Source organism: Serratia sp. Ser99 (assembly GCF_024519545.1).
Lineage (GTDB): Bacteria > Pseudomonadota > Gammaproteobacteria > Enterobacterales > Enterobacteriaceae > Serratia > Serratia liquefaciens.
This window is the reverse complement of record NZ_JALJRT010000002.1, coordinates 115,343-173,013: the sequence shown is the minus strand read 5'-3', so window position 1 is coordinate 173,013 and position 57,671 is coordinate 115,343. Positions and strand designations below refer to the sequence as shown.

The window sequence follows — 57,671 nt, the reverse complement described above, 5'->3', positions numbered from 1 at the left end:
TGAGCGAAGTCAAAACCGAGAACATCTTCCAGTCCAACCGCGCGGCCATGGTGTATGCCGGCTCGTGGTTAGCGGCCCCGTTCGCCAACAACCCGCTGATTAACGACCATATCGGCGTGGTAATGATGCCGAAAATCGAACGTCAATCCGGCGTGGCGCACAGCCTGGCGTTCGCCATGTCCGCCAACAGCGCCCATAAACAAGAAGCCTGGAAATACATCGAGTTTATGAGCACCGAAGCTTCGCAAACCGAGTTGGCGAAAGTGGTGATCCCGGCCAATAAAGTGGCGGCGAAAGCCTGGGCGGCGGAAATCAAGAAGGTCGATGTGACGCCTTATATTGACACCCTCAACGTGACCGAGGCCTACCCGACCGCCGGGACCAACACGCCAAAATGGCAGAACATGTGGATAGCCAGTCTGAAGAAAATCTTTATGGGCGCGGATGCCAAACCGGAGATGGATAAGTCGGTCAAGAAGATCGAACGCATCATGGAGCAGTAATCGCCCCGTGCCGGCTGCGCCTGCCCGAAGGCGCGGCCGGCAACGGAACACCGCAAAGCCGTTACTGGTGAGGAATGGCAACATGTCGCTGGCAGATACCTACGGTGCCCTAAAACAACAAAAAAGCACCCCACGTCCCGCGCTCAGCCGCCTGGAGCGCGCCGAGCGTTTTTGGGGTTGGGTGATGATTTTACCGCTGTTGATTGGGTTGACGGTGTTTTACTTCATCCCTTTTTTGCAGAACATCTTTTACAGCTTTACCGACCTCAATCAGTTTATGCGCTGGAGCACCCTCAGCGTCGATAACTACGTCAATCTGTTTGAAGACGACGATTTCTACACCGCCGCCGGCAACACCCTGTTCTATGTGGTGGTGTGTGTACCGGTCAGCCTGAGCCTGTCGCTACTGCTGGCCATTGGCCTCAACCAAAATATCCGAGGCAAGGCGCTGTTGCGCACCCTGCTGTTCCTGCCGGCGGTCACCATGCCCGCCGCGGTGGCGATGGTGTGGCAATGGCTGTTCAACAAGGACTTCGGCCTGATTAACCAGGCGATTGGCCAACTGGGTATTTCACCGGTGGCCTGGCTATCCGATCCGGACGTGGTGCGCATCAGCGTTTCCATCATCATTATCTGGTCGTCGCTGGCGCTGAAAATCATCATTTTACTGGCCGGTTTGCAGAGCATCCCACGCCAGCTGTATGAGGCCGCCGACATCGATGGCATCAGCACCCTGCGTCGCTTCTTCTGTATTACCCTGCCGATGATGGTCCCGACGCTGTTCTTCGTTTCGGTAATGAGTTTTATCGAGATCCTGCAAATCTTTGACGTGGTGTTTTTGATGTTTGACCGCGCGCTGGTGGAAAGCGACGTGATGACCGTCACCAACCTGTTCTACAAATACGCCTTTTACCTGCAGGAGAAAGGTTACGCCTCCGCCATCACCGTGGTGCTATTCGCCGTCACCCTGCTGATCACCCTGATTCAAATGATGATTGGCAAACGCCTGAAAGTGAGCTGAGGAGCCGCGACGATGAGCATAAGTAAAAGAACGCTGGTGTATCTGTTTATGGTGTTGGCGGCGTTGGCTTCGGTCGTGCCGTTTATCTGGATGCTGGTCACCTCGCTGAAAACTCAGGCCGAGAGTATCCAGATCCCGCTGACGCTGCTGCCGGCCCACCCCAGCCTGCAGGCCTACGGTAAGATCATGCGCGAAATCCCCTTCGCCGATTTTTACCTGAACTCGCTGTTGGCCACTTTTTTCACCGTCACCCTGCAAATGGTGATCGCCACCATGGCCGCCTACGGTTTCTCGCGCCTGCATTTTCGCGGCCGTGATGCGGTGTTTCTGGTGTGTATTTCCATCCTGATGGTGCCCGGGCAAGCCTTTTTGATCCCGCAATTTCTGGTGGTGCAAAAGTTGGGGCTGGTGAACAGCATCACCGGGCTGGTGTTGCCGGGCATCTTCAGTATTTATGCCACTTTCCTGCTGCGCCAGTTCTTCCTCGCGGTACCGAAGGAGATGGAGGAAGCCGCACTGATTGACGGTTACAGCTACTTTGCCATCTTCTGGCGCATCATGCTGCCGCTGATCCGGCCTGGCATTATCGCCTGCATCATCATCAACGGCCTGTGGAGCTGGAACAACCTGATGTGGCCGCTGATCGTCAACACCACCACCGAGAAGCTAACGCTGCCGGTCGGGCTGGCGTCGCTGTCGAGCCGCGCCGGGGTGGAGTATCCGCTACTGATGGCCGGGGCGCTGATGGCAGTGATCCCCATGCTGATGCTGTTCATTCTTTTCCAACGTTACTTCATCCAGGGCATCGCCAGCGCTGGGGTAAAAGGCTAACCGCGAACACAAGGTAAATAACATGGCCGGTATTCAGTTAAACAATGTGAAGAAGGTATACCCCAACGGTTTCAATGCGCTGCACGGGGTCGATCTGGACATTAAAGACGGCGAATTTATGGTCTTCGTCGGGCCGTCCGGCTGCGCAAAATCTACCCTGCTGCGCATGATCGCCGGGCTGGAGAGCGTCAGCGAAGGCCAGATCCTGATCCACGATCGCTGCGTCAACGACACCATGCCAAAAGATCGCGGCATCGCCATGGTGTTCCAGAACTATGCGCTTTACCCGCACATGACGGTCTACAAGAACATGGCGTTCGGCCTGATCGGCAAGGAAAGCAAAGCCGAAATTGACCGTCGGGTGCGTGATGCCGCCGAAAAGCTGGAGATCACCAACCTGCTGCAGCGCAAACCGGGTCAGCTGTCCGGCGGACAGTGCCAGCGCGTGGCGGTCGGCCGCGCCATCGTGCGCAAACCCAAGGTGTTTCTGTTCGACGAGCCGCTTTCCAATCTGGACGCCAAGCTGCGCGTCTCAATGCGCGTCCAACTGATCGAACTGCATAACCAACTGAAACAGGAAGGCGCCGCCGCCACCATGGTGTACGTCACCCACGATCAGGTGGAGGCGATGACCATGGGCGACCGCATCTGCGTGATGAACCGTGGCGCCATTATGCAGGTGGATAAACCCATTAACCTCTACCACCAGCCCGCTAACCGCTTCGTCGCCGAGTTTATCGGCAGCCCGTCGATGAACCTGCACGACATGGCGGTGACTCGTAGCGCACAGGGTATTGGGCTGCGCATCGGCAATGAATATCCGCTCGAACTGCCGCTGGCGCTGCAACAACAGCTGGAAAGTTATCCGCACCCGCGTGTGTGCCTGGGCATCCGTCCGGAGTCTCTGCGGCTGTGTGCGCCCGGCAGCAGCAACTGCTTCCCGGCGAAGATTGTCACCATCGAACGCATGGGCAACGAAGAGTTGCTGCACTGTGAACTGGCTGAACTGCGCTTTGTGCTGCGTATGGCGTCGCAACCAGACTGGGAACCACGTCTGGGAGAACAGATCCATCTGGCTTTCGATCTGACCCGTGCGCACCTGTTTGATGAAATCAGCGGCCAAAACCTCAAATAACAAGATCGGAGAACGAGCAATGTCGTCAGCTAAACAAAATGGTTTTGCCGGTCGCCCGGTTCAGGTTCTGGTGATTGGCGCCGGGGCACGCGGTGAAATTTACTCGCGCTACGCGTTGGCGCATCCGGATTTAATGCAGGTCGTCGCGGTAGCCGAACCGCGTGATATTTATCGGCAGCAGTTCGTCGAACAGCACGGTATTTCGGCGGATAAGGTGTTCACCGACTGGCAACAGGCCGCCGACGCCGGAAAACTGGCCGATGCGGTGCTGATCTGCACCCAGGACACCCTGCACCTGGCACCGGCGTTGGCCTTTGCCAAACAGGGTTATGCCATGCTGTTGGAAAAACCGCTTTCGCCGGTAGCCAGCGAGTGTCGTACCATCGTTGAAGAGGTGGTGCGTCAGAAGCTGATTTTCTCGGTCGGCCACGTACTGCGCTACACGCGCTACACCCAAAAACTCAAGCAACTGCTGCGCGATAACGTGATTGGCGACATCGTCAGCCTGCAGCATCTGGAACCGGTAGGCTACTGGCATCAGGCACACTCCTTTGTTCGCGGCAACTGGCGCAACGACAATGAAGCCGCCTTTATGCTGCTGCAGAAGTCCTGTCACGACATTGACTGGATCCGTTACATCATGGAACTGCCCTGCGAACAGATCAGTTCGTTCGGCGGTTTACGCCATTTTCGCCAGGAGAACCAGCCTGCCGGTGCGGCTGACAACTGCCTTGACTGCGCCGTGGAAGCCAGCTGTCCTTACTCCGCCAAGCGTATTTACCTTGGCGACGATCACAAGGCCACGCCGGGCTTCCTGCGCGTATTAACGCCCGAGGTCAGCCAATCACACCTGCAGGCGGCGCTGCGCGACGGTCAGTATGGCCGCTGCGTCTACCGCTGCGACAATAACGTGGTCGATCACCAGGTGGTCAATATGCAGTTTGCCGGTGGCCGCACCGCCTCCTTCACCATGACCGCCTTTACCCGACTGGAAGATCGCAAAACCCGTATTTTCGGCAGCCACGGTTGCCTCGAGGGCGACGGTCGCTATATCCGTATCACTTCGTTCGTTGACGACAGTGAAAAAGTGTACGACGTCGAAGAAGCCGACGACCTGCATGCCATGTCCGGCCACGGCGGCGGCGACTACTACCTGATGCAGCATTTCATTGACGCGATCCGCACTAACGATCCATCGCAGGTGCTGTCCGGACCGGCTGAAACGCTGGAAAGCCATTTGATGGTCTTTGCTGCGGAACGCGCGCGCCGCGAATCTGCGGTAATTACCCTGAGTGGAGCCTGAAACGTGGAAATATCACAGATGCGTTACGGTTTCGATATCGGCGGCACCAAGATTGAAATGGCGGCCTACGATCGCCAATTGCGGCAGGTGCTGTGTCAACGGGTGAGCACGCCTACCGGCGATTACCGCGCATTTTTGTCCTGTATCCAGCAATTGGTCGATCATGCCGATCGCGAACTGCACACCCAGGGCAGCATCGGCATCGGCTTGCCGGGCGTGACCGATCCCCGCAGCCGCAGGCAGTTGGCGGTTAACGTCCCCTGCCTCACCGGGCACTGCCTGGCGGACGATTTGGCCCATGAACTGGCGCGGCCGGTTGAAATTGAAAACGACTGTCGCTGCTTCGCCCTCTCCGAGGCCAGCACGCCGCAAACCGAGCATCTGGCGCTGGTCTTCGGCGCCATTATCGGCACCGGTGCCGGCGGCGGGCTGGTGATGAACAAGCAATTGCACAAGGGCCGTAACGGGCTGGCCGGTGAATGGGGCCATACGCCGATCTCTGCTCAGTTGGCGCAGCGTTACGATTTACCGTTGTTTACCTGCAATTGCGGCCTGACCGGTTGTTTTGAACGCTACGTTTCCGGCAGCGGTCTGCTGGCGCTAAGCCGTCATTTCGGCCATCGCGCCGACAGCGTACCGGCGCTGATCGCCCATTACCGGCACGGAGATCCGCTGGCACAGCGGCTGATAGCGATGTACGTCGATATTCTGGCCAGCGCCCTGGCAGGGCTGCAATTGCTGCTGGACGTTGACGCCTTCGTGCTCGGCGGCGGACTGTCGAACGTCGGGGAGCTGTACGCCCTGCTACCGCCGGCCATGAGCGCCTGGCTGTTGCCGGGTACCGAACCGGCGACAGTCTATCCGCCAGTGCACGGTGACAGCAGCGGCGTACGAGGGGCCGCATTATTACGCCAAAGCTGGCAATAAAAAACAGTGAAACGCCAGACGGGAATAAATGAATGTCGTGGCTTTCATCCTGCTTTCGACAAATTACCTCAGGCGGTGAGTTGCCGCCTGATAAATAACGAATTACCGCTTTTCACTTTATTTTTCGGCCGCTTTCGGTTGATCACCAATCGAAAGCGAAAACAAATATAACCAGTTGATACATATAGATTTTTATAAATTTATCGGTTGCATTTCATTGTTTCGTTTGCTGTAATTTGCCACGAACAACTGAAAGCATTCCTGTCAGATTAGCTGCGACGCATTGCGCCGCGGCGGGGTATGACTACAGCTAAATCGGGAGTCACGCGTTAATGATAAATACCGTAAAACGACGGGAATTAATTATCGACCAGCTTTGTCGCGAAGGCTCGGTGCGCGTCGAGCAACTCAGCGCCCAGTTTTCTGTTTCCAGCGTCACCATCCGCAGCGATTTGCGCCAGCTGGAAAAAAGCGGCTGTGCGGTGCGCGCTTACGGCGGCGCAATGCTCAATAAACAGTTTGCCTTCGACCGCCCGCTGCAAGACAAGGGCCGCATCAATCGCGACGTGAAATACGCCATTGCCTGCGCCGCGGCGGAATTGGTCAACGACGGTGATGCCATCATTCTCGACTCCGGCTCCACCACCAGCCAGATGGCGCAGCAACTGGTCGGCAAGAAAGACCTGGTAGTGATGACCAATGCGCTGAACATCGCGTTCGAACTGGCCAACAACGAACAGGTTGATCTGATGGTGGTGGGCGGCAGCGTACGGCGCAAATCCTGGTCGCTGTATGGCCCGGCGGCGGAGCAGCATATGCGGCAATTTCGTTTCGACAAGCTGTTTCTCGGCGTCGACGGTTTTGACCTGCTCAGCGGCATCACCACGCCAGATCCTGGTGAAGCGCAGCTCAACCGCGCGATGTGCGACGTAGCGCGCGAAGTGATCGCCGTTGCAGACGCCAGCAAATTCGGTCGCACCAGCTTTTGCATGATCCGTGAAATTGGCCAAATCCAGCGTTTGGTCACCGACAGCCGCATCCCGGAAAACTACCTGCATGCGCTGAACCATTTAGGTGTCGACGTGATTATCGCCGACCGTTAACCGAGGCTTTTCAAGGAGTTTTCAACATGAACGGTTATTTTGCTTACGATGCGGGCTGGCTGGAACAACGGCATGCGCTGCATACCGCACGTGAGATCTGGCAACAGCCTGATTTATGGGACGCCCTGCACCGACAGCTGCAGGAGCAACAAGCCTTGTGGCAACCTTTTCTGGCACCGCTGTTGGCCAATCCTCGCCTGCAGATTGTGCTGTGCGGTGCGGGCAGCTCGGCCTTCGCCGGCCGCGCGTTAGCACCCTGGCTGCGTGAAAAAACCAGTCGTGACGTGGTGGCCTATGGCACCACCGATATCGTCGCCAACCCACACCAATATCTGGATCTGACGCGCCCAACCCTGCTGGTTTCTTTTGCCCGTTCCGGCAACAGCCCGGAAAGTGTCGCGACCGTCGAACTGGCCGACCAACTGCTGCCGGAAAGTTATCACCTGATGCTGGTTTGTAACCCGGACAGCCAATTGGCGCACTATGCCCATCAGCGCGAGAACGTCTGTTCGTTAGTGATGCCGCAAGGCTCCAACGATCAAAGCTTCGCCATGACTTCCAGTTTCAGCTGCATGATGCTGTCCGCCGCGCTGTTGCTCGGGCCGCACTCCCTTACCGAGGCCCAACGGCCACTCGAGACCATGGTGGCGCGCTGCCGCGAACTGCGTGAAACGCTGCAACCGCAGGTAAAAGCGCTCGCAGCCAGCGGTTTTCGACGCTACATCACGCTGGGCGGCAGTTGTTTCACCGGGTTGGCGGAAGAGGCTTCGTTGAAGATGCTGGAACTGACCGCCGGGCAGATTGTCACCCGCTACGACTCTCCGCTTGGCCTGCGCCATGGCCCCAAATTTATGGTCGATGACCAAACGCTGGTGCTGCTGATGTTCTCCAGCGGTGACTACGCCCGCCAATACGATCGCGATTTGTGGAACGAACTGCATCGCGATGGTCTGGCGATGCAGATGGTCGGCTTGACCGGCAGTGCGCAGCCGGTATCGGACATGATGCTGAACCTGCACCACGCCGAAGACGACGTCTGGCTGCTGTTCCCTTACCTGTTATTCACCCAAATGCTGGCCTTTGAAAGCTCGCTGGCGCTTGGCATGACGCCGGACAACCCATGCCCGACCGGTGAGGTTAACCGGGTGGTTAAAGGCGTCACCATTTACCGTTATCCGTCTTCTGTGGCGTAAGGAATCTCTATGTACCTGATATCCAACCGGGAAATGCTGCAAAAAGCACAACGCCAGGGTTATGCCGTGCCGGCGTTCAACGTCCATAATCTGGAAACCGTGCAGGTGGTGGCGGAGACCGCCGCCGAATTGCGCTCGCCGGTGATCATGGCCGGCACGCCCGGCACCTTCAGCTATGCCGGCACCGACTATTTGATCGGTATCTGCCAGGCGGCCGCACGCCGTTACGATCTGCCGTTGGCGCTGCATCTGGACCATCACGAAGAGATGGACGATATCGAATACAAGGTCAAAAGCGGCATTCGTTCGGTGATGATCGATGGCTCACATCTGCCGTTCGAACAGAACATCGCCAAAGTGGCTGAGGCCGTCACATTGTGCCACCGCTACGGCGCCAGCGTTGAGGCAGAGTTGGGCCGCCTCGGGGGCCAGGAGGATGACCTGATTGTCGACTCCACCGACAGCTTCTTCACCGATCCGGCCGCCGCGCGCGAGTTTGTCACCGCTACTGGCATCGATTCGCTGGCGGTAGCCATCGGATCGGCTCACGGGCTGTACCACGGCGAACCCAAGCTGGACTTCGACCGCCTGGCGCTAATCCGCGAGCAGGTCGACATTCCTCTGGTACTGCACGGCGCATCCGGTATTCCAGAAGCCATGGTGAAACGCGCCATTTCTCTAGGGGTGTGCAAGGTCAACGTCGCCACTGAGCTAAAAATCGCTTTTGCCGACGCGGTGAAAAGCTATTTTTCACAACATCCCGATGCCAACGATCCGCGTAAATACATCGTGCCCGGCAAGCTGGCGATGAAAGAAGTGGTGGCAGAGAAAATCCGTATCTGCGGCAGCAGCGGCATGCTGTAACTCAGCATAAATCACCACGCTTGGCCGTAGTTTCAGTTTCAACTGCGGCCACTCCCCAGTTTTTAACGTGATGCGCTTCACAGTAAAACCGCCACACTCCCTCGTCATTCATTAAGCCGACTTCACTATGATCTAAATCATGGTTTTGCCAGCCCCCCCTCCCTATTATCAAATTCATCAAGAATAAACATTAAGAATAGTATATAAACCATTCTACAAGGAGGACGCGACTAATTCGATTTTTGGCGATCATCAACTTGCCTGATTGATTTTTGTTTAATTGGACTGTTTTATTTTCCTGTTTCATTTTTAAAAAGGAATTAATAATGAACCATTCACTCATGGCATTGATGCTATTGGCCCTGCTACCCGCAACCCTGCAGGCGGCTCAACGAACCAGTCACCACGTGGCTTCCGGTACTATACGCTTTATCGGCGAGATCACCTCACCGGCCTGTACTATCCAACATAGAAATGAAGAAATCATTTCTCGCTGCTCAGGTTTGGTATCGGCTCAGGGTCAACGCCCTATCACTACCTCATTGAACAATATGCCACCAGAATTAGTTTCCAACGTGACCACCGAGATAATCAATAATAACGACCGGTTGAAAAATATCACCATCAGCTATAAATAATGGAGGCATTTTATTGTTAACCCTGCTTGGGGTGATAAACATTATTGATATATTATAAATTTATTTTATAAATAAGCCTATTTGAACCCCACTCATTTTTCAGTCGTCAGTATGGGCAACCTGAGGTTGCCCATCTTCATGTCCGGAATCCGCCATCGTCCCGCCTGGTTTCGTGCAATAATCTGCCCATCAAACGAGAGGAGTGATCATAATGCAGACTTTTTTTATTGATCGTATGGCGACGCCGGTGGGTGAACTGGTGTTGATTGCCGATGAGCAGGACCGCTTGCGCGCTATCGATTGGACGGAACACGAAACCCGCCTGATGAAGCTGCTGAATACCCATTACCGAGCCGATCGTTTTCAACTGGTGGACAAAGCTAACCCCGGTGGTCTTACCGATGCCATACAGCGCTATTTTTCCGGTGAACTGGATGTGATCAACGATCTGCCGGTCATGACGGCCGGCACTGAGTTCCAGCGCAGTGTCTGGCAGCAACTGCGCCAGATCCCGTGCGGCGAGATCATCACCTACGGTGAACTGGCTAAGCGTATTGGACGCCCAACGGCGTCCCGTGCGGTGGGGATGGCCAACGGCTCCAATCCCATCAGCATCGTAGTGCCCTGCCATCGGGTGATTGGCTCACAGGGCGCATTGACCGGCTATGCCGGTGGCGTTCAGCGTAAACAGTGGCTGTTGAAACACGAAGGCTACCTGCAAAACGATCTGCTTTAATTCAACCCACCGGAATAGCGCAGCTCACTATGGGCTATTCCGGTGGCTTATTAATGAGGAACGTAGTCCGGCGATAAAGTTGATGCAGGCTGTACATCCTCAGAGGTGTAACCGTAACAATGTGTATAAAAATTGATCTCAACTCGCAAAAAGGCGCTCAAAAGGCAGGGTTAAATGCTGCTTACTGAAAAATACGCTGCGCTACCCCTCATTTCTTGCGGATAGGGAGAACCAACCGCGTCGACCGTCCCTTGGCGTAACTAGCAAATAAATCGAAATATTTCAGCCAGCTACAGAACAATCGGCTGCAAGCCTGCTTAATATTCGCACAGAATGCCCCCGTTCTTATTAATGCTACCCTTATCACCTGCCGGAAAAGATGTTAAAATTGACGCATATCAATTATTGAATGAGCGTAATCTATGATCCCGGAAAAACGCGTGATTCGTCGTATCCAGTCTGGTGGTTGTGCGATCCATTGTCAGGATTGCAGTATCAGCCAGCTGTGTATTCCTTTTACTCTTAATGCGCACGAGTTGGACCAGCTCGACAACATTATCGAAAGGAAAAAGCCTATCCAGAAGGGCCAGACCCTGTTCAAGGCCGGCGATGAACTGAAATCGCTGTACGCTATCCGCTCCGGTACCATCAAGAGTTACACCATTACCGAACAGGGTGACGAGCAAATCACCGGCTTCCATCTGGCGGGCGATCTGGTCGGTTTTGATGCTATCGGCGGTCTGAAACACCCAAGCTTCGCTCAGGCGTTGGAAACCTCGATGGTATGCGAAATCCCATTCGAAACGCTGGATGACCTGTCCGGTAAAATGCCTAATCTACGCCAACAGATCATGCGTCTGATGAGCGGCGAGATTAAAGGTGACCAGGACATGATCCTGCTGTTGTCGAAAAAGAATGCCGAAGAGCGTCTGGCTGCATTCGTCTACAACCTGTCGCGCCGCTTTGCGGAGCGGGGTTTCTCACCGCGCGAATTCCGCCTGACCATGACCCGCGGCGATATCGGCAACTACCTCGGCCTGACGGTTGAAACCATCAGTCGCCTGCTGGGCCGCTTCCAGAAAAGCGAAATTCTCAGCGTTAAAGGCAAATACATCACCATCGAAAACGTCGATGCCCTGTCTGTGCTGGCCGGCACGCCACGCATTAACGTCACCGTAAACGCCTGATCCCTATGCTGGGTTAATCATTCGACAGAATTATTGACCCAGCACACCTCTGCCGCTGTTCTGTTTTTCAATGTTGGGTTACTCTGTAAATTGACAGACTGTTGATTTTCAGCTGTAAGGAGGCCCTATGGCGAAGTATCAGAATCTTCTGGTGGCTATTGACCCCAATCAGGACGACCAGCCGGCGCTGCGCCGGGCGGTATACTTGATAAAACGCAATGGCGGGCGCATTAAGGCCTTCCTGCCTATTTATGACTTCTCTTACGAGATGACGACCCTGCTCTCGCCGGACGAAAGAACGGCAATGCGGCAAGGCGTTATCAGTCAACGCGCCGCTTGGATCACCGAGCAATGTCGTTTTTATCTCGACGAAGGCGTGCCCATTGAAATCAAAGTGGTCTGGCATAACCGACCTTATGAGGCGATTATTCAGGAAGTGATCGCCGGTAAGCACGATCTGCTGCTAAAAATGGCGCACCAACACGACCGTCTTGAATCCGTCATTTTCACCCCAACCGATTGGCATCTGTTACGCAAATGCCCGTGCCCGGTGTGGATGGTCAAAGATCAGCCCTGGCCTGAAGGCAGTAAAGCGGTGGTTGCGGTCAACCTGGCCAGTGAAGAACCCTATCACGATCCCTTGAACATCAAACTGGTGCAGGAGACCGTTGAGTTGGCGCATAACGTCAACCAAACGGAAGTGCATCTGGTCGGCGCTTACCCCGTCACCCCCATCAATATCGCCATCGAGCTGCCTGATTTTGACCCCAGCGTATATAACGATGCCATCCGCGGACAGCATCTGATTGCCATGAAGGCGTTAAGACAGAAATTCGGCATTAACGAAGAGTTCACCCACGTCGAAAAAGGCCTGCCGGAAGAGGTAATCCCCGATCTGGCCGAGCACCTGCAGGCAGGCGTCGTGGTATTGGGTACCTTGGGCCGTACCGGCATCTCGGCGGCGTTTATCGGCAATACCGCCGAACATGTGATCGACCATCTGAAATGTGACCTGCTGGTGATTAAGCCAGAAAACTTCAACTGTCCGATCGAAGTTGACGAAGATGATGAGCACGACGACGAAGACTGATGTTTGACGCATAAAAAAACGGGCCCAAGGGCCCGTTTTTATTTGCCTGCACGTTACGCCTGTAGCGCACGCAGAATCGCTTCCACACTCTCTTTGGCATCACCAAACAGCATCTGGGTGTTCTCCTTGAAGAACAGCGGGTTCTGGACGCCGGCGTAACCGGTGTTCATCGAACGCTTGAAGGCGATCACATTCTGCGCCTTCCACACTTCCAGTACCGGCATGCCGGCGATCGGGCTACGCGGATCTTCCAGCGCGGCCGGGTTCACCGTATCGTTAGCGCCAATCACCAGTACGGTATCGGTATCAGGGAAATCTTCGTTGATTTCATCCATTTCCAACACCACGTCGTAAGGCACCTTGGCTTCAGCCAGCAGTACGTTCATGTGGCCAGGCAAACGCCCGGCAACCGGGTGAATACCGAAACGTACTTTAATGCCACGCGCGCGCAGTTTCTCGGTGATTTCCGCCACCGGATACTGCGCCTGAGCGACCGCCATGCCATAGCCTGGGGTGATGATCACCGAAGTTGAGTTTTTCAACTGCTCGGCAACTTCTTCCGCGGTCGTTTCGCGATACTCACCCATTTCTTCCGCATTACCGGTCGAAGAACCGTCGGTACCGAAGCCGCCGGCGATTACGCTGATAAACGACCGGTTCATCGCCTTACACATAATGTAAGACAGGATGGCACCCGAAGAGCCTACCAGTGCCCCGGTCACGATCAGCAGATCGTTGCTCAGCATGAAGCCCGCCGCTGCCGCTGCCCAGCCCGAATAGGAGTTGAGCATCGACACCACCACCGGCATATCTGCCCCGCCGATGGAAGCCACCAGATGCCAGCCAAACGCCAACGCGATAACGGTCATCAGCACCAATGCCACTGCCTGCCAGCCCACGCTGTCGGCACGAACAAACACCACCAGCAGCAGGAAGGAGACGACCAGGGCCGCCAGATTCATTTTGTGGCGATTTGGCAGCGCCAAAGGTTTGGACGAGATGATACCGCGCAGTTTACCAAAGGCGACAATCGAACCTGTGAAGGTCACCGCACCGATAAAGATACCGAGGAACACTTCGGTCAGATGGATGTTTTCCATCACCGGCTCCATCGGCGCACCGTGATCCAGATAGCTGTTTAAGCCCACCAGTACCGCCGCCAGGCCGACAAAGCTGTGCAGTACCGCCACCAGCTCTGGCATTTCGGTCATTTCGACCTTCTTCGCCAGATAGACCCCAATAGAACCGCCGATAATCATCGCGATGATGATCCAGCCCACGTTGCCGGAATCCGGCCCGAGAATGGTGGCGATCAGCGCAATCGCCATCCCTGCGATACCAAACAGATTGCCCCGCTTGGACGTTTCATGGCGCGATAAACCCGCCAGGCTGCAGATAAACAAAATAGCGGCAACAATGTATGCAGCTGTAACTAATCCTCCAGACATGTGCTACCCCTTAGTTCTTGCGGAACATCTTCAGCATGCGCTGAGTGACGGTGAATCCACCAAAAATGTTGATGCTGGCGATCAGCACGGCGATGAAGGAGAGGAAACTCACCCAACCGCCGTGGCCAATCTGCAATAACGCACCGACCACGATAATCCCTGAGATCGCATTGGTGACCGACATCAACGGGGTATGCAATGCATGGCTGACGTTCCACACCACGTAGTAACCCACCACGCAGGCCAGCGCAAACACGGTAAAGTGAGACAGGAACTCTTTCGGCGCGGCGTCGGCCAACCAGCCAAACAGAATAATCGCCAACGCCATCAGGCCATATTTCAGCCAAGGTGATACCGGTTTTGCCTCCGGCTTGGCGACCGGGGCCGCCGCCTGCGCCTGTTTCGGTTGGGCAGAAACCTGGATTGGCGGTGCCGGCCAGGTGACTTCGCCACTGCGCACCACGGTCACGCCGCGGATCACGGTGTCTTCGAAGTCGACGTCAATTTCGCCATTTTTCTCTTTCGACAGCAACTTCAGCAGGTTAACCAGGTTGGTACCGTAAAGCTGCGAGGATTGAGTCGGCAAACGGCTTGGCAGATCGGTATAGCCAATGATTTTCACGCCGTTATCGGTAACGGTCACGCGGTCGGCCATGGTCAGCTCGCAGTTACCCCCGTTTTGTGCGGCCAGATCGACGATCACGCTGCCCGGTTTCATCGAAGCCACCATTTCTTTGGTAATCAGCTTCGGTGCCGGTCTGCCCGGGATCAGCGCCGTGGTGACGATAATGTCAACCTCCGCCGCCTGAGCAGCGAACAGCGCCATCTCTGCTTTGATAAAGGCTTCGGACATCACTTTGGCGTAGCCGTCGCCGCTGCCCGCTTCTTCCTCGAAATCCAACTCGAGGAATTCCGCGCCCATGCTCTGCACCTGCTCTTTGACTTCAGGGCGAGTGTCGAAGGCGCGAACAATGGCTCCCAGGCTGCCGGCAGCACCGATGGCCGCCAACCCGGCGACGCCGGCACCGATGATCATCACCTTGGCCGGTGGAACCTTGCCCGCAGCGGTGATCTGACCGGTAAAGAAGCGGCCAAACTCATGCGCGGCTTCAACAATTGCCCGGTAGCCGGCGATATTCGCCATAGAACTCAGCGCGTCCATAGACTGTGCGCGTGAGATGCGCGGCACCGAGTCCATCGCCATCGCGGTGACGTTGCGTTCGGCCAGCTTCGCAATCAGTTCAGGGTTTTGCGCCGGCCAGATAAAGCTGACCAGGGTGCTGCCCTCACGCATTAACGCGATCTCGTCCTCAAGCGGCGCGTTAACTTTCAAAATCAGATCCGACTGCCAGACATCGGCAGTGTCGGCGATCTCAGCCCCAGCGGCTTGATACGCGCCATCGTCAAAACTTGCCAGTTTACCCGCCCCGCTTTCAATCGCGACGGTAAAGCCCAGCTTCAGCAGTTGTTCCACCGTTTTCGGCGTTGCTGCGACCCGGGCTTCATTGGCCAACCGTTCTCTTGGTACACCAATACGCATAATGTTCCCTTCTCACCTGTCTTTGATGATGTTTATTATCGTCCTGCCCATAGCGATGGCGCCGGCTGACAGGCCTTTGCTTACGCTTGTCGGCATCGAATTAAGGCACCATCAATAACCTACTGAAAATATGATCGATGATCCATAATTGCTTACGCATTCAGGTCTGTTTTTACATAAAAACCCAGCTAACGACATGACAAATCGCAATTTAAAGTTAAAAAGCCCGTTGGAATGGCGCTTTAGCGGCCAGATTGCGATAGCACCCGGTGCGCGGATATCTGGCGCGACGCGGCTGGCACGCATAAAAGTTATAAAATTGTGAATAATTAACACTTATGACATCAAAGGCTTTATTATTGAAACTTATGGTGATGCTGCTCAGAATGACGGACATCATTCTTCCGGGAATTTGTCTCATGAGATGACATAAAATGCTGAGACACTGCTCGAGATTACATGTAATAATCGGCGGCTGAATTACACCTAAACAGTTCAGCACGTTATAAACGTTAATGCGCTAGGCGAAAGGATTTTTTATGAAGCTGAAGAACACGATCATCGCGTCAGCCTTGTTATCACTCACTGCGCTGTCCGCTCATGCGGCGCAAGAGTTAACTCCTGAAAAAGCAGCGGCGCTGAAGCCGTTTGATCGCATCACGATTACCGGCCGCTTTAATGCCATCAATGAAGCTGCTGATGCCATTTCCCGCCGTGCAGACAAGCTGGGTGCAGACGCCTTCTACATCCAGGACAGCAACAACAGCAACAACGGCGGCAACTGGCGCGTCACCGCCGATCTTTACCACAAAGATGCGCCGGAAGTGAGCAAAGAACCGAAATACCGCGTGATTAACGGCGTTACCGAGCTGCCGAAAGAACAAGCCTTCCTGCTGGAGCCTTACGATACCGTAAGCGTCAGCGGTTTCTACCGCAGCCAGCCGGACATCAACGATGCCATCACCAAAGAAGCGAAAAAGAAAGGCGCAGCCTCCTTCTTTATCGTACGTCAGGTTGATGCCAACCAGGGCGGCAATCAGTTCATTACCGCCTACATCTATAAAGCCGATGCACCTAAACGTACCGTTCAGAACCCGGATGCCATCCCGGCCGACTCTGAAGCCGGTAAGGCCGCTCTGGCTGCCGGTGGCGCTGCTGCTGCCAATGTGGAAATCCCTGGCGTAGCCTCTTCAGGCTCACCAAGCCGTGACGTAGGCCGTTTCTTCGAAACCCAGTCTTCAACCGGTAAGCGTTATACTGTCACGTTGCCTAACGGCACCAAGATTCAAGAAGTAAACAACGTGACCGCCGCGCAGATGGTGCCGTTTGACTCAGTGACCTTTACCGGCCACTTCAACAGCATGACCGACGTTTCTACCGAAGTGGCGAAACGCGCGGCTGAGAAAGGCGCCAAGTACTATCATGTAACCCGTCAGTGGCAGAACAAGAGCGGCGGCAACCTGACCGTCAGCGCTGACCTGTTCAAATAAGTTTCACTTTGCGGTTTACCATCGGGCAGCCATTGAGCTGCCCGTTTTTTTTGCCCCGCCTGTCGCCCGCCAGTTGAATAATTTTTTGCAAAAATCGCATATTCAATCATTGCATCCGCAGAGATCCATCCGTAGAATTTGCGCGAATTTTTAGGGCTATTGTCTATTTGTTCAGTAATTACCATTACGTTGTTACTGCCGAGCAGTTCCCTCCCAGTTGTTTATTCTGTGTTCAGGATCCGTCATTGGAAAAGAAACTAGGTCTTACCGCGTTAACCGCATTGGTGCTCAGCTCAATGCTGGGCGCTGGGGTTTTCAGCCTGCCGCAAAACATGGCGCAAGTCGCCAGTCCGGCCGCCCTGCTATTGGGTTGGGCGATTACCGGTGTCGGCATCCTGTTTCTGGCTTTTGCCATGCTGTTGCTCACACGCCTGAGGCCCGATCTGGACGGCGGTATTTTCACCTACGCGAAAGAAGGCTTCGGCGAACTGGTGGGTTTCTGCTCCGCCTGGGGGTATTGGCTGTGCGCCGTTATCGCCAATGTTTCTTACCTGGTGATCGTGTTTGCCGCGCTAAGTTTGTTCACCGATCGCGGTGGCGAGGTCATTTTAGGTGACGGCAATACCTGGCAGGCGCTGCTGGCTGAGTCGCTGCTCCTGTGGATTGTGCATGCGCTGGTACTGCGCGGCGTGCAAACCGCGGCCAGCATTAATTTGGTCGCCACCCTGGCCAAACTGTTGCCGCTAGGGATGTTTGCCGTCTTGGCGGCGGTTGCCTTCAAAATGGACGTATTCACGCTGGATTTCCACGGCGTCGCGCTTGGCAAACCGGTGTGGGAACAGGTTAAAAATACCATGCTGATCACCCTGTGGGTGTTTATCGGTGTGGAAGGCGCAGTGGTGGTTTCGGCCCGTGCACGCCATAAAAAAGATGTGGGCCGCGCCACTATGCTGGCCGTGGTTTCCGCACTGGCGGTTTATCTACTGGTAACGCTGCTCTCATTGGGCGTGGTACCGCGCAGCGAATTGGCGGAGATGCGCAATCCGTCAATGGCAGTGTTGATGGTCGATCTTATTGGGCCATGGGGTGATGTGATTATCGCCGCCGGACTGATCGTCTCGGTCTGCGGCGCTTACCTGAGCTGGACGATCATGGCTGCCGAAGTGCCGCTGCTGGCGGCGCAACACGGCACTTTTCCGAAAATATTCAGCAAGCAGAACAAGAACCACGCGCCTTCGGCTTCGCTGTGGCTGACCAACCTCGCGGTACAGTTCGCTCTGGTGCTGATCTGGCTGACCGGCAGCAACTACAACTCGCTGCTGACTATCGCTTCGGAAATGATCCTGGTGCCCTATTTCCTGGTCGGCGCCTTCCTGTTTAAGGTGGCGATCCGTCGTCAGGACAAGCGGCTGATGTTTGCCGCGACGGGCGCCTGCCTGTATGGCATTTGGCTGCTCTATGCGTCAGGCTTGATGCATCTGCTGATGTCGGTGCTGCTGTATGCGCCTGGGCTGTTGGTGTTTATCTATGCAAGGCGCGGACATCGTGATGTCAAATTGCTGAATCAGCTGGAGAAAGGCAGTATTTTTCTGTTGCTGGTGGCCACGGTACCGGCCGGCTGGTTTATGTTGCAGTAGTGAAAAACGGCCGGGTGGAAACACCCGGTCAGTTAGATTGGGACAGGCCCAGGCTGATGCTCATGCGTTCACCCACCTGAGAGATAATCACTCCCTCAACGCACTCTTGTTGGATGGCTGCCAACTGCTGCTTATCGAGCGCATACGGTAGTTTAATGTCGAACACTGCCAGCCCCTGCTGCTGCGCCAGATCGATCAGACGCACAATGTTGGTTTCGTCGCTGACCTGGGTGGAAACCACCTGCAGCGCCAACGCCTTCAACTGCTCTTTCCGCGTTTGTGATGCGGAAGCCTGCGATTTCAATACCATGCCAAAAAATGGCATCACACCATAGATTGCATCTACAAAGCGCCAGTGCTTCTTGCACGATGCGGACAGAAAATCCATGTAATCAAAACAGATTTTCTCACTGCGGGCGACGGGTGCAAGGTGACTACTGTTCATCCCTTCCTCTCATTGCCAGTGTATTACATCCTGAAATGGATAATCGATGCGAAGCTTTAACGAATTTCCGCCGTATAATGGCATAATTCCCCTATTGTTTGCCAGTCTGTCCAGGAGCTTTAATCAATGGAACTTCACAACTCTGCGCCGGTCCTGATCACCGGCGGCGCACGTCGGATTGGACTGGCCCTGGCCAGGTCATTCTTACAGCGCGATATCCCGGTGATCATTGCCTATCGCAGCACTTATCCGGCGCTGAGCGAGCTGAAAAGACTGGGCGCTACCTGTATTCAAGGGGATTTTTCCACCCATGAGGGCATTTACAGTTTTGCCGAACAGGTGCGCCAAACAGCCCCAAAACTGCGCGCGGTGATCCACAACGCCAGCGCCTGGCAGGCCGAATCCCCAGAGGTGCCACCGGAGCAGGTGATGGCGGCGATGCTGCAAATTCACGTTTATACCCCCTACCTGCTGAATCAGCTGCTTGAGCCCTGCCTGCTGGGTCAGGGTCAAGCCGGGGCTGATATCATTCACCTGACAGATTATGTGGTGGAAAAAGGCAGCGACAAACACATTGCCTATGCCGCCAGTAAAGCCGCCCTGGACAATATGACCCGCTCGTTTGCCCGCAAGCTGGCACCGGAGGTCAAGGTCAACGCCATCGCGCCTGCGCTGATTATCTTTAACCCGGGCGACGACGAGCATTATCGTCAGCAGGCGTTGGCAAAATCGCTGATGAAAATCGCCCCCGGCGAAAGTGAAGTGGTCAACCTGGTGAACTACTTGCTGGACAGTCGTTACGTCACCGGCCGAACCCATGGCGTGGATGGCGGAAGACCCCTGCGTTAGCGCATGATCTGCATGGCTTATCGCGGTGCCCCGCGCTATGCTGAATTTCGTTATTCTGATAAAACCGCTGAATATGCATAAAATTGTTTTTGTTGAAGACGATCCGGAAGTCGGCAAACTGATTGCCGCCTATCTGGGCAAGCACGATATTGAGGTTCTGATCGAGCCGCGTGGCGACAGCGCACAGACTCGCATCGAGCTGGAGCAACCGGATCTGGTGCTGCTCGACATTATGTTGCCCGGTAAGGACGGTATGACTTTATGCCGCGATTTGCGTCCGACCTTCGCAGGCCCGATCGTGCTGCTGACCTCGCTGGACAGCGACATGAACCATATCCTTTCGCTGGAAATGGGTGCCAACGATTACATCCTGAAAACCACGCCCCCGGCGGTGTTGTTGGCGCGGCTACGCCTGCATCTGCGCCAGCATGGCCATCAGCCAAAGGAAGAGTTAACTCAACCAATCACCCAGCACAACGCCTTGCACTTTGGCTTGTTGTGCATCGACCCGGTCAACCGCCAGGTCACGTTGGGGGAAGAGATCATCACCCTTTCCACCTCGGATTTCGATCTGCTGTGGGAACTGGCCACTCATGCCGGTCAAATCATGGATCGCGAAGCCCTGCTGCAAAACCTGCGCGGCGTTAGCTATGACGGCCTGGACCGCAGTATCGACGTCGCGATTTCCCGCCTGCGTCGCAAGTTGTACGACAACGCACTGGAGCCTTTTCGCGTCAAAACCGTGCGCAATAAAGGTTACCTGTTCGCCCCGAACGCCTGGGAGTTCGTGCAGCAATGAGAAAGCTCTTTGTGCAGTTTTTCCTGCTGCTTTTCGTTTGCTTCCTGGTGATGGCGATGCTGGTTGGCCTGGTGTACAAAGTCACCGCTGAACGCGCTGGCCGCCAGTCGATGGACGACCTGATGAAAAGTTCGCTGTACCTGATGCGCAGCGAACTGCGGGAAATCCCGCTGAAAGACTGGAACAAGACCATCGCCACGCTGGATTTGAACCTGTCGTTCAAGCTGCACATTGAACCGCTGGGTAAACAGGATCTGAGTGAAGACCTGAAAAAGCGCCTGCGCCTTGGCGAAATTATCGCGCTCGACGATCAATACACCTTTATGCAGCGCATTCCCCGTAGCCACTATGTGTTGGTGGTGGGTCCGATCCCTTATCTGTTTTATCTGCATCAAATGCGGCTGCTGGATTTGGCGCTGCTGGTGTTTATCGGCATGTCGCTGGCGCTGCCGGTGTTTCTGTGGATGCGCCCGCACTGGCAGGATTTGCTGAAGTTGGAAAATGCGGCCCAGCGCCTGGGGGCTGGGCACCTGGATGAACGTACCCATTTCGATCCTACCTCCAGTCTGAACCGGCTTGGGGTGGCCTTTAACCAGATGGCGGATAACGTCAATACGCTGATCGCCAGCAAGAAGCAGCTCATCGACGGCATCGCCCACGAGCTGCGTACGCCACTGGTACGGCTGCGTTATCGGCTGGCGATGAGCGATAATCTGTCCGATAGCGAGCAACAGGCATTGAATCGCGATATCGGCCAGTTGGAGTCACTTATCGATGAACTGCTTACCTACGCGCGGTTGGATCGTCCCCAGGTGGCGCTCAATATAGAGCCGCTCGACTTGCCTAAATGGTTGGAAGACAAGGCGGATGACCTGCGGCTGATCCATCCGGAACGAGAAATTCAACTGGATATCCCCCACGTCGGCGATTTTGGCGGCGTTGATTTGCGTCTGATGGAGCGGGTGCTGGATAACCTGGTAAACAACGCATTGCGTTACTCCGAACAGCGCCTGCGTATCGGCCTGTGGTTTGACGGCGACAATGCCTGCTTACAGGTAGAAGACGATGGCCCGGGAATTCCGCCGGAAGAGCGTGAACGGGTATTCGAACCCTTTGTCCGCCTTGATCCGAGCCGCGATCGTGCCACCGGCGGTTGCGGCCTGGGCCTGGCCATTGTGCATTCGATTGCCGTGGCCTATCAGGGCCAGGTTTATGTAGACGCCAGTTCGCTCGGCGGTGCCAGCTTCCGTTTCTGTTGGCCAATAAAGCCCACTTTCGATTTAAAAGCAGACCCGGTGTAACCCTGTTCACGCGCAGCATGACTACGCGAAAGAGTGATCCGGATTAAAATAATATGGAGCTAAACGATGACATCTGCACATACCCCATCCTCATACGACGAGCTGCGCGCCCTGTTCACCCGCCTGTCGCGCTTCGGCCACCTTTCCGCTATTGCCGGTTGGGACATGCAAACCATGATGCCACCGGGCGGCAGCAAAGCACGTTCGGAAGCGCTGGCTGAACTGAGCGTACTGCAACACCAAATTTTGACCGCAGAAAAAACCGGCCGCCTGTTTGAACGTGCACAGCAGGAAACCCTGGATGACATTGATCGCGCCAACCTGCTGGAAATGCGTCGCCAATATGACAATGCGGTGCTGGTACCGGAGTCGCTGGTCGAAGCTAAGTCGCTGGCCGGCGCGCGTTGTGAACATGCCTGGCGCGCTCAGCGTCCAGCCAACGACTGGGAAGGTTTCGCGGAGAACCTGCGTGAAGTGGTCAAGCTTAGCCGACAGGAAGCGCAGATCCGTGCCGAAGCAGCAGGCACCAGCCGCTATGATGCGCTGCTGAATCTGTATGAACCGGGCATGCGCAGCAGCGATATCGACCGCATTTTTGGCGATCTGAAAACCTGGTTGCCTGACCTGCTGCAGAAAGTGGTGACCAAACAGGCTCAGGAACCTTGCCTGATCCCACAAGGGCCGTTCAATGTGGAGACCCAGCGTCAACTGAGTTTGAGCGTAATGAAACTGCTCGGTTTTAACTTTGATGGCGGCCGCGTGGACGTCAGTGCACACCCATTCTGCGGTGGCGTACCTGAAGACGTGCGCATCACCACTCGCTATAACGATAAAGAATTCCTGACGGCACTGCTCGGTATCGTGCATGAAACCGGTCATGCCCGCTACGAGCAAAACCTGCCGCGTGACTGGCTGGGCCAACCTGTAGCTCAGGCGCGCTCAACGGCCATCCACGAATCGCAAAGCCTGCTGTTTGAAATGCAGTTGGCGCGCGGCAGCGACTTCCTGAAGATCCTGCGCCCGTTGGTGACCCAGCAATTTGGCGAGCAGCCGGCGCTGGAAGAAGCTAACTTTATCCGTCTGAATCAGCGTGTAAAACCCGGCCTGATCCGCGTAGATGCTGACGAAGTGAGCTACCCGGCGCACGTAATCTTGCGTTATGAGATCGAGAAAGCTCTGGTTGAAGGCGAGATCGAGGTGGAGGACATTCCGGCACTGTGGAATGAGAAAATGAAGGGTTACCTCGGCCTGGATACCGTCGGCAACTACCGTAATGGCTGCATGCAGGACATTCACTGGACTGACGGTGCCTTCGGTTACTTCCCGACTTACACTCTGGGCGCCATGTATGCCGCGCAGCTGTTCCACAGCGCACGTGAAGCAATGCCATCGTTGAGCAGCGACATTGCCGAAGGCAACCTGAATCCGCTGTTCCACTGGCTGAAGCAGAATATCTGGCGCCACGGCAGCCGCTTCCCTACCGATACGCTGATCGCTAACGCGACCGGCGAAGCGCTTAACCCGGCCTATTTCCGCAAGCATTTGGAAAACCGCTACCTGTAATCCTGTCCCCAGGCACAATGTCCCGTGCCTGGGCATTTTCCCCTGCTTTGCCAGCATGATTCCATAGTGCACTTCCCCTTCCTACGACACCTTGGCCGCGGAGAGTGCAGTTGGCAACCCTCCATATGTATGTTGTAACTAAAATGGCAAACTTCAGTGCCTATTGGGCATCCGCTCTAACCACGATTATCGCTCGCCGGCGCTTTCATCTCCCTTTTCTGTGGGTTCGTACATTAGGTTACACGCCGAAACCAATCACTCACGGAAAGCATTCTGGCGTTTGCCTACTATCTTTACACCGGCCCCGCAGTGGGCTCGATACATGATGAGTCATTTGAGGAATCTACAATGAAAAAAGTATTAGCTCTGGTTGTTGCCGCTGCAATGGGTCTGTCTTCTGTTGCCTTCGCTGCTGACGCTGCCACCACCACCGCAACCCCTGCTGCGACAGCGACTACCACCACCGCAGCTCCGGCTAAAACCACTCACGTGAAGAAACATCACGCGAAGAAAGCGCCAGTACAAAAAGCGCAGGCGGCTAAAAAGCACCACAAAGCTACTGCCAAAAAAGCGCCGGCTCAGAAAGCCCAGGCCGCCAAGAAACACCACAAAAAAGCCAGCCACAAAAAAGCCACCAGCACGCCAGCGGCATAATCGCAATCTGAAGTGAGGCTCCCCTCACCAGTCCAGGCTTGAGTTGTCCAACACCCGGTTCGCCGGGTGTTTTTTCATCGGGGGTTCTCATCATGCTGCGTCGCTACCTATTTGAAATCATTTTGGCCAGCCTGATCCTTTGCGGGCTCATTGCCGCCTTTTTTTATCTGTAGCCGCTCAGCCCCTCGGGATAAGAAATTATTGAAAAATCAATCACTGCCCATCCACACTGCGACTAAATCAGTCTATAGTTACCACTCAGTGTGTTTATGGATGACCCGTCATTTCCAGGCAAGAAACCTATGCGCATAACCGTTTTGCTGTTGCTGTGCTCATTCCCGCTCGCACTTTCCCTCTCAGCAAGGGCCGACAGCCCTTCCGATGCATCGATCGCTGAGCAAACACGCCTGTTTTTTGGCAAAGATGAACGCATCAAGGTCACCGAAACCGACGGCTGGCCGTGGCAGGCGATTGGCCAGGTAGAAACCGCCAGCGGTAATTTGTGCACCGCCACGCTGATCTCTCCTCATCTGGCACTCACCGCCGGTCACTGCGTGCTGGCACCGCCGGGCCAATTGGACAAGGCGATCGCACTGCGCTTTGTGGCCGGCAACAAGAGTTGGCAATACCAGACCGACAATATCGAGACGCTGGTTGACCGTAAGCTGGGCAAAAAGCTCAAGGCCGACGGCGACGGCTGGATCGTACCGCCAGCAGCCGCGGCGTATGACTTTGCCCTGATCCGCCTGAAGGATAAAAAGCCGCTGCCGATTAAGCCGTTGCCGCTGTGGCAAGGCGACAGCAAGGCTCTGACTCAGGCGCTGAAACAGGCCAAACGGCTGATTACCCAGGCCGGGTATCCGGGAGATCACCTCGACGATCTCTACAGTCACCAAAACTGTAAAGTGACGGGTTGGGCGCAACAAGGCGTACTGTCGCATCAATGCGATACCCTGCCCGGCGACAGCGGCTCGCCGTTATTGCTGAAAACCGCCGCTGGCTGGAAGCTCATCGCCATTCAAAGCTCCGCACCGGCAGCCAAAGATCGCTACCGTGCCGATAACCGCGCACTGGCGGTGACCGGTATCCGCGATGCGCTGGACGCACTGGCCGCGGGGAAATAAGCGTTATAAGCCGGCGTGGGCTTCTGCGCCGGTTTCCCTTGAGACGTTTCCCGCCATAAAGCCCTTGGGCGTGGTGCCGGTGAACTGCCGGAAGAACGCGATAAAAGCGCTGTCGCTGGAGAAGCCCAAATGCTGTGCCACGGTGCTGACCCTGGGCATTTCCGCCAGCAGTTCAATCGCCCGCATCAACCGCCATTGTTGGCTCCACTGCTGATAGCTCAACCCGCTCTCGCGCTGAAAAATGCGCGTCAGCGTTTTGGCATGCAAATTCAATTCCTGTGCCAGTACGCTCAACCCCGGCAGTTCATCCCGCTTGTCGAGGTTCTCCAGCCAGCGAGCCAAACGAGCATCCCTGGGTAGTATCAGTCCGGTGCTCTCTAGCCGTGCCGCATTCAGTTCGTTGATCAGCACCGGCACCAGATCACGCGCCGCCCGGCATTCGATCGCCTGATTAAACGGCCAATAAGCGATACGTTCAATCACCGCTGCCAGCAAGGGATTGACCGCCGATACCGCGCACTCTTGCAGCCTGGCAGGCGCCAATTCAGGCTCCAGATAGATTGAGCGATAGGCCACCTGGCCGTGCAGCTGTACCCGATGCCGGATCCCACCGGGGATCCACAAACAGCGCGTTGGCGGTAAAATCAGCCAACGATCGCTGAGCGTCACCGTCATGCATCCACGGGACGAATAGAGCAACTGAGCACGCCGATGGCGGTGCTCTTTAGAGTCATGATTGGCTAGCTCGGCGGCAATCCCCAGCACCGGTGCAGGCCAGCTATCCGGTTCGAAGGCATCCCGTTGGGCAATCAAGGCCATGAATTGTCCTTTTCTCGTTATTTTTTGTCCTGATGATTGTAATTGAACATTTTGGCTTTCCCTATACTGGCGCAATTATTCATTGTTAAAGGTTAATTCCCATGTCGCGCCTTCCTCTGCCATTGATGGTCGCCAGCATAATGGCGCCACAGGTGCTCGAAACCCTTTATAGCCCAGCGCTCACCGCGATCCGCGCCGATTTCAACGTCAGTGCCGCCCAGGCCAGCCAGACGCTATCGATCTATTTCTTCGCTTTTGCCTTCGGCGTCGCTTTCTGGGGGGTAATGTGCGATAGGTTTGGCCGCAGAGTGGCCATGTTGGCAGGGCTGACACTGTATCTGGGCGGTGCGGTGGTGGCGTTGCTGAGCTCGCATTTCACGCTGTTGTTGACCGCTCGCGCCACCATCGCCTTCGGTGCTGCGGTCGGCTCTATCGTCACGCAAACCATGCTGCGTGACGTGTATCAGGGGCACGCTCTGGGGAAAGTCTTCGCCACCCTCGGCATTGCCCTGTCGATCAGCCCGGTTCTGGGTATGTTGGCGGGGGGAATTTTGGTCAGTTGGGGCGGCAGTATGGCGATATTCATTGCCCAGGGGATGCTGGCATGGGCCCTGCTGGTTTGGTGCTGGTACGCTCTGCCGGAAACGCAGCCACCGGGCGGCGCATTACAAGCCTCTGCGGCAAGCAGTGGCTGGATTATCCTGCGCGACCGGCATATCTGGTGTAGTGCCTTATTGGTGGCAGGCTTTAATATTATGGTGTTCAGCTACTTCAGCCTGGCACCGTTCATGTTTGAACGACTGGGGCTGAGCAGCCGACAGTTTGGCTACTCTGGCATCGCCCTGGCGCTGGGCAGCCTGCTTGGCGCGTTAGTCAATCGCCATTTGTTGGCCAGGGCTATCAGCGCAGAGCGTCAAATCCTGCTGGGTAGCCTGCTGGCGTGTGGCGCGGCGCTGGCATTAGGTTACTGGCAGCACAGCATAATGATGTTGCTGCCCTGCATGCTGATCAGCCTGGCCTTCGGCCTGGCGATCCCCAATGTATTGAGTCAGGCCCTGAATCGCTACCGGCAGCAACTGGGCACCGCCGGCGCGATTTTTGGCCTGCTTTACTACCTGCTGATTGGCGCCGGGCTGTCCCTGGCCGCCGTTGGGCAAAACCTGCCCGCAACGCTGCTGGTGTGCAGCCTGCTGTGTCTGGTCTGCACAGGCTGCCTGTTCGCGTTGCTTAGCCCGAAAGCTGCTCGATAGTCTGCAAGATACGCTTGTCAGAGATCGGGTAAGGCGTGCCGAGTTGCTGAGCGAACAGACTGACGCGCAGTTCTTCGATCATCCAACGCACCTCTTTCACCTCTTCATCCTGCTGCCGCTTCGGCGGCAGTTTGTTCAGCCACTGTTGCCAGGCCTGTTGCACCTGTTCCACCCGCAGCATCTGCGCACGATCGCGATGCGGATCGGTCGCCAGCTTCTCCAGACGGCGCTCAATTGCCTGCAGATAGCGCAACGTATCCGACAGACGCTTCCAGCCGTTGTTGGTCACAAAACCGCGATAAACCAGGCCGCCGAGCTGGTTTTTGATATCCGACAGCGCCAGCGCCAGGGAGATGTCCACCCGGCCTTTCAGCCGTTTATTGATGTTGAACACCGCCGTCAGGATCTGCTCGACCTGTTTGGCTACCCCTACCACCGTTTCATTCAGCTCGGCGCGCACTTTTTCCTGCAGGCGGGCAAAATCCTCTTCCTGCCAAACCGGCCCGCCGTGCTCGGCAATCAGCTTATCGATGCCGCACGAGATGCAGTCGTCAATCAAATCCAGCACCCTGCCATAAGGGTTAAAGTACAGCCCCAGCTTGGCTTTGTTAGGCAGTTTTTCATGCAGATACTTGATGGGCGATGGAATGTTCAGCAACAGCAGGCGGCGCGTTCCCTGCCACATCGCCTGTTGCTGTTCCTGCTCGCTGTCGAACAAACGGATCGCCACGCTGTCTTTTTCATCCACCAGCGCCGGATAGGCCTTCATCGAATAGCCACCGCGTTTCTGCTCATAAAACTCCGGCAGTTTGCCGAAGCTCCAAATATGCAGATTGCTTTGCTCCAGCCCATCGTCCGCCACCGCAGACAGGGTTTCCTGCACCTTGTCTTTCAGTTGCAGCTTCAGCGCGGTCAGGTTTTTGCCTTCCAGCAGGGTTTTGTGTTTTTCCCCCACCACCCGGAAGGTCATTTTAAGGTGATCGGGCACCTGTTCCCACTGCCAGTCATCTCGTGACACCGTCACACCAGTCATACGACGCAGCTCGCGCTCCAGCGCATCCAACAGCGGCAATTCCAGCGCGGTGACCCGTCCCAGAAAAGCCTCGGCATAGTTCGGTGCCGGTACAAAGTTGCGACGAACCGGCTTGGGCAGCGACTTGATCAGGGCGATCACCAATTCACGGCGAATGCCTGGAATTTGCCACTCAAAACCCTGATCCTCAACCTGATTAAGGATCGGCAGAGGAATATGCACCGTCACGCCGTCGGCGTCGGTACCTGGCTCAAACTGATAGGTCAGGCGCAGCTTAAGGTTGCCCTGATGCCAGGTATTCGGATAGTCCAGCGCACTGACCTTATTGGCACCGTCCTTGATCAGCATCTCTTTTTCAAAGCTGAGCAAATCCGCGTTCTGTTTTGCGGCGTTTTTCCACCAGTTGTCAAAATGACGCCCGGAGATCACCTCGCCAGGGATGCGCTGATCGTAGAAACTGAACAGGGTTTCATCATCAACCAAAATGTCACGACGGCGCGACTTATGCTCCAGTTCCTCCACTTCCGCACGCAGCTTCAGGTTAGCACTGAAGAATGCATGGCGCGTCTGCCAGTCGCCTTCCACCAGCGCATGGCGGATAAACAGTTCCCGGCACAGCAGCGGATCTATGGTGCTGTAATTAACCTGTCTCGCAGCGACGATGGGTAACCCGAACAGCGTCACTTTTTCGGTGGCCATCACCGCACCCTGGGATTTCGACCAATGGGGTTCGCTGTAGCTGTGCTTCACCAGGTGCTGGGCTAACGGCTCAATCCACTCCGGTTCGATACGTGCGGCGATACGCCCCCACAGGCGGCTGGTCTCAACCAGTTCGGCCACCATGGTCCATTTCGGCGGCTTCTTGAACAGACCTGAACCTGGGAAGATAGAAAATCTTGCGTTGCGAGCGCCCGTGTACTCTTGCTTATCAGCATCTTTCTGGCCGATATGCGATAGCAAACCGGTCAATAACGCGGTGTGTACACTGCGGTAATCGGAAGGTTCGCTGTTGACCGGCAGCCCCAGCTCTTTCACCACCTGACGCAGCTGGGTATAAATATCCTGCCATTCACGCACCCGCAAATAGTTAAGGAAATCATTGCGGCACAGCCGACGGAACTGACTGGATGAGTGCTCTTTCTGCTGCTCTTTCAGCCAGTCCCACAGGTTGACGTAAGCCAGGAAATCCGAATCTTTGTCGGCAAAGCGCCGGTGTTTCTCGTCCGAGGCCTGCTGCTTGTCCATTGGCCGTTCGCGCGGATCCTGTATCGACAGCGCAGCGGTGATGATCATCACTTCACGCACGCTGCCGCTTTTCTGCGCCTCCAGTACCATGCGCGCTAAACGCGGGTCGATCGGCAACTGCGCTAATTGACGCCCCTGAGGCGTGAGCTGGTAGTGGCCATTGTCGGCCGTTTTAATTGCGCCCAGCTCTTCGAGCAGGCGTACGCCATCGAGAATATTGCGCTTGTCCGGCGCCTCAACGAACGGGAAAGCGGCGATATCCCCTAACCCAAGCGACGTCATCTGCAAGATAACCGACGCCAGGTTGGTGCGCAGGATCTCCGGATCGGTAAACTCCGGACGCGACAGGAAGTCCTGTTCCGAGTACAGACGAATGCAAATACCGTCGGAGACGCGCCCGCAGCGGCCCTTGCGCTGATTGGCGGAAGCCTGCGAAACCGGTTCGATCGGCAGACGCTGCACCTTGGTGCGGAAACTGTAACGACTGATACGCGCGGTACCGGGATCAATCACGTACTTGATGCCGGGCACGGTCAGTGAGGTTTCCGCCACGTTGGTCGCCAGCACGATGCGCCGTCCGTGATGCGACTGGAATACCCGGTTCTGTTCGCTGTTCGACAGACGGGCATACAGCGGCAGGACCTCGGTATGCGGCAAATTAAGACGGTTCAGGGCGTCGGCGGTGTCGCGAATTTCGCGCTCGCCGCTCATGAAGATCAGGATATCCCCCGGCCCTTCGCGGCCCAGCTCATCTACCGCATCGAAAATCGCCTGCAGTTGATCGCGGTCGGTATCGTCGGCATCGTCCACTACCGGACGATAACGCACTTCGACCGGATAAGTACGACCAGAGACTTCGATAATTGGCGCGTTATTGAAATGGCGCGAAAAACGCTGCGGATCGATAGTCGCCGAAGTGATGATGACTTTGAGATCCGGGCGCTTTGGCAGCAGTTCACGCAGGTAACCCAGGATGAAATCAATGTTCAGGCTGCGTTCGTGCGCTTCATCGATAATCAACGTGTCGTACTGCATCAGCAGCCGGTCCTGCTGGATTTCCGCCAACAGGATCCCGTCGGTCATCAGTTTGACCAAGGTGTTTTCGCCGACCTGATCGTTAAAACGCACCTTATAACCGACGCTGCCGCCCAACGGCGTTTCCAGCTCGTCGGCAATGCGGTTGGCTACGGTACGCGCCGCCAGGCGTCGAGGTTGGGTATGGCCGATCAGCCCTTTTACCCCGCGCCCCAGCTCCAGACAGATCTTCGGCAACTGGGTGGTTTTCCCCGAACCGGTTTCACCGGCAACAATCACCACCTGATGGTCGCGGATGGCCTGCAGAATATCCTGTTTTTTCTGACTGACCGGCAGGTTTTCCGGGTACGTGACTTTCGGACAGGATGCGGCGCGCGACTGCACTTTTTGCAACGCTGCTGTTATGTCACTTTCCAGCTCGGCGGCGACGGCCAGCTGAGCATCGGGATTTTTGATTTTTCGTGCGCCCTGCAGCCGACGTTGCAGACGTTGTTGGTCACGGAGCATCAGCTCGCCCAGTTGGGCAGACAGTGCCGCGAGCGGAGATTTCACGTTCGGTATTCCTTGTTTCATCGCTGCTGTATCAAGCTTTAGCAGCGGTTTGGTAATGGGTTAGCGAGTTTTCAGCTTTAAGTGCGCAGAATAACATAAGCCCCTTTTTCCCCATAATCCCGCCGTTTATGTCCCGGCAGCTTATTCAATAAAATCGAACAAAGGTCTCGAAATATTGCGCTATCACTGCTGAAAAAATGTGAATAGAGTGTACTGCATGCAAAGGACGCGTTGTCCTGATGTCACTGTCATAACGTAAGGAATTACCGATGAGCAAAGTATTGGTTCTTAAATCAAGCATCCTGGCGGGCTACTCGCAGTCTAACCAACTGGCAGATTTCTTCGTTGAGCAGTGGGCAAAGGCTCATGGCAACGACACCATCACCGTGCGTGACCTGGCTGCACAGCCAATCCCGGTACTGGACGGTGAACTGGTTGGCGCCCTGCGTCCTTCCGACACGCCGCTGACCCCGCGTCAAACCGAAGCCCTGGCGTTGTCCGACGAGCTGATCGCCGAACTGCAAGCCAATGACACCATCGTTATGGCGGCCCCGATGTATAACTTCAACATTCCGACCCAGTTGAAGAACTATTTCGACCTGATTGCCCGTGCCGGCGTCACCTTCCGCTACACCGAAAACGGTCCGGAAGGCCTGGTGAAAGGTAAGCGTGCCATCATTCTGACCAGCCGCGGTGGCATTCACAAAGGCACCCCGACTGACCTGGTCGAACCTTACCTGCGTCTGTTCCTGGGCTTTATCGGTATCACCGACGTCGAGTTTGTGTTCGCTGAAGGTATCGCCTACGGGCCGGATGTTGCCACCAAAGCACAGGCCGATGCCAAAGCCACGCTGGCACAGGTTGTTGCCGCCTGATGCCCGTTGCAGGGGTGTGATGCCCCTGCAAAGCTTCAACAGAACAAGCCAAATCCTGTCAACCCCGCTCTACCCTCATAAAAATCCACTGTTATATCGCTATTGCGCGCCTCAGGGCGCGCTTTTTTTTATTTCTTCAACCATTGGCCGTTTATGCCGCGTACGTATTCCCCCGCGGGGGCACGGGCGACCAGTTTTTGCCCGGCCATACGCGCCACATCGTCGATGGCGATATGGTTGCTGTCCGCCACCTGTTGGTATTTCTCGGTGCGTCCGGCATTAATATTTTTCACCAGGGTCAAGGTTTCGGCGTCCTGCTTCACCGGCGCAATATAGCCGTTGAGCGTTTCACCGACGCGCCCCTGTTGCTTGGCCTCATCCAGCGTCAATGCCATTGCCATGCTGCTGAACAGCCAGGCGGCGCCAATCAAGCCTAAATAACGTTTTTTCATGTTGGCTCCTAGAACAGACCGCTTTTGTCTTTCAGCAGATTCTCGACGTCTTTATCCACTTTGATGTGAATTTCATGTTCAATCTTGACGTTCATATTGATGGTGATCGGATCTTTAGGCGTGGCGACCTCGATGCGTGGCACGCAGCCGCTCAGCATTGAGGTGCCGAGCACGGCGGCCAGTAATGGCCCGCTGATGATTTTCATGGTTGTTCCCCAGGTTTGGTGAGGGCCTGTTCCAGCCACTCCTGTAAATTGTCGCCAAAGCGCAGGCTGCGCCAAAGCTGAAACACGTTTTCCTGATGGCTATAGTTCAGGATAACCTCTCTTTTAGCGCTTTTTTGCGGGTTAACCCCGTCAATGCGCGCCTTCAGCGTCAGTTCACCGAGGTTGTCGAGATCGACTCTGGCTTTGGAGCGGTTAATCTCCATATAGCGCAGCCAATCTATCGCGGCGCCGGTCGCCATATTATTACTGCCGATGGCATCGGCCATGTCCTTGTCCAGGCGCAGCGTCAACATGCCAGCGTTGGCAATCCAACCGTTGCGCACCAGCCATTTAGGATGATTCAGGAACAGCGGCAATTCACCGTCTACCCGTCCTGACATGGCAAACTGTTTTGGCTTCAACGCGGTAAACAAGGCACTGAGATCCACCTTATCCAGCTTCAATACGGCGGCGTCATGCTGCGGCATGCGCAGCGCAGACAGGCTGATGTGGCCGTTCAACGCGTCCATACCGACGTTGCTCAGCGTCAGTGGTGCCTGCTCGCTGTAAGGATAAGCGCCCTGAAGATCGGCGGTAATATTCTGCATTTCGAACAGGTTGCGGAAAGACTTGATGCGCAGCATCATCGGTTGCTTGGCGCCGAGCTGCCAAATGTGATTTTTCAGGCGGTAGGACATGACGAAATCCAGCCCGCTCATCTCACCGTCTTTCAGCCACATACCGCCCTGCTTCACCACCCAATGGCCACCGGCCTCAAAACCCTGCACCCTGGCGGCAGAGAAGGCCGATTGCGCATAGAATTCACCGTCGCGCAGTTTGATATTGAGATCCGGCGAGATAAGCGGTTGGAACACCTTCAGCGACTGCTTCGGCCACCAGCCCTCTCCGCGTAAACGCTCACCGTCCCAACGGCCACGTAGCGCTATAGGGCCAATCTGTTCCGCCTGCAGTTTGCCCTGCAGCTGGAAATTATCCAGCGTTGTGCCCTTCATCTGAAGCGCCAACACCGGTGCCGGCAGGTAACCGCCGTTAGTAAAGCTGACCTTGCCCGAAACCAGTTGCAGTTCGCCATTAAACGCCGGGTTTTTCTCGTCCCGCTGCCAACGCAGCGGCTGGCTGAGGCTAAGGCGCGGCGCATCCACCGTTACCATGCTGTACTTCAAACGATCAAAACCAGTAGAAAGCCGATCGAGGATCAGCGTGCTGTCCTGCCAACTGCCGCTGCCGGCAACGTCCCAGGCAGCCTGCAACGGCGGTAATTGTCCGTTGCCCCAGTAGCGCCATTGCCAGTTGCCGTGGTCCGGCCAAAAATCTTGCGCCTTGCCGTCCAGATGCAGTTTAAAACGTCCCCAGTAGCTGTCGCTGGCGTTAATAATGGCCTGCAACCGACCGGTGATGCCGGCAGCAGTCACTTTCACCCCGGCCAACGGCAAACGCGCCTCTTCCAATTTCATTTCCGGCGTGGCGTTGCCCCACAGTCGCAGCAGTGAACCGGACTGCAAGACCAGCGTCGGGTTGAGGATGGTGCCGCTGACAATACCGGGGATCGAGGCAGTCATTGAAAAGTCGGACAGATTCGCCTGGCCGGTCAGTTGGAAACGCAGATCGCTGTCGGTCAGGCCGACTTTACCCGGCCCCAGCGTTAATACCGCGTTGCCTTTGCCGTTATGGCCGTCGGTGATGACATTCAAACGGGCGCTGATCTGCGTCTCATCAAAACCTTTACTCCAGTCGTGCAGCGCAATGTTCACCCCGCCGTTTAGCGGTTGCTGGCTGTATGGCCAGCGCCATTCGCCCTGTTTAATGCTGACCTGTTGGGCGTTGATCTCCCAGGGCAGCGTCGCCAGGGGTTTGTTTTCACCCTTTTCCGTCAGCGTCAGCACGCCCTGCTGCTGTTGCCAGCGCATGTCCAACAGTAAGGGTTTGTCCAGATAGCCGGTCTGCATTTCGCCCTGCAGCGCCCCTTGTGCCGGAATACTGTCCAAATAGAGCGGAATGGCTATTTTGCCGGTCAGGTGCAGCGGTTGTGGGCTGTCTGGCGCAGTAATCGTCAGGCCGTTGAGCGTCAATTGCTGCTGCGGATCCAACAGCGCATCGACCTGAATATTCGGCCCCTGATATTGCAGGCGCTGGCCCTCTGCAGAGGAATGTATCTGTAATTTACCGGCGTAGTACTGCCACGGCACCACCGCGAAATCCTTGATGGTAACGTCCAGCAGCGGCAGTTGTTTTTGCAATTGGTCCAGCGCCAGTGGTGCACTGCTGGCGTCAGCGGCGGGTAATTTTGATAAGCAGGCAGTATCGACATTCAGCTTATCGCTGATGAGCTCCCACCGCCCCTGCTGATAGGCCAATCGGGTCGGTCCGACGGCGGCAAGCAAACAGTCTTGTGCCAGAAAACGCGCGCCATCAAGCTGCAATGCCCCCTGACGCCAATGCGGTTTGCCCTGCAAAACCAACTGGCTACCCTGTGGCAGCCAGTGAGAGATCACACGCGGCAACCAGCGCGGCAGAGTTTGCCACAGCACCAGCAGCAAGATCGCCGTACTGACCACAATCCCTATGAATACTTTCAATCGCTTAGTCATTAAATGATTGCTTCATTCCTGAGTTAGGCCGCTTACCCTGGCCAGAGGGCGTTTTAAGTAAGTCTATGCCTGAATTGGCAATAATGATGGCATGAATTTGACATAGGGTGAAGCCAACGCCGACGAAGATGCCCCATTTCGGCGCTTTTGCAGCTGTTGATAGGGATACTGTAAATTTTAGTTACATATTCATCACATGAATGCGAACTGTTTCGGACTTTTGTTATTGTCGTTACCTTTGATAATTAATAGTCTTGCAAGCATTCTAACAAAAGTCAGCTGCTAGCTAACTATACTAGAGAAGCCATTCCCCACACCCCCGTGGGGATTTTTTTGCCTGGAACCAACCTCTCTCTCATCTCTCGCGCTTCGCTTTTCAGCCACTCCGCGCCGAATATTCACCCTGTTGTGACGTTGCCAGCTACCCTTAATCAATACCCTTTGCGGCAACGATAACTGCTGCCATTCAACGCGCATCAAACAGGCTAACCAATTGTAGAATTTACTAAAATCTGTTAAATTGATCACAAAATCACGCGGGAGAAACCACGATGAAATTGGCGATATACAGCACCAAACAGTATGACCGTAAATATCTCGAACTGGTGAATCAGCAGTTTGGTTACGAGCTGGAGTTCTTCGACTTCCTGCTCAGTAAAAAAACCGCCAAAAACGCCGCCGGCTGCAAAGCCATCTGCATCTTCGTCAACGACGACGGCAGCCGTGAAGTGCTTGAAGAACTGGCGGCGTTGGGGGTCGAAATTTTGGCTCTGCGTTGCGCCGGGTTCAATAATGTCGATTTGGACGCCGCCAAAGAACTGGGCATCAAGGTGGTGCGCGTTCCGGCCTACTCGCCGGAAGCGGTCGCTGAACATGCCGTGGGCATGATGATGTGCCTGAATCGTCGTATTCACCGTGCCTATCAACGCACCCGCGATGCCAATTTCTCGCTCGAGGGATTGATCGGTTTCAACATGCACAACCGTACCGCCGGGGTGATTGGCACCGGTAAGATCGGCGTTGCCACCATGCGCATCCTGAAAGGCTTCGGCATGAAGCTTCTGGCTTATGACCCGTACCCAAGCGAACAGGCATTGGAGCTGGGCGCGGAATATGTCGATCTGAAAACGCTGTACGCGCAATCTGACGTTATTACCCTGCACTGCCCGCTGACGCCGGAAAACCACCACCTGTTGAACACCGACGCTTTTGCGGCGATGAAAGACGGCGTAATGATCATCAACACCAGCCGCGGCGGTTTGATTGACTCATCAGCCGCGATTGATGCCCTGAAGCAACAGAAAATCGGCGCCCTGGGGATGGACGTGTATGAGAATGAACGCGACCTGTTCTTCGAAGATAAATCCAATGACGTGATCCAGGACGATATTTTCCGTCGTCTGTCTGCCTGCCACAACGTGTTGTTCACCGGTCATCAAGCTTTCCTGACCGAAGAGGCGCTGACCAGCATCTCGGAAACCACGTTGCAGAACGTGAGCCAATTGGATCGTGGTGAGCCTTGCCCTAATCAGCTCAGTGCCTGATTTGTCCTAAGGAGAGCCGATGAAAAAGTTTATGTTGGTGGCGTTAATACCGCTGCTATTAGCCGGGTGTGGAATGAGTCAAAACGGAAAGACGGTAAAGGAAAGCGATCTGTTGCATCATAACTTTATTTTGCAAAGCGTCGACGGCGTAGCGGTGAAAGCGGGCCAGGGCAAGCAGCCCAACATCGAGTTCGGTGAAACCCTGCACGTTTCCGGTGCCATGTGTAACCGTTTCTTTGGCAATGGCCAATTGCAAAATGGCGTGCTGACGGTAAAAGGTCTGGCTTCAACACGCATGCTGTGCGCAGACCCGCAACTCAATCAGTGGGATCGGGTGATCGGCGACGTGCTGGGCAAAGGAGCAAAAGTCACCCTCAGCGCTCAGCAATTAACGCTGAGCGGCGGCGACCATACCCTGGTTTATACACTGCGCGATTGGGTGCAGTGATCCCTGTGCACCAGGCTGCTCTGCGGCCTGGTGTTATTAACCGTTAGCCGGCGCTCGCGCAGGCACCCCGCCCCAGCGTCGATTCTTCGCACTGTTTACCATTCGGCATCTGGCACATTCTGATCGCTTCGCCGTTTAAATTGTGGGTCACCGTAGTAACGCCGCCAACGATGGCACAGTTAGCACTGGTCTGTAAGTTATTGATTCTTGCACTGTTAGCCTGCTGGACTGGTTCTTCGTTGTTGCTGCTGCAGGCGGCCAAAAGCAGTACGGTGCCGGCCAGCAACCCTTTTAATATTGTCATTAATCCACTCCTGAACCCGAAACTGCGCTGTGTAAAATCGCCATTGCCGATAACTCGCATCACTTTATTGCGGACACGTTAGGTTATCTTTGATGCAAACCTGTTTAATCTAGCCTGATATATAAATAATGAAAATATATTCCTGCAATTATTTGCCGTTTATTTGAACAGCGACGAAATTATTATGGTTACTGGATTTTTCCGCTCTGTCCGCGGAGCGGACATCGAACATCCCTGCCCGACCTGAACAAGGGTCAGTCACAGCCGGGTTAAACAGGCATTTTAGGAGAGGTTAACGCTTTGAGGCGGGGCGAACAGCACCAAAATGCGGTGTCAAAATGGCGCATTTTTTGCCGGTAAAAGGAAGATCCAAGTTTGGGGGTAATCTATTATTTTCCGTTATTTATTAATAAGGTTTTCTGCCAGCGCCACTGAATGTCGCGCTGGCGATTGTTTCGGTTTAAATAAGGATCAGTGTGCTGCGGTTTTCGACAGTAAATTAATCACCAACACGCCAGCAATAATTAATCCCATCCCCAGTACGGCTGGCCAATCCAGCTTTTGTTGATAAACAAATACCGCGGCAATTGACACCAGAACAATACCCATGCCCGACCAGATGGCGTAAACAATGCCCAGCGGCATGGTTTTCACCACCATCGACAGCCCCCAGAAAGCTACGCCATAGCCGACCACGACCACCAGCGACGGCCACAAGCGAGTGAATCCCTCAGAGGCTTTCAGCATGGTGGTGGCGATCACTTCTGCGACTATCGCCATGGTCAAATACATAAATCCGCTCATCGTTTTTTCTTCTGTAAGTTTACCTATTCACCAGTATGACGCGCCGGAAATAAATTGTCGTTAAACAACGATGACAATTTTTCTTCAGGGCCATTTAAAGTCGTGAAATATCTCCTTGTCGCATTTTTTGTCGATTTATCATCCGCCACACAAACGCGATAAAGGGCCAATATATCCCTCTGCTAGACTTTGTTAATTACTGCGAGAGGTGACTTTCGCAGCTTTTTGAGCAATGAAAGGTAAAGTTGATGATTACTACAGATGGTAATAATGCAGTCGCTTCCGTCGCCTACCGCGCCAGCGAAGTGATTGCCATCTACCCAATCACCCCCAGTTCGACCATGGCGGAACAGGCGGATGCCTGGTCCGGCGACGGCCGTCAAAATATCTGGGGCGACGTGCCGCGAGTGGTGGAAATGCAGTCGGAAGGCGGTGCGATCGCCACGGTACATGGCGCATTGCAAACCGGCGCGCTGTCGACCTCGTTTACCTCATCGCAGGGCCTGCTGCTGATGATCCCGACGTTGTACAAACTGGCCGGTGAACTGACACCGTTTGTGCTGCATGTTGCTGCGCGCACCATCGCCACCCATGCGCTGTCGATTTTTGGCGACCATTCCGACGTGATGGCCGTACGCCAAACCGGCTGCGCCATGCTGTGCGCCAGCAACGTCCAGGAAGCACAGGATTTTGCGCTGATTTCCCAAACGGCCAGTCTCAACAGCCGCCTGCCGTTTATTCACTTTTTTGATGGTTTCCGCACCTCGCATGAAATCAACAAAATCGTGCCGCTGAGCGACGATACCCTGCGCCAGATGCTGCCTCAGGACGCGATTGATGCGCACCGCAGCCGCGCACTGTCGCCTGATCATCCCGTGGTGCGGGGCACCTCCGCCAACCCGGACACCTATTTCCAATCGCGCGAAGCCACCAACCCCTGGTATAACGCGACCTGCCAGCATGTGATCGACGCGATGGACAAGTTCGCCGAGATCACTGGCCGGGCGTATCAGCCCTTCGAATATTACGGCCATCCGCAGGCCGAGCGCGTGGTGATCCTGATGGGATCCGCCATCGGCACCTGCGAAGAAGCGATCGACGCCCTGTTGACCCGTGGTGAAAAAGTCGGCGTGCTGAAAGTGCGGCTGTTTCGGCCGTTTTCCGCGCAGCACCTGCTCAGCGTGTTGCCGGAAAGCGCGAAGAAAATCGCCGTACTGGACCGTACCAAGGAGCCCGGCGCGCTGGCGGAGCCCCTGTATCTGGACGTGATGACCGCACTGGCTGAAGCGTTCAGCCGGGGTGAGCGCACCCATATGCCGATGGTGATCGGCGGCCGTTATGGGCTCTCCTCGAAAGAGTTTGGCCCTGACTGCGCGTTAGCCGTGTTTAACGAGCTGGCTCTGGATCGCCCGCGCCCACGCTTTACCGTCGGTATTTTCGACGATGTGACCGGTCTTTCCCTGCCACTCAGTGAAGAAACCCTGCCGCAGCGCGCGTCGCTGGAGGCCCTGTTCTACGGTCTTGGCAGTGACGGCTCCGTTTCCGCTACCAAGAACAACATCAAAATCATCGGCAACAGTACGTCCATGTATGCCCAGGGCTATTTCGTTTATGACTCGAAAAAGGCCGGAGGCCTGACGGTATCCCACCTGCGCGTCAGCGAACAGCCCATCAACTCGGCCTATCTGGTCAGTCGCGCCGACTTTGTCGGCTGCCACCAACTGCAGTTTATCGATACTTACCAGATGGCGGAGCGCCTGAAACCCGGCGGCATTTTCCTGCTCAATACTCCCTATGGTGCCGAAGAGGCCTGGTCGCGGCTGCCGCAGGAAGTGCAAGCCGTCTTGCAGCAACGTCAGGCACGCTTCTATATCATCAACGCGGCGAAACTGGCGCGTGAATGCCGGCTCGGTGCACGTATCAACACCGTAATGCAGATGGCGTTTTTCCATCTGACCCAAATTCTGCCGGGCGACGTGGCACTCCAGCAATTGCGGGATGCTATCGAACGCAGCTACAGCAACAAAGGCCAGGATATTGTTGAGCGCAACTGGCAGGCGCTGGCTGCCACGCTTGACGCGCTGATTGAAATCCCCCTGCAGCCGGTTAACGAAAGCAGCCCAATGCGACCGCCGATTGTCTCGGATGCGGCGCCTGACTTTGTCAAAACCGTGACCGCCGCGATGCTGGCCGGACTGGGGGATGCGTTGCCGGTGTCAGCCTTCCCGCCGGACGGTACCTGGCCGGTGGGGACCACCCAGTGGGAAAAGCGCAATATCGCCGAGGATATCCCCATTTGGCAGCCGGATCTGTGCACCCAGTGCAACCACTGCGTTGCCGCCTGCCCGCACTCCGCCATCCGCGCCAAAGTGGTTCAGCCGGAGGCCATGGAGCACGCCCCTGCCTCGCTGCAATCGCTGGATGTGAAAGCGCGCGACATGCGCGGCCAGAAATACGTACTGCAGGTCGCGCCGGAAGACTGTACCGGCTGCAATCTGTGCGTTGAAGTCTGCCCGGCAAAAGATCGCCAGAACCCGGACATCAAGGCCATCAACATGGCATCGCGCCTTGAGCACCTGACAGAAGAAAAAGCGCATTACGACTTCTTCCTGCAGTTGCCGGAAATTGATCCCTCGCAGATCGAGCGGATCGACATCCGTACCTCGCAGTTGATTTCGCCGCTGTTCGAATACTCCGGTGCCTGTTCCGGCTGTGGGGAAACACCGTACATCAAGCTGCTGACCCAGCTTTACGGCGACCGGTTGCTGATTGCCAACGCCACCGGCTGTTCGTCCATTTACGGCGGCAACCTGCCGACTACACCTTATACCACCAATGCCGAAGGCCGCGGTCCCGCCTGGGCCAACTCGTTGTTCGAGGATAATGCGGAGTTCGGTCTGGGCTTCCGCTTAACGGTCGATCAGCACCGCAGCCGCGTACTGCGTTTGCTGAACACCCTGGCGCCGCAGCTACCGGCACAGTTGGTCAACGCTCTGCAGATGGCGGATATCGCACCAGAGCCGCGTCGCCAACAGATTAAGGAACTGCGCGGCTTGCTGGCGCAGATTGAGGGTCACGACGCGCGCCAACTGGCGACCGACGCCGATTATCTGGTGGATAAATCCATCTGGCTGATTGGCGGCGACGGCTGGGCTTACGATATCGGGTTCGGCGGGTTGGATCACGTCCTCAGCCTGACCGAAAACGTCAACGTGCTGGTGTTGGACACTCAGTGTTACTCCAACACTGGCGGCCAGCAATCGAAGGCCACCCCGCTCGGGGCGGTGACCAAGTTCGGTGAACACGGCAAGCGCAAGGCACGTAAGGATCTGGGCGTCAGCATGATGATGTACGGCCATGTTTACGTGGCGCAAATCTCGCTGGGTGCGCAGCTTAATCAGACGGTGAAAGCCATTCAGGAAGCCGAAGCTTATCCGGGGCCATCCCTGATCATTGCCTACAGCCCCTGTGAAGAACACGGTTACGATCTGGCACTCAGTCACGACCAGATGAAACAGCTGACCGCGACCGGATTCTGGCCGCTATATCGCTTCGATCCACGTCGCGCCGATGAGGGCAAACCGGCGCTGGCGCTGGATTCCCGGCCGCCAAACAGCAATCTGACCGATACGTTGTTGAAAGAACAGCGCTTCCGCCGCCTGAACTCACAGCAGCCGGAAGTCGCCAGCGCGCTGTATCAGGCCGCAGAAAAAGAGTTGAAGGAGAAGTACGACTTCCTCAGCCTGCTGGCTGGCAAGGGGGAAACCTCCTCCGCCGAGTAAACCCACGGGGCGCGACCGGTTCGCGCCCCGCTTTTCTTTTTTGCCACTGCGTAACTCTCTCCACGCCAGACGCCCTTGCGCAACACAGTATCGAATAGCCTGAATCAGCCCTCAAAAACAGCTTGACCTTCCAAACGTGGTAAGTCCGATAAGTGCAATCAGAACCGCTTCGGTTCAATAAATTCCACTGTCGACTTCAGTCGCGAAAGGTCAAATGATGAAAGCCAAACGTGTCACTCTAATCACTGCGGCGATAAGCGTCGCATTCGCTGCCGCCGGTTGCAAAGAGACGGTGTCCGCAGCTGCCCCTACCAAGCCTCCGAGCGTACCAGTAGCCGAAGTGGTCGTTCGCCCGGTCACGCCTTTTGTCGAGTTCACCGGTTCGCTAACCGCTGTCAAACAGGTTGAACTGCGCCCAAGAGTCGCCGGATATCTGCAAGATGTCAGCGTGCCGGAAGGTCGCTGGGTTGAGAAAGGCCAACGGCTGTTTCTCATTGACTCTCGGGTGTACGAAGCCGCGCTGAGTGCCGCCAAAGCTCGCTTGCGCGAGGCTGAAGCAGCAGCGCGGCTCGCTCAAACGGAATATGCCCGTGCCACACAGCTGTTTGCTCAAAAGGTTTTTGCGCGTGCTCAGCTCGATACGGCAACCGCTTCGTTGAATGCAGGCAAAGCGCAGGTCGATGCCGCGAAAGCCGCCCTGGCTGCGGCAGAGTTGGATATGGAGTTCACGCGCGTCACAGCACCTATCAGCGGGCGCGTCGGCCAGGTGCTGGTCACCGAGGGCAACTACGTTACCAATGGCGTAACGCCGCTCACGACGATTGTCTCGACCAACCCGCTCCAGGTTTATTTCGACGTCGACGAGCGCACCTATTTGCGTTCGCTCGCCGCAGACCGCACTCATGCCACCCCGCCGGCAACCAAGGTGATGGTCGCGCTGATCACCGACAAAACCTATACCCGAACTGGCCGTGTCGATTTTCTTGCCAACTCCGCCGACCGTGGGACAGGCACCGTGCGTATTCGCGCCGTTGTCGATAACGCCGATGGACAATTGACCCCTGGCCTGTTTGCCAAGGTCAAACTGGAAACCGGTGCACCGCGCGCCCGCGTACTGGTGTCCGATCAATCAATTGGCACCGATCAGGGCCGCCGCTATGTGTTGGTCGTCGGCAAAGGTGACAAAACCGAATATCGGCCAGTCGAGCTGGGCCCGATGGTCGAAGGCATGCGGGTGATCGAACAGGGTCTGCAGCCGGGTGAGCGTATCGTGGTCAAGGGCCTGGTACGCCCCGGTATGCAGATCACGCCGCAAACAACCGCCATTGATGGTGCCCCCATGACGGCGCCGACAACCACGGGGGCCGCGTAATGACTTTCCCTCGTTTCTTCATCGCACGCCCGATATTTGCCATCGTCCTGTCAATTTTGATGGTGCTCGCCGGCGGCGTGGCCTTCTTCCAACTGCCGCTTAGCGAGTATCCGGCAGTCACTCCGCCAACGGTGCAAGTGACCGCATCTTACCCCGGAGCCAACCCCAAGGTGATCGCTGAAACGGTAGCGGCTCCGCTCGAACAGGCAATCACCGGGGTTGAGGGCATGTTGTACATGTCGTCGCAGTCGGCAACCGATGGCCGAATGATCCTGACCGTCACTTTCGCCCAGGGCACCAATGCCGATATGGCGCAGGTTCAGGTGCAGAACCGGGTTTCGCGCGCGCTGCCGCGGTTACCTGAAGAGGTTCAACGCCAGGGCGTCGTCACGCAAAAAACCTCGCCGGATATCCTGATGGTCGTTCACCTGCTGTCGCCCGATCAGCGTTACGATCCTCTCTACATTTCAAATTACGCTTACCTCCAGGTACGCGATGAGCTGTCCCGCATCCCCGGAGTCAGTGACGTTTTGGTTTGGGGTGCCGGCGAGTACAGCATGCGGCTTTGGCTCGATCCTGATTTGATCGCTGCGCGAGGGTTGACGGCCGGTGACGTTATCGCCGCCGTACGTGAACAGAACGTTCAGGTGGCGGCCGGCTCGGTTGGCCAGACGCCCAACTCCAACGCCGCATTCCAGGTGACGGTCAATACCCTCGGCCGCCTGACCGACGAGGAACAGTTTGGCGATATCATTATTCGCACCGGTAGCGACGGCCAAATCACTCGCCTGCGCGATGTCGCCCGCATCGAAATGGGAGCTGATGCCTACGCGTTGCGCAGCCTGCTCGATAGTGAGCCGGCCGTCGCGCTGCAAATTATTCAAAGCCCGGGAGCTAACGCGCTAGACGTTTCTAAGGCCGTGAGGGCCACCATGCAACGGCTCGAAACTCACTTTCCGGCAGGACTCACTTCGCGCATAGCTTATGACCCAACGGTCTTCGTCAGTGCTTCGCTGGAGTCGGTAGCCACCACCCTGCTGGAGGCGATCCTGTTGGTGGTGATCGTGGTAGTGCTGTTCCTGCACAACTGGCGCGCGTCGTTGATCCCATTGATGGCGGTGCCGGTATCGCTGATCGGGACCTTTGCCGTCATGCATCTGATGGGCTTTTCGCTCAATACCTTGTCGCTGTTTGGCCTGGTGTTGTCGATCGGGATAGTGGTCGACGACGCGATCGTCGTGGTCGAAAATGTCGAACGACATATCGAAAATGGCGAAGAGCCTCCCCAGGCCGCAAGGCGCGCCATGGATGAAGTGACCGGCCCCATCATCGCCATTACCTCGGTGCTTGCCGCCGTATTCATCCCCACTGCCTTCCTGAGCGGCCTGCAGGGGGAGTTTTATCAACAATTTGCGCTCACCATCGCCATTTCAACCATTCTGTCGGCCATCAACTCCCTGACACTCAGCCCGGCGCTGGCCGGCCTTTTGCTGCGTCCGCGCAAGGCTGCGATCGCCCGAGATCCGCGTACCCTGCGCGGTCGTGCCGATCGGTTGTTCCGTGCGTTTGGCCGGCCTTTCCGACACGCGCCTAACGCTTATGGCAATACGGTCCGCAAAGTGGTCCGGGTTAGCGGTCTGGCGCTTTTGGTCTACGGTGGCTTACTGGCACTGACCTTCTTCGGCTTTAAGGCGGTTCCGCCCGGCTTCGTACCGATGCAGGACAAATACTACCTGGTTGGTATTGCCCAACTGCCCAATTCGGCCTCGCTGGAACGCACCGATGCGGTCGTCAAACAGATGTCAAAAATCGCGCTGGCGGAACCCGGTGTCGAGAGCGTCGTAGCCTTCCCAGGGCTGTCGATCAACGGCTTCGTCAACGTGCCGAATGCCGCCGTCATGTTCGTTATGCTTGACCCGTTTGAAGCTCGTACAACAGACGATCTCAGCGCGACCGCGATTGCCAGCCGCCTGCAAGCAAAATTCGCCGGCATTCCCGACGGCTTCCTCGGCGTATTCCCACCGCCACCGGTACCGGGACTGGGCGCCACCGGCGGTTTTAAAATGCAAATTGAGGATCGCAGCGGCGCCGGATTGGATGCTCTGGTTCAGCAAACCCAGATCCTGATGACCAAAGCCACCGAGTCGGGACAGGTGGCCGGACTGATGACCAGCTTTGACGTCAATGCCCCACAACTCGACGTTGCCATCGATCGTACCAAAGCCATGAGTCAGGGCGTCCGTCTGGCGGATATCTTCGAATCGCTGCAGGTCTATCTCGGTTCTCTCTATGTCAACGATTTCAACCGTTTTGGCCGCACCTACAAAGTGACCGCCCAGGCCGATGCATACCATCGCATGCAGGCAGAAGCCATCGGTCGCCTGCAAGTACGCAATGCTGCCGGGAAAATGCTGCCTTTATCTTCATTTGTTACCGTCACACCGAGCTCAGGCCCAGACCGAGTGATCCACTACAACGGCTATCCTTCCGCCGACATCTCCGGCGGCGCGATGGCCGGCATCAGTTCGGGTCAGGCGGTAGCCGTGATGGAGCGTCTGGCGAAAGAAGTGCTGCCGGAAGGCATGACTTTTGAATGGACCGACCTTACCTACCAGCAAAAGCTGGCCGGGGATTCGGCGTTGTTCATCTTCCCGCTGTGTGTGCTTCTGGCCTATCTCATCCTTGCCGCTCAGTACAACAGCTGGTTGTTGCCGCTGGCCGTCCTGTTGATCGTGCCGATGTGTCTGCTGAGCGCCATTATTGGCGTCTGGATGACCGGCGGTGACAACAACGTCTTTGTGCAAATCGGGCTGATCGTGCTGGTCGGTTTGGCCGCCAAAAATGCCATTCTTATCGTCGAGTTCGCCCGCACTCTCGAGGCCGAGGGCGCAAGCGCGCTGGATGCGGTTATCGAGGCTTGTCGGCTGCGACTGCGGCCAATCCTGATGACCTCCCTAGCCTTTATCGCCGGTGTGGTTCCTCTGGTCTTTGCCGGCGGTGCCGGGGCGGAGATGCGCCATGCAATGGGTATCGCCGTCTTCGCCGGCATGCTAGGCGTGACGCTGTTCGGTCTGTTCCTGACGCCGGTGTTTTATGTGGTGATGCGTAACCTGGCCGTTCGTATCGAACGCCGCCGGGCAGAATCGAAGCTGCGCAAACAGCGCATTAAGGAGAGCACCTCATGAAAAGCCTCTATCAATCACTGTGGTTCCCCCTGAGTGCGCTTACCCTGTTAACCGGGTGTTCATCTGTAGGGCCAGACTATTCACCGCCTTCGCTGTCTTCGGCACGGCTTCCCGCCAGCTTTGGTGAAGCTTCGCCAGGCCTTAATTACGCTGCCGTGGAGGTTGAGTGGTGGCGTGCCTTCGACGATCCGATATTGAGCGGACTGATCCGGCAGGCGCTTTCGGTTAATCATGATATCGGCATTGCCGCCATGCGGCTCGAAGAAGCAAAAGCCCTGCTGCGCGAGAATCGTCAGAGCTTTCTGCCAAGCGGCGGCCCTGCTTTCAGCTATGAAAACCGTCGCAAGAGCGAGATAGAGACATCGCCTGACCAGGCTCGTCAGCAGGAAACCTATCGCGGTGCCGTAGACAGCGCCTGGGAAATCGATCTGTTCGGTCGCGTGCGCCGTTCGGTTGAGGAAGCCCAGGCGCAGGCAGGTTCGCGTGAAGCCCTGCTGCGCGATGTGCAAGCCGGCGTTGCAGCAGCGGTGGCCGCCACCTGGTTTGAACTGCGCGGTATCGAGGCCGAGCTTGCTATCGTTGAAGATATCACCCGAAGCCAGCGCGAGAGCCTGGCTCAGGTTGAACGTCTGGCGAATGCCGGTTCAGCCAGTGAGTTTGACCGACTGCGCGCCGAGGCGGTATTGCGCAATGTTGAGGTTGTCGCCCCCGAGCTCGAGCGCCGTCGCGCGGTTTCCGTCAATGCGCTGGCGGTATTGCTTGGCGAAACGCCGCAAAGGTTTAGCCCTCCAGTCGCCATACCTGGGCGTGATGAACTGAAGGTTACCGCCATCGCCGTCGGCAACCCCGAGGCGCTCCTGGCACGACGTGCCGATATTGCGGCGGCGGAACGCACTCTGGCGGCAGCAACCGCGCGGATTGGGGTAGAAACGGCAGGTCTCTACCCCGAGATCCAGATACAAGGCTCGATCGGATTCGTTGCTGGGAACCTCGATGCAGTGAACGGTGCCGGAGCTTTGTCCGGTTTTATCCTTCCGGTCATTCGCTGGTCTCTGCTCGATAACGGTCGCGTCCGAGCGCGGATTGCCGCCAGTGAAGCTCGCGCCCAAGAAGCCCTGCTCCTCTACGATCAAACCCTATTGCGCGCGCTGCAGGAAACCGACGACGCCTTCAAAACCTATAAAGCAACAGGCAGCACGCTCGAACTGCGCCTGCTTGAATCAGCAGCCAATCGTGAGGCCGCTCGTCTCGCCCGACTGCAGTTTTCCCAGGGGCAAGGCCTCTATCTGGAAGTCCTTGACGCTGAGCGTTCCGACTTTAACAGCCGGCGAGCGCTGGCGGTCGCACGCACCGAACAACAACTCGCCGTGGTCAGCATCTATAAGGCATTGGGAGGTGGTTGGCAGGTGTGTACTGTGGAGACGACGCTCTGCGGCGGTGCCAAAACGAGGCCGAATCTGCCCCTGGCAAAACAAATCCCTGACAGGTCTTGACCTTCCCACAGTGGGAAGCTTTAAGCTTTTCGATATCCGAATCAGTAAAGGGGTAGTTCAATGACTTCCGTCTCTGTGCAACAAGGTGCTAATTCAGCCATGCGCACCACTCGTCTGAGTCTGCCGGTCGAAGGTATGACCTGTGCTTCCTGCGTTGGCCGCGTCGAACGTGCGCTAAAAGCCGTTCCCGGCGTGCAAACAGCAACGGTCAACCTGGCCACCGAGCGCGCCGATATCACTTTCGGCGATCCCGCCGATCCGCAGGCAGCCGTTGGTGCCATCGAGAGCGCCGGTTACGCCGTTCGTGAAGAAACCACTGAACTCGGCATCGAAGATATGACCTGCGCGTCCTGTGTCGGTCGGGTTGAGAAAGCGCTCAGGCAAATTCCGGGCGTGATCGAAGCGAATGTCAACCTGGCGACCGAGCGTGCCCGGGTGCGCCATAGTGCCGGGATCGTCACCACGGCCATGCTTGAAGCCGCGGTCGAACAGGCCGATTATAAGGCCCGCCGCTTGTCTGCCGCCACGGCAAGTTCGGACGATCAAGACAGTGAAAGGCGCGAGAACGAAGCACGTGGACTACGCCGATCTTTACTGATTGCCGCCCTCCTGACCTTGCCAGTATTCGTCCTCGAAATGGGATCGCACCTGATTCCCGCGATGCATCATTGGGTGTTAGGGGTTCTGGGTGAACAGCGCAATGGGTATCTGCAGTTCGTGCTTACCACGCTGGTGCTGTTTGGGCCCGGCCTGCGCTTCTTCCGCAAGGGCGTGCCTGCGTTGCTGCGCGGTGCCCCTGACATGAACTCGCTGGTGTCGGTGGGTACCGCGGCGGCTTATGGCTATTCGGTGGTGGCCACTTTCATTCCGCAAGTGCTGCCGCAAGGTACCGCCAACATCTATTTCGAAGCCGCCGCGGTGATCGTTACGCTGATTTTGCTTGGGCGCACGCTGGAGGCTCGCGCCAAGGGGCGAACCTCTCAGGCAATAAAACGGTTGGTTGGGCTGCAGGCCAAAACGGCGCGCGTCGAGCGTAACGGTGAAACCCTGGAAATCCCGCTCGACCAGGTGACCACCGGTGATGTCGTGTTCGTTCGCCCGGGCGAGAAGATCCCGGTCGACGGTCAGGTCGTCGAAGGTGCCTCTTATGTAGATGAAAGCATGATCACCGGCGAACCGGTGCCGGTGTCCAAGGGGGTCGATGCCGAAGTGGTCGGCGGCACCATCAACAAAACCGGGGCATTCAGCTTCCGCGTCACCAAAGTCGGTGCCAATACGGTACTCGCGCAAATTATCCGCTTGGTTGAGGAAGCCCAGGGTTCCAAACTGCCGATCCAGGCGTTGGTCGACAAGGTGACCCTGTGGTTCGTCCCGGCGGTGATGGCGGCGGCAGCGCTGACGTTCCTGATCTGGTTGATCTTCGGACCGACGCCGGCACTGACTTTCGCGCTGGTGAATGCGGTGGCCGTGCTGATTATTGCCTGCCCTTGCGCCATGGGGCTGGCCACCCCCACCTCGATAATGGTCGGCACTGGCCGCGCCGCCGAGCTCGGCGTGCTGTTCCGTAAAGGCGAAGCCTTACAGGCACTACGAGATGTCAGCGTTATCGCGCTGGACAAAACTGGCACCCTGACCAAAGGTCGCCCTGAGTTGACCGACCTGGTACCGGCCGAGGGCTTCGATTACGACGAGGTTCTGGCGTTGGTTGCCGCCGTGGAGACCCGTTCGGAGCACCCTATCGCCGAAGCCATCGTCGCCGCCGCAAAACAGCGCGACATCAAGATCGCCGCTATTGAAGCCTTCGATGCCACACCGGGCTTCGGTGTATCAGCCAAGGTCAGCGGCCGAACCGTCTCCGTTGGAGCCGACCGCTTCATGACGCAGCTCGGTCTGGACGTGGCCAGTTTCCTGCCGGCCGCCCAGCGTCTCGGTGAGCAAGGCAAGAGCCCGCTTTATGCTGCGATAGACGGTCGTTTGGCGGCGGTGATCGCCGTTGCCGACCCGATTAAAGAGACCACGCCAGAGGCAATCAAGGCGCTGCACGCATTGGGGCTCAAGGTCGCGATGATCACCGGTGATAATGCAGCAACCGCCTCGGCAATCGCCCGACAGCTCGGTATCGATGAGGTCGCGGCTGAGGTTTTACCCGACGGTAAGGTCGCGGCGCTGAAGCAGTTCCGCAGCCATGGTGCACGCGTCGCTTTCGTGGGGGATGGCATCAACGACGCCCCGGCGCTGGCCGAAGCTGATGTTGGGTTGGCCATCGGTACGGGAACCGATGTAGCTATCGAAGCGGCAGACGTGGTGTTGATGTCCGGTGACCTGCGTGGTGTGGCAAATGCCATTGCGCTCAGCCAGGCGACGATCCGCAACATCAAGCAGAACCTGTTCTGGGCCTTTGCCTACAACGCAGTGCTGATCCCGGTTGCGGCAGGCATGCTTTACCCGATAAACGGCACCTTGCTTTCGCCGATCTTCGCCGCTGCAGCGATGGCGCTCTCCAGCGTCTTCGTGCTCGGCAACGCGCTCCGTCTAAAGCGTTTCCAGGCACCGATGGGTATCGAATCCCGCCCTGTTGGGCCAGAAAACGTAAAGGTTTAGGCGGCAACACTACAACACGTTTGAGGAGGCCAGCATGGCCGGTGAATTTCATCCTCAGGTCGTCATCTACACCATGCCGACGTGCTCAGACTGCCAAACGTTGAAATCCTGGCTCGAAAATGAAGGGATCGCTTTCGAAGAACGCGATCTCTCCAACCCCGAGATCAGCGAGGAGGCCAAGGCGCGTGGCGGTGTATGTATCGCGCCAACCACTCAGGTGAACGCGAAAGTGTTCTATCGCACCTATCACCTGGATTGGTTGTGGTACTCGATCTGTCCAATCGCGCCAGCGAGTGCCAGCGATAACGCTACCTGTCGATCCATAACCGATCCCCCGCTTTAGGGGGATTTAATGAATCCCCCAGAAGGAGTGAATAATGAACATCGGTCAAGCAGCCAAGTCCTCTGGCGTTTCGGCAAAGATGATCCGCTATTACGAACAAATTGGCCTGATTCCGAAAGCCCTTCGTTCTGATGCCGGTTACCGGCATTACAGCTCACAGGACGTACACAGTCTGCGATTTATTCGTCGTGCACGCGATCTGGGGTTTTCTGTCGAGCAGATCTCGGCCCTGCTGGTCTTGTGGAACGACCGCGATCGTGCCAGCGCCGACGTTAAAGAGATGGCGCTTTCCCATGTTGCCAGGTTGAAAGCCAAGATCGCCGAACTGCAAGAGATGGCGCAAACGCTCGAATACCTTGCCGATCACTGCCATGGCAACGATCGCCCAGACTGCCCGATCCTGGCGGATTTGGCTGAGCCTGCCACAACCACGGAGCCCAGCCTGCAAACCCCTCGTGAGGCGCCACGCTTTGGCGCTTATACACCGGTATCGTCATTGAATTCAAAGCAAAAATTTTCACTGAAAAGCGTTTGACCTTGCCACGTTGTCAACCCGCATAGTGACCGGACACCCTAAAGAACCAGGAGATTGATATGCACAGTTTCTACATTCCCAATATGACCTGCGGCGGTTGCGCGAAATCCGTAACCAAGGCACTACACAGTGTCGATCCGCAGGCCCAGATTGAAACCGACCCGGCCGCGCGTCAGGTTCAGGTCGATAGCACTCTGGACGAGAGTGATTTTCTCGCGGTGCTGCGTAAAGCAGGCTATCCGGCGCGAGAAGACCAATAGCCAACCCATATTAGTATGAAAAACTCACACTGAGCGAATCAACGTCGTCGCCAGTCTTAATCAATACAGGCCACAGAAAAGGAAATCACAGCATGAAAAACGTCAATCTGGCCCTCGCTGCCCTCGCGCTGGCCACCCTGTCGTTCACGACCGTCGCCGCTACCCTGGTTAACTCAGCACCCGCCGATCGGCAAAAAGCCGGGATCATTAGTGCCTGCGCAGCAAGCAATAATCTTTCTAGCCTACAGCGGGAACTGGAAGCCAAGGCGGTCGAAGCCGGCGCCGAGGTTTATCGCATCATCGGCGCCTCCGGCAACAATCGTCTGTGTGGCACAGCTGAAATTTATAAATAAGATTGAGTCGGTAAAACATGAGGCCCAAATGCGGCCTCATGTGGGTTTGGCACCCATTATTTTCCGTTTTCCATCCCCACCACGCAAAACACGCTGGTATTCGTTCTCACAATCCGTACCATACACGCCACATTGATGCATGTTGGGTGCGTTTATCCCCAGACAACCAGGCATGACAGCACGCCAAGGTTCTTCACGGCCCCGAGAGCGAAATGAATAATGACCCAATCAGCCTGTTGAATGCTAAACTTGCTGCCTAAAACGTCATGCCCATAGTGCCCCCAATTGAGAACGAGCACGATTTAAATGTCAGAAAAACAAACCGTTAGTCAAAAAGAGCAATACAACCTTAACAAATTGCACAAGCGTCTGCGCCGCAACGTGGGCGAAGCGATTGCCGACTTCAACATGATTGAAGAAGGCGACCGCATCATGGTCTGCCTGTCCGGCGGTAAAGACAGCTACACCATGCTGGAAATTCTGCGCAACCTGCAGCAAAGTGCACCGGTCAATTTCTCACTGATTGCCGTTAACCTCGATCAGAAACAGCCTGGCTTCCCTGAGCATATCCTGCCAGCCTATCTGGAAAGTTTGGGGGTGGAATACAAGATCGTTGAGGAGAACACCTACAGCATCGTCAAGGACAAGATCCCCGAGGGCAAAACCACCTGTTCCCTGTGTTCGCGTCTGCGCCGCGGTATCCTTTACCGCACCGCCACCGAGCTGGGTGCCACCAAGATTGCGCTCGGCCACCACCGTGATGACATTCTGCAGACCCTGTTCCTCAATATGTTCTACGGCGGCAAACTGAAAGGCATGCCACCTAAACTGATGAGCGACGACGGTAAGCACGTGGTGATCCGTCCGCTGGCCTACTGCCGTGAAAAAGATATTGAGCGTTTCTCGGTGGCGAAAGCATTCCCGATTATTCCGTGCAACCTGTGCGGTTCGCAGCCTAACCTGCAGCGTCAGGTAATTGGCGACATGCTGCGCGACTGGGATAAACGCTATCCAGGCCGCCTGGAAACCATGTTCAGCGCAATGCAAAACGTGGTGCCTTCGCACCTGAGCGACTTTAACCTGTTTGATTTCAAAGGCATTCACCACGGCAGTGAAGTCGTTGACGGTGGCGATTTGGCCTTCGATCGCGAAGACATTCCGATGCAGCCGGTGGGTTGGCAGCCGGAAGAGACGGATGAACCTGCCCCGGCACGTTTAGACGTGCTCGAAATCAAGTAAGCCGTTGTTCCGCCCGCACACTGCGGGCGGCTCTTTACCCCCTTCAGTTGGCGATCCCGCTCGCATTTTCAGCAGAATTCACCAGACAGTGCGGTTTTTATCCTATACTGTGTTTTTATACAGTCACCAGGAGATTACCGATGAACATCACGCCCTGCTTGTCTCACGTTTCTCTCGGCAGCAATAATTTTGACGCCGCAGCTGATTTTTACGATCGCACCCTCGCCGCCTTAGGTTGCCGCCGGGTTTTGGAACACCCAGGGGCCATAGGCTATGGCCGCGATTATCCGGAGTTTTGGTTGCAGCTGCCGATCGACGGCAAACCGGCTACCACCGGCAACGGCATTCATGTGGGTTTTTTCGCCACCAGCAAGCAGCAGGTTGATGATTTTTACCGGCAGGCGCTGCTGGCCGGAGCGACGGATGAAGGTGCCCCCGGTTCACGGCCGCACTATGGTGAAGCCTATTACGGCTGCTTTGTGCGTGACCTGGACGGGCACAAGATTGAAGCCAGTTTCTGGGATGAGAGTGCGGCCTGAGGGCAAATTGCGGACAAAAAAATGCCGGTGATTAAACCGGCATCGTATGAATCAATGTGCTATGCAGTAATTCTAAATATAAGAAAGTAAGACAATTATGGAGCGCAACGCCCATCGCTTGACGTTGCATTCACCTGCGAGATAGATCATGCCTCATTTCCCCCCGACAAAAGTTGATATCGCTCAATGTTAACCGGGGTTTTACCTCTTTTTGGCTACAACCAACGACGTCGCTTCAGCCACCAGCCCACGCCGAACACCAATCCGGCCAGCATCAGGCAAAATGCCGCAAAGCCGAATGGATTACCGCCCCCAGGGATCCCGCCCAGGTTGACGCCGAACAGCCCGGTCAAAAAGGTCGTAGGCAAAAACACCATCGCCAGTAGCGACATGGTGTAAGTACGGCGGTTCATGGCATCGGCCATTACGGTGGTGATTTCGTCAGAAAGGATCGCGGTACGTGCAATGCTACCGTCCAGGTCATCCAGCCCGCGCCCCAGCCGATCGGCAATATCCTGCATGCGGCGACGATCGTCGTCATTCATCCAGGGCAAACGATCGCTGGCTAAACGCGAGAACACGTCGCGTTGCGGTGCCATATAACGACGCAGCACAATCAACTGTTTGCGGATCAGCGCCAATTGCCCCCGTTCGGGGACCTGCTGCTCCAGTAACGAATCTTCCAGATCGATGATTTTATCGTGCAGATCTTCGATAAACTCGCTGGCGTGGTCGGTCAATGCGTCCGATATCTCCACCAGCCAGTTACCGCTGTTGGTTGGCCCACTGCCGCTTTGCAGATCGTTCACCACCTGGTCAATGGAATAGACCTTGCGATGGCGGGTAGAAACGATGAGTTTATCGGTCATGTAAACGCGGATAGTGACCAACTGATCCGGCCGCGAGTTGGCGTTAAAGTTAATGCTGCGCAGCGTGATCATGGTGCCTTCGCCCACCTTGCTGACGCGCGGCCGGGAACTCTCCCCGGATAAGGCCTCTCTTACCGCATCCGGCAAAAGCGGTGTGGTAGTCAGCCACTCGGCGCTGGCTGGGTGCGCATAATCGAGATGCAGCCAGCAAGGCTCATCGCAGGTGACTTTATCATCGTAATCAATCGATGTTACACCGCCCTTACCATCGAGTTGGTAGGCATAGACTGCGTCAGGAACCTGTAACTCGCGCCCCTCAATGACTTCCATTCCTCATCCTCTTTGCTTTTCAGTTACCTCAGAGTCTAGCGTTAATGCCAGGCGGATCAAAGATGAAGCCGTGCGAATGCTACGCTCGAAATGGCCTTATAGGCTAACATGGAGGAATAATGCGCAAACCTTAAAGCTGGTGCTTAATGACCCCCACTCGAACATTGGTATTGGCCTCAGTAGCGGCGGTTATTGCAACCCCGTTTCATCCACTGTTTGCTGCAGATAGCACACTCGACACCCTGGCCGACGCATACCGGGTGAAACTGGGACCAACAGCAGGAAATTTACCTTACTTTGTCGCACACCCCCAGGTAATCACACCAGATAGCGCGTTAATCGTGCTGCACGGACATCCCAGAGATGCGGGGAAAACCCTGGCCGCCGCGGTAAAAGCGGCTCAACTTGCAGGCAAAACCGGCCAGGCGCTGTTGGTCGCCCCGCTGTTCCCGGTCAGTAATGCTCAGTCCACACGCTGCCATTCTCCCGGCGTTCCACAAGCGCAGGCCGGGGACGCACTGTGGAGTTGCAGTTCCTGGATCGAAGGCGGTTTGGACAACCAGGGAAGAACCAGTTCGTTTGCCGCTCTTGATCGCCTGGTTGCCGAATTGAAAGTAAAATGGCCGCAGATACGCTGGGTCACCGTTGCAGGGTTTTCCGCCGGCGCACAGTTTGTACAGCACTATGTCGGTTTCGCCAATCCGCCGCCCGGCGTAAAACTACGCTTTGTGATATCCGACCCCGGCAGTTGGCTCTATTTTGACAGTCACCGACCGCTGCCGGTAAACAACGAGCGCCCTGTCGATTGGCGCGATTGTGATTCAACAGGGGGATGCACCTTCGATTGGGTTGAGGTTAACAGTTTCACCTGCCCGAGCGTCAATCGTTGGAAATACGGCATTGAGGCTATTCCGAGCTACCTCGACCAACAAACTGAATCAGTACGCCAACGCTATGCCACGGCGAATATCACCTATATGGTTGGCGCAAAGGACAGCGGCGACGCGCCAGGAAGCTTCTACAAAATACTCGACAAATCTTGTGCGGCGCAGGCGCAAGGCCCCGATCGTCTACAACGGGGCATCGCCTATGCGGCTTACGATCGACGTTTTATTGCCCCGCGCGCCAAACGTGATTTAGCGATCGTTCCCGACTGTGCACATGACGTGTCCTGCGTATTTCCCTCACCCATTGGGCGTCAGGTATTATTTAACAAAAATGCAGACTAATAATAACGGAGATGAAATAAAACCCGGCCGATAAATGCGGATATCGTGGGATAAAGCGCTGGCTATCGCGCCATTATTATGACTTAACATATTCACAGCAATCTTAATTCATAATGACAATAAAAAATTAACAAAAAGCTGTTCCAGCTCAAATTTGAGAGGCATATACTTCCCTCACTACGAGGAGGTAGTTATGTTACGCGACCATTTAAAATTAAACGACAGCGATACGCTGGAGAAAATCCGCAGCGTTAATTTTCAAAATCAGGGCCAGGAAGAAATCAGCGAGTTTATCGTTAAGAATGCCAGCGGTGCGCAGGTTGGCAAGGTGTCGGTACACGATCACCTCAGCACCCGGCGTTCTTACCCAACCAGCTATCGCATTACTCAAACGGACATGAGCGGCCGCATCCTGGTTGATGCCATGCGGGACAGCTTATAAAGCATAAATAACGACCTGTTTTACCCACTATTCATTGCCGAATATAAAGGGCTCTCCGGTTATTTCAACGGACAGCATCGCCCTGGCTGATATAAGCCATTGGGGTTTGTTTTATTATTCGACAAATATTGATAACCAGGCCCCGAATTAACGGAGCCTGGTTAAATGCAGTTATTAATGCTTGATAATATACATCGTCTGGCTGTAGGCCACGTCTTCCGGATTGGTGATCGGGTAACCTTTTACCCAAGGCTTGATCAGACGGCCATTAGTATATTGGTAAATCGGCGCGATCGGCGCCTGTTCCGCAATGATCTGCTCCAGTTTGTTGTAATCCGCCGTCAGGGCCGTGGCGCTGGTTTCACGGCTGGCCTGCGCCAACAGCTTGTCGTAATCCGCGCTCTTGAATTTGGCGATGTTACCGCTGTGGGTGGAGCTCAACAACGACAGGAAGGTCGAAGCTTCATTGTAATCGCCCACCCAGGAAGCGCGCACCACGTCGAAATTGCCGGTGTTACGGCTGTCAATATAAGTTTTCCATT

General features: G+C 55.9%; 50 protein-coding genes (2 of these 50 running past the window's edge). 38 read left to right on the top strand and 12 right to left on the bottom strand.

The window, feature by feature from the left end; all coding sequences use genetic code 11:
* The 13 genes from NR114_RS04925 to uspE form a co-directional block, all read left to right on the top strand.
* Nucleotides 1-503, top strand: partial view of a sugar ABC transporter substrate-binding protein gene (locus tag NR114_RS04925; protein WP_234529194.1) — the end only. 751 nt of this gene lie to the left of the window's left edge; 503 of the gene's 1,254 nt are visible here — the last part of the coding sequence; its start codon lies beyond the left edge, outside the window; its stop codon occupies nt 501-503.
* An 82-nt stretch (nt 504-585) separates the two neighbouring features.
* On the top strand, nt 586-1,524 hold the full coding sequence (locus NR114_RS04920) for a carbohydrate ABC transporter permease (protein WP_048758758.1): 939 nt from the start codon (nt 586-588) through the stop codon (nt 1,522-1,524).
* Nucleotides 1,525-1,536: 12 nt separating this feature from the next.
* Entirely contained in the window at nt 1,537-2,355 is an 819-nt protein-coding gene (locus NR114_RS04915) for a carbohydrate ABC transporter permease (protein WP_044551448.1), read from the top strand.
* A gap of 22 nt (nt 2,356-2,377) precedes the next feature.
* Nucleotides 2,378-3,490, top strand: a complete 1,113-nt coding sequence (locus tag NR114_RS04910; protein ID WP_234529193.1) for an ABC transporter ATP-binding protein — start codon at nt 2,378-2,380, stop codon at nt 3,488-3,490.
* Nucleotides 3,491-3,509: 19 nt separating this feature from the next.
* Nucleotides 3,510-4,793, top strand: coding sequence for a Gfo/Idh/MocA family protein (locus NR114_RS04905; protein ID WP_130015809.1), 1,284 nt, complete (start codon nt 3,510-3,512; stop codon nt 4,791-4,793).
* Nucleotides 4,794-4,811: 18 nt separating this feature from the next.
* Complete coding sequence (locus tag NR114_RS04900) at nt 4,812-5,720, top strand: ROK family protein (protein WP_256813834.1); 909 nt, start codon at nt 4,812-4,814, stop codon at nt 5,718-5,720.
* A 332-nt stretch (nt 5,721-6,052) separates the two neighbouring features.
* A complete protein-coding gene (gene agaR / locus NR114_RS04895; protein ID WP_046373443.1) occupies nt 6,053-6,823 on the top strand; it encodes a transcriptional repressor AgaR in 771 nt (256 codons plus the stop codon).
* Nucleotides 6,824-6,849: 26 nt separating this feature from the next.
* Nucleotides 6,850-8,016, top strand: coding sequence for an SIS domain-containing protein (locus NR114_RS04890; RefSeq protein ID WP_256813696.1), 1,167 nt, complete (start codon nt 6,850-6,852; stop codon nt 8,014-8,016).
* A gap of 9 nt (nt 8,017-8,025) precedes the next feature.
* Nucleotides 8,026-8,880: a tagatose bisphosphate family class II aldolase gene (locus NR114_RS04885; protein WP_256813695.1), complete on the top strand. Its 855-nt coding sequence runs from the start codon at nt 8,026-8,028 to the stop codon at nt 8,878-8,880.
* 326 nt (nt 8,881-9,206) lie between these two features.
* Nucleotides 9,207-9,518, top strand: a complete 312-nt coding sequence (locus NR114_RS04880; protein WP_020827049.1) for a hypothetical protein — start codon at nt 9,207-9,209, stop codon at nt 9,516-9,518.
* A 211-nt stretch (nt 9,519-9,729) separates the two neighbouring features.
* Entirely contained in the window at nt 9,730-10,254 is a 525-nt protein-coding gene (gene ogt, locus NR114_RS04875) for a methylated-DNA--[protein]-cysteine S-methyltransferase (protein WP_256813694.1), read from the top strand.
* Between the two features lie 422 nt (nt 10,255-10,676).
* Complete coding sequence (locus NR114_RS04870; RefSeq protein ID WP_012145310.1) at nt 10,677-11,441, top strand: FNR family transcription factor; 765 nt, start codon at nt 10,677-10,679, stop codon at nt 11,439-11,441.
* A gap of 127 nt (nt 11,442-11,568) precedes the next feature.
* Nucleotides 11,569-12,531, top strand: a complete 963-nt coding sequence (gene uspE, locus NR114_RS04865) for a universal stress protein UspE (RefSeq protein ID WP_020827051.1) — start codon at nt 11,569-11,571, stop codon at nt 12,529-12,531.
* A 53-nt stretch (nt 12,532-12,584) separates the two neighbouring features.
* Here the strand turns inward: uspE and pntB are convergent, their stop codons facing one another.
* Nucleotides 12,585-13,979 (bottom strand): Re/Si-specific NAD(P)(+) transhydrogenase subunit beta, encoded by a 1,395-nt coding sequence (gene pntB, locus NR114_RS04860; protein WP_116690385.1) that lies wholly within the window; start codon nt 13,977-13,979, stop codon nt 12,585-12,587.
* Nucleotides 13,980-13,989: 10 nt separating this feature from the next.
* Nucleotides 13,990-15,519 carry a Re/Si-specific NAD(P)(+) transhydrogenase subunit alpha gene (gene pntA, locus NR114_RS04855; RefSeq protein ID WP_256813691.1) on the bottom strand — a complete coding sequence of 510 codons (1,530 nt, stop codon included), beginning with the start codon at nt 15,517-15,519 and terminating at the stop codon, nt 13,990-13,992.
* Between the two features lie 539 nt (nt 15,520-16,058).
* Between pntA and ydgH the strand changes: the two genes are divergently transcribed.
* Nucleotides 16,059-17,009, top strand: coding sequence for a DUF1471 family protein YdgH (gene ydgH / locus NR114_RS04850; protein ID WP_048758739.1), 951 nt, complete (start codon nt 16,059-16,061; stop codon nt 17,007-17,009).
* 245 nt (nt 17,010-17,254) lie between these two features.
* Nucleotides 17,255-18,646: an amino acid permease gene (locus NR114_RS04845; RefSeq protein ID WP_256813690.1), complete on the top strand. Its 1,392-nt coding sequence runs from the start codon at nt 17,255-17,257 to the stop codon at nt 18,644-18,646.
* A 28-nt stretch (nt 18,647-18,674) separates the two neighbouring features.
* Here the strand turns inward: NR114_RS04845 and NR114_RS04840 are convergent, their stop codons facing one another.
* Entirely contained in the window at nt 18,675-19,091 is a 417-nt protein-coding gene (locus NR114_RS04840) for a hypothetical protein (RefSeq protein WP_020827058.1), read from the bottom strand.
* Nucleotides 19,092-19,217: 126 nt separating this feature from the next.
* On the opposite strand from NR114_RS04840, the gene folM reads away from it, so the two are divergent.
* The 6 genes from folM to NR114_RS04810 all read left to right on the top strand — a co-directional run bounded on the left by folM (nt 19,218) and on the right by NR114_RS04810 (nt 25,381).
* Complete coding sequence (gene folM, locus NR114_RS04835; protein ID WP_046373437.1) at nt 19,218-19,940, top strand: dihydromonapterin reductase; 723 nt, start codon at nt 19,218-19,220, stop codon at nt 19,938-19,940.
* Between the two features lie 73 nt (nt 19,941-20,013).
* Nucleotides 20,014-20,739: a two-component system response regulator RstA gene (gene rstA, locus NR114_RS04830; RefSeq protein ID WP_372907089.1), complete on the top strand. Its 726-nt coding sequence runs from the start codon at nt 20,014-20,016 to the stop codon at nt 20,737-20,739.
* Nucleotides 20,736-22,040, top strand: a complete 1,305-nt coding sequence (gene rstB / locus NR114_RS04825; RefSeq protein WP_020827061.1) for a two-component system sensor histidine kinase RstB — start codon at nt 20,736-20,738, stop codon at nt 22,038-22,040. The genes rstA and rstB overlap by 4 nt, the downstream gene beginning before the upstream one ends.
* A gap of 66 nt (nt 22,041-22,106) precedes the next feature.
* A complete protein-coding gene (locus NR114_RS04820) occupies nt 22,107-23,603 on the top strand; it encodes a carboxypeptidase M32 (RefSeq protein ID WP_048758738.1) in 1,497 nt (498 codons plus the stop codon).
* 348 nt (nt 23,604-23,951) lie between these two features.
* Nucleotides 23,952-24,257: an acid resistance repetitive basic protein Asr gene (asr, locus tag NR114_RS04815; RefSeq protein ID WP_020827063.1), complete on the top strand. Its 306-nt coding sequence runs from the start codon at nt 23,952-23,954 to the stop codon at nt 24,255-24,257.
* Nucleotides 24,258-24,559: 302 nt separating this feature from the next.
* Nucleotides 24,560-25,381: a serine protease gene (locus tag NR114_RS04810; protein WP_046373433.1), complete on the top strand. Its 822-nt coding sequence runs from the start codon at nt 24,560-24,562 to the stop codon at nt 25,379-25,381.
* A 3-nt stretch (nt 25,382-25,384) separates the two neighbouring features.
* Here the strand turns inward: NR114_RS04810 and NR114_RS04805 are convergent, their stop codons facing one another.
* Nucleotides 25,385-26,200, bottom strand: a complete 816-nt coding sequence (locus NR114_RS04805; RefSeq protein ID WP_256824821.1) for a helix-turn-helix transcriptional regulator — start codon at nt 26,198-26,200, stop codon at nt 25,385-25,387.
* 101 nt (nt 26,201-26,301) lie between these two features.
* On the opposite strand from NR114_RS04805, the gene NR114_RS04800 reads away from it, so the two are divergent.
* A complete protein-coding gene (locus tag NR114_RS04800) occupies nt 26,302-27,450 on the top strand; it encodes an MFS transporter (RefSeq protein WP_234529189.1) in 1,149 nt (382 codons plus the stop codon).
* Here NR114_RS04800 and hrpA read toward each other — a convergent pair.
* Nucleotides 27,428-31,315, bottom strand: a complete 3,888-nt coding sequence (hrpA, locus tag NR114_RS04795; RefSeq protein WP_020827067.1) for an ATP-dependent RNA helicase HrpA — start codon at nt 31,313-31,315, stop codon at nt 27,428-27,430. The genes NR114_RS04800 and hrpA overlap by 23 nt on opposite strands.
* Before the next feature lie 269 nt (nt 31,316-31,584).
* On the opposite strand from hrpA, the gene azoR reads away from it, so the two are divergent.
* On the top strand, nt 31,585-32,190 hold the full coding sequence (gene azoR, locus NR114_RS04790) for an FMN-dependent NADH-azoreductase (protein WP_020827068.1): 606 nt from the start codon (nt 31,585-31,587) through the stop codon (nt 32,188-32,190).
* Nucleotides 32,191-32,318: 128 nt separating this feature from the next.
* On the opposite strand, the gene NR114_RS04785 is transcribed toward azoR, so the two are convergent.
* From NR114_RS04785 to NR114_RS04775, 3 genes are read right to left on the bottom strand one after another with little or no spacing between them, the layout of a single operon-like run.
* Nucleotides 32,319-32,642, bottom strand: a complete 324-nt coding sequence (locus tag NR114_RS04785; protein WP_128865201.1) for a YdbL family protein — start codon at nt 32,640-32,642, stop codon at nt 32,319-32,321.
* A gap of 8 nt (nt 32,643-32,650) precedes the next feature.
* Nucleotides 32,651-32,848, bottom strand: coding sequence for a YnbE family lipoprotein (locus NR114_RS04780; RefSeq protein ID WP_020827070.1), 198 nt, complete (start codon nt 32,846-32,848; stop codon nt 32,651-32,653).
* Nucleotides 32,845-35,457 carry a YdbH family protein gene (locus tag NR114_RS04775; RefSeq protein WP_256813687.1) on the bottom strand — a complete coding sequence of 871 codons (2,613 nt, stop codon included), beginning with the start codon at nt 35,455-35,457 and terminating at the stop codon, nt 32,845-32,847. The genes NR114_RS04780 and NR114_RS04775 overlap by 4 nt, the downstream gene beginning before the upstream one ends.
* Nucleotides 35,458-36,008: 551 nt before the next feature.
* On the opposite strand from NR114_RS04775, the gene NR114_RS04770 reads away from it, so the two are divergent.
* Both NR114_RS04770 and hslJ read left to right on the top strand, forming a co-directional pair.
* Nucleotides 36,009-37,001 carry a 2-hydroxyacid dehydrogenase gene (locus NR114_RS04770; RefSeq protein ID WP_256813686.1) on the top strand — a complete coding sequence of 331 codons (993 nt, stop codon included), beginning with the start codon at nt 36,009-36,011 and terminating at the stop codon, nt 36,999-37,001.
* Between the two features lie 19 nt (nt 37,002-37,020).
* Entirely contained in the window at nt 37,021-37,449 is a 429-nt protein-coding gene (hslJ, locus tag NR114_RS04765; protein ID WP_048758730.1) for a heat shock protein HslJ, read from the top strand.
* 43 nt (nt 37,450-37,492) lie between these two features.
* On the opposite strand, the gene NR114_RS04760 is transcribed toward hslJ, so the two are convergent.
* Entirely contained in the window at nt 37,493-37,753 is a 261-nt protein-coding gene (locus NR114_RS04760; protein ID WP_046373425.1) for a DUF333 domain-containing protein, read from the bottom strand.
* A gap of 471 nt (nt 37,754-38,224) precedes the next feature.
* Entirely contained in the window at nt 38,225-38,557 is a 333-nt protein-coding gene (locus NR114_RS04755) for an SMR family transporter (RefSeq protein WP_044551516.1), read from the bottom strand.
* Between the two features lie 248 nt (nt 38,558-38,805).
* Here NR114_RS04755 and nifJ point away from each other — a divergent pair, with 248 nt between their 5' ends.
* The 11 genes from nifJ to NR114_RS04700 all read left to right on the top strand — a co-directional run bounded on the left by nifJ (nt 38,806) and on the right by NR114_RS04700 (nt 54,259).
* On the top strand, nt 38,806-42,339 hold the full coding sequence (gene nifJ / locus NR114_RS04750) for a pyruvate:ferredoxin (flavodoxin) oxidoreductase (RefSeq protein ID WP_256813685.1): 3,534 nt from the start codon (nt 38,806-38,808) through the stop codon (nt 42,337-42,339).
* 214 nt (nt 42,340-42,553) lie between these two features.
* Complete coding sequence (locus NR114_RS04745; RefSeq protein WP_306219288.1) at nt 42,554-43,711, top strand: efflux RND transporter periplasmic adaptor subunit; 1,158 nt, start codon at nt 42,554-42,556, stop codon at nt 43,709-43,711.
* Nucleotides 43,711-46,896 carry an efflux RND transporter permease subunit gene (locus NR114_RS04740; RefSeq protein WP_256813683.1) on the top strand — a complete coding sequence of 1,062 codons (3,186 nt, stop codon included), beginning with the start codon at nt 43,711-43,713 and terminating at the stop codon, nt 46,894-46,896. The genes NR114_RS04745 and NR114_RS04740 overlap by 1 nt, the downstream gene beginning before the upstream one ends.
* Nucleotides 46,893-48,389, top strand: a complete 1,497-nt coding sequence (locus NR114_RS04735; protein ID WP_306217628.1) for an efflux transporter outer membrane subunit — start codon at nt 46,893-46,895, stop codon at nt 48,387-48,389. The genes NR114_RS04740 and NR114_RS04735 overlap by 4 nt, the downstream gene beginning before the upstream one ends.
* Before the next feature lie 60 nt (nt 48,390-48,449).
* Nucleotides 48,450-50,990: a heavy metal translocating P-type ATPase gene (locus NR114_RS04730; RefSeq protein WP_256813682.1), complete on the top strand. Its 2,541-nt coding sequence runs from the start codon at nt 48,450-48,452 to the stop codon at nt 50,988-50,990.
* Nucleotides 50,991-51,024: 34 nt separating this feature from the next.
* The gene (locus tag NR114_RS04725) at nt 51,025-51,333 is read left to right on the top strand and encodes a glutaredoxin family protein (protein ID WP_256813681.1); all 309 of its coding nucleotides are present in this window, start codon (nt 51,025-51,027) and stop codon (nt 51,331-51,333) included.
* Between the two features lie 34 nt (nt 51,334-51,367).
* Nucleotides 51,368-51,868, top strand: coding sequence for a Cu(I)-responsive transcriptional regulator (cueR, locus tag NR114_RS04720; protein ID WP_176983505.1), 501 nt, complete (start codon nt 51,368-51,370; stop codon nt 51,866-51,868).
* 59 nt (nt 51,869-51,927) lie between these two features.
* Nucleotides 51,928-52,128, top strand: a complete 201-nt coding sequence (locus NR114_RS04715; RefSeq protein ID WP_256813679.1) for a heavy-metal-associated domain-containing protein — start codon at nt 51,928-51,930, stop codon at nt 52,126-52,128.
* 92 nt (nt 52,129-52,220) lie between these two features.
* On the top strand, nt 52,221-52,481 hold the full coding sequence (locus NR114_RS04710; protein ID WP_256813678.1) for a DUF1471 domain-containing protein: 261 nt from the start codon (nt 52,221-52,223) through the stop codon (nt 52,479-52,481).
* 306 nt (nt 52,482-52,787) lie between these two features.
* The gene (gene ttcA, locus NR114_RS04705; protein ID WP_020827084.1) at nt 52,788-53,720 is read left to right on the top strand and encodes a tRNA 2-thiocytidine(32) synthetase TtcA; all 933 of its coding nucleotides are present in this window, start codon (nt 52,788-52,790) and stop codon (nt 53,718-53,720) included.
* 140 nt (nt 53,721-53,860) lie between these two features.
* Nucleotides 53,861-54,259, top strand: coding sequence for a VOC family protein (locus tag NR114_RS04700; RefSeq protein ID WP_020827085.1), 399 nt, complete (start codon nt 53,861-53,863; stop codon nt 54,257-54,259).
* Nucleotides 54,260-54,474: 215 nt separating this feature from the next.
* Here NR114_RS04700 and zntB read toward each other — a convergent pair whose 3' ends face one another.
* Nucleotides 54,475-55,458, bottom strand: a complete 984-nt coding sequence (gene zntB / locus NR114_RS04695; RefSeq protein WP_256813677.1) for a zinc transporter ZntB — start codon at nt 55,456-55,458, stop codon at nt 54,475-54,477.
* Nucleotides 55,459-55,604: 146 nt separating this feature from the next.
* Between zntB and NR114_RS04690 the strand changes: the two genes are divergently transcribed.
* Both NR114_RS04690 and NR114_RS04685 read left to right on the top strand, forming a co-directional pair.
* A complete protein-coding gene (locus tag NR114_RS04690) occupies nt 55,605-56,687 on the top strand; it encodes a hypothetical protein (protein ID WP_256813676.1) in 1,083 nt (360 codons plus the stop codon).
* 193 nt (nt 56,688-56,880) lie between these two features.
* A complete protein-coding gene (locus tag NR114_RS04685; protein ID WP_020827088.1) occupies nt 56,881-57,129 on the top strand; it encodes a hypothetical protein in 249 nt (82 codons plus the stop codon).
* Between the two features lie 174 nt (nt 57,130-57,303).
* Here NR114_RS04685 and NR114_RS04680 read toward each other — a convergent pair whose 3' ends face one another.
* On the bottom strand, nt 57,304-57,671 hold the end of the coding sequence (locus NR114_RS04680; RefSeq protein ID WP_256813675.1) for an ABC transporter substrate-binding protein. It continues 1,267 nt past the right edge of the window; 368 of the gene's 1,635 nt are visible here — the last part of the coding sequence; its start codon lies beyond the right edge, outside the window — the gene reads right to left on this strand; the stop codon is at nt 57,304-57,306.

What these genes read in the sequence shown, in the direction of transcription:
- NR114_RS04820 (WP_048758738.1), top strand. Translation starts at nt 22,107, where the DNA reads ATGACATCTGCACATACCCCATCCTCATACGACGAGCTGCGCGCCCTG.
- zntB (WP_256813677.1), bottom strand. Translation starts at nt 55,458, where the DNA reads ATGGAAGTCATTGAGGGGCGCGAGTTACAGGTTCCTGACGCAGTCTAT.
- NR114_RS04775 (WP_256813687.1), bottom strand. Translation starts at nt 35,457, where the DNA reads ATGACTAAGCGATTGAAAGTATTCATAGGGATTGTGGTCAGTACGGCG.
- NR114_RS04910 (WP_234529193.1), top strand. Translation starts at nt 2,378, where the DNA reads ATGGCCGGTATTCAGTTAAACAATGTGAAGAAGGTATACCCCAACGGT.
- NR114_RS04735 (WP_306217628.1), top strand. Translation starts at nt 46,893, where the DNA reads ATGAAAAGCCTCTATCAATCACTGTGGTTCCCCCTGAGTGCGCTTACC.
- NR114_RS04755 (WP_044551516.1), bottom strand. Translation starts at nt 38,557, where the DNA reads ATGAGCGGATTTATGTATTTGACCATGGCGATAGTCGCAGAAGTGATC.
- NR114_RS04690 (WP_256813676.1), top strand. Translation starts at nt 55,605, where the DNA reads ATGACCCCCACTCGAACATTGGTATTGGCCTCAGTAGCGGCGGTTATT.
- pntB (WP_116690385.1), bottom strand. Translation starts at nt 13,979, where the DNA reads ATGTCTGGAGGATTAGTTACAGCTGCATACATTGTTGCCGCTATTTTG.
- NR114_RS04760 (WP_046373425.1), bottom strand. Translation starts at nt 37,753, where the DNA reads ATGACAATATTAAAAGGGTTGCTGGCCGGCACCGTACTGCTTTTGGCC.
- NR114_RS04890 (WP_256813696.1), top strand. Translation starts at nt 6,850, where the DNA reads ATGAACGGTTATTTTGCTTACGATGCGGGCTGGCTGGAACAACGGCAT.
- NR114_RS04870 (WP_012145310.1), top strand. Translation starts at nt 10,677, where the DNA reads ATGATCCCGGAAAAACGCGTGATTCGTCGTATCCAGTCTGGTGGTTGT.
- azoR (WP_020827068.1), top strand. Translation starts at nt 31,585, where the DNA reads ATGAGCAAAGTATTGGTTCTTAAATCAAGCATCCTGGCGGGCTACTCG.
- rstB (WP_020827061.1), top strand. Translation starts at nt 20,736, where the DNA reads ATGAGAAAGCTCTTTGTGCAGTTTTTCCTGCTGCTTTTCGTTTGCTTC.
- nifJ (WP_256813685.1), top strand. Translation starts at nt 38,806, where the DNA reads ATGATTACTACAGATGGTAATAATGCAGTCGCTTCCGTCGCCTACCGC.
- hslJ (WP_048758730.1), top strand. Translation starts at nt 37,021, where the DNA reads ATGAAAAAGTTTATGTTGGTGGCGTTAATACCGCTGCTATTAGCCGGG.
- ydgH (WP_048758739.1), top strand. Translation starts at nt 16,059, where the DNA reads ATGAAGCTGAAGAACACGATCATCGCGTCAGCCTTGTTATCACTCACT.
- NR114_RS04710 (WP_256813678.1), top strand. Translation starts at nt 52,221, where the DNA reads ATGAAAAACGTCAATCTGGCCCTCGCTGCCCTCGCGCTGGCCACCCTG.
- NR114_RS04800 (WP_234529189.1), top strand. Translation starts at nt 26,302, where the DNA reads ATGTCGCGCCTTCCTCTGCCATTGATGGTCGCCAGCATAATGGCGCCA.
- NR114_RS04685 (WP_020827088.1), top strand. Translation starts at nt 56,881, where the DNA reads ATGTTACGCGACCATTTAAAATTAAACGACAGCGATACGCTGGAGAAA.
- folM (WP_046373437.1), top strand. Translation starts at nt 19,218, where the DNA reads ATGGAACTTCACAACTCTGCGCCGGTCCTGATCACCGGCGGCGCACGT.
- NR114_RS04740 (WP_256813683.1), top strand. Translation starts at nt 43,711, where the DNA reads ATGACTTTCCCTCGTTTCTTCATCGCACGCCCGATATTTGCCATCGTC.
- NR114_RS04785 (WP_128865201.1), bottom strand. Translation starts at nt 32,642, where the DNA reads ATGAAAAAACGTTATTTAGGCTTGATTGGCGCCGCCTGGCTGTTCAGC.
- pntA (WP_256813691.1), bottom strand. Translation starts at nt 15,519, where the DNA reads ATGCGTATTGGTGTACCAAGAGAACGGTTGGCCAATGAAGCCCGGGTC.
- NR114_RS04920 (WP_048758758.1), top strand. Translation starts at nt 586, where the DNA reads ATGTCGCTGGCAGATACCTACGGTGCCCTAAAACAACAAAAAAGCACC.
- NR114_RS04810 (WP_046373433.1), top strand. Translation starts at nt 24,560, where the DNA reads ATGCGCATAACCGTTTTGCTGTTGCTGTGCTCATTCCCGCTCGCACTT.
- NR114_RS04770 (WP_256813686.1), top strand. Translation starts at nt 36,009, where the DNA reads ATGAAATTGGCGATATACAGCACCAAACAGTATGACCGTAAATATCTC.
- NR114_RS04915 (WP_044551448.1), top strand. Translation starts at nt 1,537, where the DNA reads ATGAGCATAAGTAAAAGAACGCTGGTGTATCTGTTTATGGTGTTGGCG.
- rstA (WP_372907089.1), top strand. Translation starts at nt 20,014, where the DNA reads ATGCATAAAATTGTTTTTGTTGAAGACGATCCGGAAGTCGGCAAACTG.
- NR114_RS04840 (WP_020827058.1), bottom strand. Translation starts at nt 19,091, where the DNA reads ATGAACAGTAGTCACCTTGCACCCGTCGCCCGCAGTGAGAAAATCTGT.
- ogt (WP_256813694.1), top strand. Translation starts at nt 9,730, where the DNA reads ATGCAGACTTTTTTTATTGATCGTATGGCGACGCCGGTGGGTGAACTG.
- NR114_RS04700 (WP_020827085.1), top strand. Translation starts at nt 53,861, where the DNA reads ATGAACATCACGCCCTGCTTGTCTCACGTTTCTCTCGGCAGCAATAAT.
- NR114_RS04725 (WP_256813681.1), top strand. Translation starts at nt 51,025, where the DNA reads ATGGCCGGTGAATTTCATCCTCAGGTCGTCATCTACACCATGCCGACG.
- asr (WP_020827063.1), top strand. Translation starts at nt 23,952, where the DNA reads ATGAAAAAAGTATTAGCTCTGGTTGTTGCCGCTGCAATGGGTCTGTCT.
- cueR (WP_176983505.1), top strand. Translation starts at nt 51,368, where the DNA reads ATGAACATCGGTCAAGCAGCCAAGTCCTCTGGCGTTTCGGCAAAGATG.
- NR114_RS04805 (WP_256824821.1), bottom strand. Translation starts at nt 26,200, where the DNA reads ATGGCCTTGATTGCCCAACGGGATGCCTTCGAACCGGATAGCTGGCCT.
- uspE (WP_020827051.1), top strand. Translation starts at nt 11,569, where the DNA reads ATGGCGAAGTATCAGAATCTTCTGGTGGCTATTGACCCCAATCAGGAC.
- NR114_RS04900 (WP_256813834.1), top strand. Translation starts at nt 4,812, where the DNA reads ATGCGTTACGGTTTCGATATCGGCGGCACCAAGATTGAAATGGCGGCC.
- NR114_RS04715 (WP_256813679.1), top strand. Translation starts at nt 51,928, where the DNA reads ATGCACAGTTTCTACATTCCCAATATGACCTGCGGCGGTTGCGCGAAA.
- NR114_RS04880 (WP_020827049.1), top strand. Translation starts at nt 9,207, where the DNA reads ATGAACCATTCACTCATGGCATTGATGCTATTGGCCCTGCTACCCGCA.
- NR114_RS04905 (WP_130015809.1), top strand. Translation starts at nt 3,510, where the DNA reads ATGTCGTCAGCTAAACAAAATGGTTTTGCCGGTCGCCCGGTTCAGGTT.
- agaR (WP_046373443.1), top strand. Translation starts at nt 6,053, where the DNA reads ATGATAAATACCGTAAAACGACGGGAATTAATTATCGACCAGCTTTGT.
- NR114_RS04730 (WP_256813682.1), top strand. Translation starts at nt 48,450, where the DNA reads ATGACTTCCGTCTCTGTGCAACAAGGTGCTAATTCAGCCATGCGCACC.
- NR114_RS04885 (WP_256813695.1), top strand. Translation starts at nt 8,026, where the DNA reads ATGTACCTGATATCCAACCGGGAAATGCTGCAAAAAGCACAACGCCAG.
- ttcA (WP_020827084.1), top strand. Translation starts at nt 52,788, where the DNA reads ATGTCAGAAAAACAAACCGTTAGTCAAAAAGAGCAATACAACCTTAAC.
- NR114_RS04780 (WP_020827070.1), bottom strand. Translation starts at nt 32,848, where the DNA reads ATGAAAATCATCAGCGGGCCATTACTGGCCGCCGTGCTCGGCACCTCA.
- NR114_RS04745 (WP_306219288.1), top strand. Translation starts at nt 42,554, where the DNA reads ATGATGAAAGCCAAACGTGTCACTCTAATCACTGCGGCGATAAGCGTC.